Source organism: Stakelama marina, assembly GCF_018122655.1.
In the GTDB taxonomy this organism is placed as follows: Bacteria; Pseudomonadota; Alphaproteobacteria; order Sphingomonadales; family Sphingomonadaceae; genus Sphingomonas; species Sphingomonas marina.
This window is the reverse complement of record NZ_JAGRQC010000001.1, coordinates 679514-737184: the sequence shown is the minus strand read 5'-3', so window position 1 is coordinate 737184 and position 57671 is coordinate 679514. Positions and strand designations below refer to the sequence as shown.

The window sequence follows — 57671 nt, the reverse complement described above, 5'->3', positions numbered from 1 at the left end:
TACCGACGCACGACCGTCATTGACCGCGACCAGCGCGACGACGCCCGAGCCAACGCGGTTTTTCTGCTCGTCGATTGCGCCGCGCAGCGCCTTGGGGTCGAGGCCGTCGAGGACCTGGCCGACGAACTTCACGCCCGCGACATCCTCCGGTCCCGCAGCCTGTCCGCCACCGCCGCCAAGCGCGAGAGCCTTCTTGGCCTCGGCTAGCTCACGCTCTAGCTTGCGGCGGTCCTCGATCAGGCTCGCGACGCGCGCGGGAACGTCTTCGGGCGTCGCCTTCAGTGTTGCCGCGGCTTCGCGCAGCCGGTCTTCGCGCGCGTTCAGCCATTGCCGCGCGGCCTCGCCGGTCAACGCCTCGATCCGCCGGACACCACTCGACACCGCGCTTTCGCTTACGATCTTGAACAGCGCGATATCGCCCAGCGCGCGGACATGCGTGCCGCCGCACAACTCGACCGAATAGGATTTCTCGGTCGCAGCGCCCATCGAGAGCACGCGAACCTCGTCGCCATATTTCTCGCCGAACAGCGCCATCGCGCCTGCCGCAATCGCGTCATCGGGCGTCATCAGCCGCGTTGTGACTTCGTCGTTATGCCGGATCTGCGCGTTCACCTCGGCCTCGATCGCAGCGATATCCTCGGCACTCAGCGCCGAGGGATGCGAGAAATCGAAACGGAAGCGGTCGGGCGCGACCAGACTGCCCTTTTGCGTGACATGCTCGCCCAGCCGGTTGCGCAGCGCCGCGTGCAGCAGGTGGGTCGCCGAATGGTTGGCGCGGATACGGTCGCGGCGGTCGACATCGATGGCGAGGTGGACGGTATCGCCGACCTTGATCTCACCCGTCTCGACCCTGGCGTGATGCGCGTGCAGGCGGCCGAGCGGCTTCGACGTATCGGAAACGACCGCGCGCAATCCCCCGTCGTTGCCGATCGTGCCGGCGTCACCGACCTGCCCGCCGCTCTCGCCGTAAAATGGCGTCTGGTTGGTCAGGACGACGACTTCGTCACCAGCCTTTGCGCTGTCGACGCGCGCCTTGTTCTTCACGATGGCGACGACCTGCCCTTCGCCCTCGGTCCCGGTATAGCCGATGAATTCGGTCGAACCGGCCTCATCGGCAATGTCGAACCAGATTTCGTCCGAAGCCTGCTCGCCCGATCCCTTCCAGGCGGCGCGCGCGGCGCGCTTCTGTTCGGCCATCGCGGCGTCGAAACCGGCGCGGTCAACCGACAGCCCCTGCGAACGGAGCGCATCCTCGGTCAGGTCATACGGAAAGCCATAGGTGTCGTAGAGCTTGAACGCGGTCTCGCCCGGCAGCGTGTCGCCCTTCGCCATGTCGGCGGTCGCCTCATCGAGCAGCTTCAGCCCCTTGTCGAGCGTCTGGCGGAAGCGCGCTTCTTCCTGCAGCAACGTCGCCTCGATCAGCGCCTGCGCGCGAACGAGCTCGGGATAGGCATTGCCCATTTCGGCAACCAGGCTCGGCACCATGCGGTGCATCAGCGGCTCCTTCGCGCCAAGCAGGTGCGCGTGGCGCATCGCGCGGCGCATGATCCGCCGCAGCACATAGCCCCTGCCCTCGTTCGCCGGCAGCACGCCGTCGGCGACGAGAAATCCGCTCGAGCGAAGATGGTCCGCAATGACGCGGTGGCTCGCCTTGTGCTCGCCATCGGCCGACGTGCCGGTCAGCATCGCCGATTCCTCGATCAGCGTGCGGAACGTATCGGTGTCGTAATTGTCGTGCTTGCCCTGCAGCAGCGCGGCGATCCGCTCCAGCCCCATGCCGGTATCGATCGACGGCTTGGGCAGGTCGCCGACGATCTTCCCGCCTTCCTGCACATATTGCATGAAGACGAGGTTCCAGATCTCGATGAAACGGTCGCCGTCCTCGTCAGGGCTTCCGGGAGGGCCGCCCGGGATTTCGGGCCCGTGGTCGTAGAAGATTTCGGAGCACGGACCGCACGGACCGTCATCGCCCATCGACCAGAAATTATCCGACGTGGCGATGCGGATAATGCGATCGTCAGGCAGTCCCGCGACGCGTTTCCAGATTTCGGCCGCCTGGTCGTCGTCGTGATAGATGGTGACGAGCAGCCGGTCGGGGTCGATCCCCCATTCCTTCGTCAGCAGGTTCCACGACAGCTCGATCGCACGGTCCTTGAAATAGTCGCCGAACGAGAAATTGCCGAGCATCTCGAAAAAAGTGTGGTGCCGCGCGGTATAGCCGACATTGTCGAGATCGTTGTGCTTTCCGCCCGCGCGGACGCATTTCTGCGCGCTCGTCGCGGTCGAATAATCGCGTTTTTCAGCGCCGGTGAACACGTTCTTGAACGGCACCATGCCGGCATTGACGAACATCAGCGTCGGATCGTTCTGCGGAACGAGCGGCGCTGACGGGACCTTGGTGTGTCCCTCACTCGCGAAATAGTCGAGGAACGAGCGGCGAATATCGTTGGTCGAGATCATGCTGCCGACTTAGGCGCGGACCGCCGATTGCTCAAGCGAAACGCTTCGATGAGGGTAATTGGAGCGCGGTGTCAGTCGTCGGCAGCCCATTCCAGTCCGGCCGGTAGGTCAAAAGCTGCATAGTCAATCTGGAGCACCCGTCGCCGCCGTTGCCCGACGGCACGCTTCGATGCGTGCAGAATGGGTGTTGAATAGATCCATATGTCTCCGGCCTCGGCGAGACATGTCTGCACGCCACACCGATCGACAACCGACGAAATCTGGGTTTCCAAAATCACACCAGCCTTGTGCGAACCAGGCGCAATCAACAGCGGTGCGTTGGCTTCATCAACAGCGTCCACGTGCATCCGTACTGTCAACATTCTTTCGATAACCGCGAAGGGGGGTGAGACGTGCAAACGGCCCTGTTTGCGTGTCCACGGACCGTAATCTTCAACTTCCGCTCGCCGCTTCACCTCGATCGTGCGGTCCTGATGCCATGACAGGAACCAGTTGTTCTGCGAGTGCTTGTCGAAGGCAATCACCCGAACCGGGCGAGCGCTTTCTCCCAGATATTTTCGCAACAGACTAGTAACGCGCGCGATCTGTGGCCTGTCAGCAACTGACTTGACCTCCAGCCTTTCTCCGGGCCGAGCAGCCTCCCGCGCAGCGAAGATTTTTACGAACTCCTCTATCTCTTCCGGCGGAAGAAATGATGGCGCGCAGATCGCCCCTCGCGCATTGAGTTCGGCTGGAGCGTACACGGCTCAACCCATCGGCTGGTCGAGGCTGGGCGGCGGTTCGCTGAAGAATTTCGGGCCGGCTTCGGTCATGTGGAAACAATCCTCCAGCCGCACGCCGAACTTGCCGGGCAGATAGATGCCCGGTTCGTCGGAAAAACACATACCGATGTCGAGCGGCTCGTCTTCGCCGTGGACGAGGTTCACCGGTTCATGCCCGTCCAGCCCGATCCCGTGGCCCGTACGGTGCGACAGACCCGGAAGCGCATAACCCGGTCCGTATCCGAGCGATTCGTAATAGGCGCGGACCTTGTCGTCGATGCTGCCGGCGGGGGAGCCCAGCGTCGCCGCCTGAAACGCGATCTGCTGCCCTTGGTGCACGGTGTCCCATATCTTGCGCTGTTCGGTCGAGGCGGTTCCATGCACCCAGGTGCGCGACACGTCCGACTGATATCCCTGTACCGTACAGCCGCAGTCCATCAGCACAACGCCGCCATCGGCGACCCTTTGCGGTTGTTTCGACCCGTGCGGATAGGCAGACGCTTCGTTCAGCAGCACCATGCTGAACTCCACCGAGCCTCCGAGTTTGCGCGTCGCCGCGCTCATCATCGCCGAAACCTGCTGCGCGGTCATCCCGGCCTCGACGCGCGGATAGGTCCAGCGATAGGCGGCGATGGTGACATCGGTGGCGAGCTGCATCAGCGCGATTTCAGCGGGCGTCTTGCGCATCCTGACCGCCCGGACGACGCGCGCTGCAGAGACGATATCCGCGTCTGGCAGCGCATGTTGCAGCCCATTGACCGCGAAATAGCGCACGGTCTGTTCGATCCCGATCGGCCTGTTCGCCAGCCCCCGCTCCTTCAGGAAGCCGGCAACGAGCTTCAGCGGGTCCTGATCCTCCTGCCAGACACGGATATCTGCCTCGATCCCGAGCGATTCCCTGACCGAGGGCGCTTCGAAAAACGGCGTGACGATGCACGGATCGCCTTCGACCGGCAGGACGAGCGCGGTCAGCCTTTCGCTGCGCCACCATTCAACGCCGGAAAAATAGATCATCGACGATCCCGGCTCGATCAGGACCGAGCCGATACCGTTCGCCCGCATCAGCCTCTGCGCCCGCGCGATCCGTGCCGCGCGTTCCTCGCGGCCGATCGGCTTTGCACCGCCGGTAATGTCGCTCAGATCGGACGTGTCGATTTCGGACGCGGCGGCGCCCCCTGCTCGCCAAAGCAGCGGCGTGACCGCGGCTGCCGCGATGAAGCTGCGCCGGCCGATCATCATACGTCCTCGGCCGATTTATATTCGGCGACATCGATCTCGCCGACCATCTTCGCCACCGTCGTCGTCACCGTCAGGTCGCCCGTCACGTTCGTCGCGGTGCGCATCATGTCCATGATCCGGTCGATTCCGGCGACGAAGGCGATCGTCTGGAGCGGGACACCGACCACGCCGAACACCAGCGTCATCATGATGAGGCCGGCCCCCGGAATGCCCGCCGCACCGACCGAGCCCAGTGTCGCGGTCACCGCGATCAGCATATAGTCGGCAAAGCTGAGATCGATGCCGAAGATCTGCGCACCGAACATCGTCGCCAGCCCGAGGTACATCGCGGTGCCGTCCATGTTGATCGTGGCGCCGAGCGACAGGACGAAGCTCGAAAGGCTGCGCGACACGCCCAGATTATCCTGCGCGCACCGCATCGAAACCGGCAGGGTCGCGCTCGACGACGCAGTCGAATAGGCGACCGCCTGCGCATCGACCGCGCCGCGAAAGAAATCGCCGATCGGAAGCTTCGCGACGAAGCGCAATATTCCGCCATAGACCACGACGATAATGAGCAGGCAGCCGAGATAGTTGGTCAGCACCAGCTTTCCGAGCGGCAGCAGTGCGTTCAGGCCATAGCTTCCGGCGACCCAGGCGATCAGCGCGAACACGCCGAATGGGGTCAGCTCCATCACGATCATCGTAACGTTCTGCATGACGACCGCGCCGGCATCGACCGCGCGCTGGACAGGCGCCGCGACCTCCTTCGCCATCACGATGCCGATGCCGAACAGGATCGAGAACACGATCAGTTGCAGTACATCGCCATTCGCCATCGCCGCAACCGGATTGTCGGGCACCATCGAGAGGATCATGTCGGTGACCCCGGGGGGCGCCTTGTCGGGAATCGCCGACGGGTCCGGTGTCAGGTTCAGCCCCGCCCCGGGCTGGATCAGCGCCCCCAGCAACAGGCCAAGCGCGACCGAGATCAACCCGGTAATCAGGAACAGGCCGACCGCGCGCCCGCCGACCCGGCCCAGCTTGCGCAGGTCGCCGATCGCGGCGACGCCCGCCACCAGCGAAAAGAAGATCAACGGCACGACCAGCATCCGGATCGAACGAATGAACAGATCGCCGATCCACTTGATCGATTCGGCACCCGGCCCCCAGAGCAGGCCGACGATTACGCCGAGTACGAGCGCGCCCACGACGCGCTGCCACAGCGGAATACGAAACCAGAACCCCATTACGCGCTTGCTCCCCCTTGTTCGATCAGGCGCTCGCCGCCCGTCAGTCACGCATAGGCATAGGGACCGCCCTTGGCGAGTGCTGCCTGATAGGCAGGACGGGCGTGGATGGTTTCGAGCCATGCGATCGTCGCGGGCCGATGGTGGTCGAGCCCGGCGCGCGAGCGGGCCGCCTCAAGCGGGAAGCTCATCATGATGTCGGCGGCGGAAAAGCGATCGCCGGCGAACCAGGCGCGACCCGAAAGCTCCGACTCGACGAAGTCCAGATGGACGTCGATCATCGGCTGGATGCGTTTCTGCGCACGCTTTCCCAGCAACGGGATGCGGCCGAGAACGAGCTTCAACAGGAGCGGCGGCATCAACGACCCTTCGGCGTAATGGAGGAAATGCCGATAGCGCAGCACCGACTGGCGGTGCGGCGACGGGCCAAGCTTGCCATCGGCCTTTTCGACAAGATATTCGATGATCGCACCCGTTTCGGCGACCACGGTCTGATCGTCCTGGATCACGGGCGATTTGCCGAGCGGATGGATTCGCTTCAGTTCAGGCGGTGCGAGCATCGTCACCCTGTTGCGCTCATAACGCTGCACGACATAGTCGAGCCCGAGTTCCTCGAGCAGCCAGAGGATACGCTGCGAGCGCGAATTCTCGAGGTGATGCACCATGATCGACATGTCCGTCCTCCTGCTGCCGTGCTGTTGTCGGGAACAGCGATAGTCGCTCGGTCACCGGCACGCAAAGGCCCGACGCCGCAGGGCGCCGGGCCTTTCGTCGGGGAGCGTTCCCCGGTGATCGCGCCGCGGAATAAGCGGCACGACCCGATTGTCATCAGTCCTCGGCGTCGGGACCGGTCATCATCTCTTCGGCGACCTCGTCGGTCTTGCCGCGAATGGCGTTTTCGAGCTTCGCCATCATTTCGGGATTTTCCTTCAGGAACGTCTTGGCATTTTCACGCCCCTGCCCGATCCGGACGCTGTCATAGGAGAACCACGAACCCGACTTCTCGACCAGACCCGCCTTGACGCCGAGATCGAGGATCTCGCCGATTTTCGAGATGCCCTGGCCGTACATGATGTCGAACTCGACCTGCTTGAACGGCGGCGCGACCTTGTTCTTGACGACCTTTACCCGCGTCGAGTTGCCGATCACCTCGTCGCGATCCTTGATCTGGCCGGTGCGGCGAATGTCGAGCCGCACCGAAGCATAGAATTTCAGCGCGTTGCCGCCCGTCGTCGTCTCGGGATTGCCGTACATGACGCCGATCTTCATGCGCAGCTGGTTGATGAAGATCACCATGCAGCGCGAGCGGCTGATCGACCCGGTCAGCTTACGCAGGCTCTGCGACATCAGCCGGGCCTGGAGGCCGACATGGCTGTCACCCATCTCGCCTTCGATTTCGGCGCGCGGTACCAGCGCCGCGACCGAATCGACCACCAGTACGTCGATCGCGTTCGACCGCACCAGCGTGTCGGTGATTTCGAGCGCCTGTTCGCCGGTGTCGGGCTGCGACACGATCAATTCATCGATATCGACCCCCAGCTTGCGGGCATAGACGGGGTCGAGCGCGTGTTCGGCATCGACGAACGCCGCGGTGCCACCCATTTTCTGCGCTTCTGCGATGACATGCAGCGCCAGCGTGGTCTTGCCCGAGCTTTCAGGTCCATAGACCTCGATCACGCGGCCGCGCGGCAGGCCGCCGACGCCGAGCGCGATGTCGAGACCGAGCGAGCCGGTCGAAACCGCCTCTACCTGCATCGCTTCCTTCTGGCCCAGCTTCATCGCCGAGCCCTTGCCGAACGCCCTGTCGATCTGCGCGAGTGCGGCGTCGAGCGCCTTCTGGCGATCGCCCGCCGCCTTGTCGTTGGATGCTGCCATCTTGTTGTCGATTACCTTGAGCTGTGCCGCCATTGGATGAACCTCGTCGCTAGAGCATGTCGGGTACGCATTCAACGTCTGTGACAGCGATGTATCGGATTTGTTCCATTTGAACAAGAGTGGAACAAATATTTTCCCATCCGGCTTTGACACCCGCGCCACGGTCATGCTGTATTAGTTTGGCAATACAGGAGCGCGGCATGCGAAGGATCGTCAATCGAATCATCACCCTGACGCTGCTCGCGGTCGGGGCGCCATTGCTGGTCATTGCGGCGGTGCCGGCCGCGCTGGCCTTCCCGCACCATGCGCAATTCGGCGACGTCGCGGTCTATTCGGTTGATCCCATTCCCGACCGGATGGCCGCCATCCTTGCGGCGGCGGATGCGCGGACGTCGCGAAGCGCAATCGCCGCGCCGCTTGGCAAACGCTCGATCTATCTTACCGACGGAGGTTGGCGCTGGCGGCTTCTCGCGCCGACCGCGCAGCACGCCTTTGCGATCACCCGTGCGCCCTTCGGCAATTCGATTTTCAACCGCAGCGACATTGCCCATGACCGGGTGACGAACGGCGCCGCTGTCGCCAATGTTCGCACGCTGAGCGGCACGATCGCGCACGAAACGACGCACCTTCTGATCGCGCATCGCTATGGCTGGCTCGCGCCCTTCACTGTCGCGAACTGGAAGGCGGAGGGATATTGCGACTATGTGGCAGGCGAGAGCACGCTGTCGGACGCGCAGGCCGCTCGCCTCGAGCGCGAAGGCAAGAACCCGCCTGCCCTATTCTATTACGAGGCGCGTCGCCGTGTCGCCCGCGCGCTCACTGCGGACCCGAACGTCGACCATCTGTTTCCGAAATAGGCCTCAGCCCAGCGCCTTGAGCGCGGCCTCCACACCATCGGCCGTGAAAGGCTTGTTGAGCACCGGTCGCCCCTTGTGCTGCTCGGCGATCGTGTCGCCCGATCCGCCGGTCGCCAGGATGAACGGAATTTCCGCCTCGGCAAGTGCATCGGCAACTGGCCAGCTCTTCTCGCCGCCGCGAAGATGGACGTCGAGGATCGCGGCGTCGATGCCGCCCCCGCTCACGCGGCCCAACGCGTCATCGACGGTTTCGGCAGTGCCGGCAACCTTGCGCCCGAACATCTCGAGATAGTCCTCGAGCATCATGGCGATGAGCGGTTCGTCTTCCACGACGAGGATGTTCGTAATGGCGGTCATGCAGTCCGCTTCCAAGCACAGATCGTCGCACTAGCCAAGCTTATTCGTCGGTCATCACGTCGCGCGTCGCTTCCGCAAGCTGTTGAACCGAAAAGGGTTTGGGAAGAAACGCAACATTGTCGATGTCGATCGACTTGCGCAGCTGTTCCTCCGCATATCCCGACATGAACAAGACCTTCAGATCGGGATATGCCTTGCGGATCGCGCGCGCCATCGTCGGCCCGTCCATGACCGGCATGACGACGTCTGAGATCAGCAGATCGATCTCGGGCTTGTCCGCCACCATTTCCAGCGCCGCCTCTCCATTCTCGGCGGTCATCACCGTATAACCCTGCCGCGTCAGCGCCCGTTCGGCGATCGCGCGGACCATATCCTCGTCCTCGACCAGCAGGATGGTTCCGCTGCCCCACAGGTCTTCCTTTTTCGGCTTTTGCGGGAGCGCTGCCCGGCCCGGCGCCTGCGCGGCATGGACCGGCAGGAAGATGGTGAACTGCGCCCCTTCGCCCGGCGGCGATTCGGCAAAGATATATCCGCCCGACTGCTTGATGATGCCGTACACCGTCGACAGGCCAAGCCCGGTTCCCTTGCCGACATCCTTCGTCGTGTAGAAGGGCTCGAATATCTTCGACAGCGATTCCTGCGGGATACCGGTGCCCGTATCGCTGACGCGCAGCGCGGTATAATCACCGATCGGCAGCACGTCGTCGTTGAGCTTGCGAATTTCCGACGCCGTTACCGCCATCGTCTCGATCGTAACCGTACCACCGCCATGCGGGTTCTTCGCGAGCATTGCATCGCGGGCGTTGACCGCCAGGTTAACGACGACCTGTTCCAGCTGCCCGGGGTCGGCGCGAACCGGGCTGAGCCCGCGTCCGTGCTGCACCACCAGATCGACCGTTTCGCCGAGCAGCCGCTTGAGCAGGTTCGAGACCTCTGAAATGACGTCGGGCAACTGCAGAACCTGAGGTCGCAGCGTCTGCTGTCGCGAAAAGGCGAGCAGCTGCCGCGTCAGGCTCGCCGCGCGATTGGAATTGGCGCGGATCTGCTGGATGTCGTCATAATCGCTGTCGCCGGGCGAATGGCGCATCAGCATCAGATCGCAGTGACCGATGATCGCGGTCAGGATATTGTTGAAATCGTGCGCGACGCCACCGGCGAGCTGGCCGACCGCTTGCATCTTCGTCGCCTGCGCGACCTGCCGCTTGAGCCGCGTTTCCTCGCTGTTGTCCTTCAGGCTGAGCAGTACGGCCGCCTCGCCCATGCCGCGCGCGCCCGCCACGGTTATCGCGACGGGCTCGTCGGGCTGCTCCTTCAGGCGGACGGTCATGTCGCCGGCATGTGCAGCGCCGTTGGCAAAGCGGCGAATAATGTCGGCGAGCGGCCCCTTGTCCTCGCGCACCACGAGATCGCCGGGATAGAGCGGCGGGTTGTCTGGCGAGATGTCGGTCGCCTTGATGAAGGCGTCGTTCATGTGAACGAACCGTCCGTCGCGATCGACCAGTGCCATGCCCACCGGCAACAGCGACACCAGCGTGCGGATATGCGCGCCCGCATTCATCGACGGCGCAGGGCTGTTGTCATGCTCCTCGTCGAGCAGCGCGAGGAGCATCGGCCCGTCGTCGTCGTCGAGAAAGGGCACTTGCAGAATGCGAAGCGGGTTGCCGGCCAGCCCTTCGCGCTCGAACCGGATCAGCCCGTGATTGTCGGTAATCAGGAGCCGCGCAAAATCCCGGCCTTCGGCCGCGGAATCGCGACTGCCCATCGCACGTTCGCGAAATACGGCGTTGGCCGCGCGCACTCTGCCCTGCCGGCTGATCAGCGCAACCATGATTCCGGCCGCGCCGAGCCGAGCGCCGCTATCGCCACCAACCATCGCCTCCACCCGCGACGGTATGTCGATGATCTCTCCGCCCGAAAATCTCCAGACGAGCATGTCGTCCCCGGCGCGCTGTAGCGTCACGTCGAGCGGGCTGTGATCGCCCTTCGCGATCGCCGCCGATGCCTCGCCATCGCGCCAGGCGGCTCGCCCCGCCTTGGCCAGCACTGCATTGTCCTTGTCGGCAACGGGCAGCGACGGCGGTGTCGGAAACCCGCCGAAAAGCGTTTCGAAGCGTTCGTTCGCGCATACCAGCCGCCCGGCGCGATCGGTGACGGCCAGCGCTTCGTTGCTGGCGCTTGCCAGGACATGCGCCAGCGACCAGTCGATTTCGGTTTCGGGGGCCGCCTGGTCGCGCGACAGCCGAGCCCATCCGGCCAGTCCTCCTGCGATCAGAATCGCCGATCCGATAAAGCCGGCGGCCACCACGGGGTCGCCCAACAATGCGACAATGGCCGCCGCCGCGACGATGCCCGAGGCGATCGTCACGACCAGCGGCCATGCGAGCCCGCCTTTGGTCGAGGAAGAACGAGAAGAGAGCGTTGCCATGGCTTTCGCCGTGATGTGCGCACGCTCGCCCGCGGTCAAGCGGCAGGAGCAAGGGAGGGCGGCGAACCGCCCTCCCCGATGCGATTACCAGATGCGCACGCGCTGATCGGGCGCCAGATAGAGCTTCTGGCTCGCGGTAACATCGAACGCCGGGTACCAGGGATCGAGGTTGCGCACGACCCAGGTCCGCTGTTCGGACGGCGAATGCGGGTCGGTCAGCAGCCGCTGTTCCAGATTGGCTTCGCGGTATTTGCGCCGCCACACCTGCGCCCAGCCAAGATAGAAGCGCTGGTCGGCGGTGTACCCGTCGATCACCGGCGGCGTCTTGCCGTTGAGCGAGTGCATATAGGCGTCGTGCGACACGGTCAGGCCCGCCAGATCGGCGATGTTCTCGCCCAGCGTCAGCTTTCCGTTGACGTGCTTGCCCGGCAGCGGCTCGTATTTGTCATATTCCTGGACCAGCGCATTGGTACGCGCATCGAACGCCTTGTGATCGGCGGGCGTCCACCAATCGACCAGGCGGCCCTCCTTGTTGTACTTCGAACCCTGGTCGTCGAAATGGTGGCTGAGTTCGTGGCCGATAACGGCGCCGATACCGCCGTAATTGACCGCCGGATCGGCGTTCGGGTCGAAGAAGGGCGGCTGGAGAATCGCGGCCGGGAAAACGATCTCGACCATGCCCGGATTGGCGTAGGCGTTCACCGTCATCGGGGTCATGCCCCATTCCCAGCGATAGATCGGCTTGCCGAGCTTGTTGATGTTGTAATTGTGCTGCCACTGGTTGGCGCGCAGATTATTGCCGAACGCATCGCCCGGCTTGATGATCAGCCCCGAATAGTCACGCCACTTGTCGGGATATCCGATCTTCGGCGTGAACGCGGCGAGCTTTTCGTGCGCCTTCACCTTGGTCTGGGGGGCCATCCAGTCGAGCTTGTCGATGCGGCGATCCATCGCGGCGATGATATTCTTCACCATCTTGTCCGCCGCCACCTTGGTTTCGGGCGGGAAATATTTCGCGACATAGATCTTCGACACGTCGTCGGAGAGGATGCCACTGGTGAAGTCGACCGCGCGCTTCCAGCGCACCTGCTGCTCGGGCGTGCCCGACAGGACGGTGCCGTAAAAGGCGAAATTCTCGTCGTCGAACGGCTTGGGCAGGACGTCGGAAAATCCTTCGAGCGAGCGGACGAGCAACTGGTCCTTCAGCACCGAAAGCGGTGTATTCGAAATCAGCTTGGCCTCGCCCTCGACCGCGCTGGGCTGTGCGACGATCACATAATCGACATTGGCGCCGATGCCCTTCAGATAGGTCGCGAAATCGAAGCCCGGCGCCTTCTGCTGAAGGTCGGAGAGCGTCAGCTTGTTGTACGTCTTGTTCGAATCGCGGCTTTCGACGCGCGTCCACTGCGCCTTGGCGAAGCCGGTCTCCAGGTTCATGATTGCCTGCGCGCGGGCCTGGGCATTGCCCTCGCCCGCAAGCGTCAGCATCTTCGCCATGTGCGCGACATACTGGTCGCGGATCTTCTGGAACTTGGCGTCCTTCGACAGATAATATTCGCGGTCGGGCAGCCCGGTGCCGCCCTGATACAGGTTCATGGCGTAGATGTCGGGCTGCTTGTCGTCCTGCCCGACATAGCTGCCGAACGGAACGCGCACGCCGTTGCGATCCGCCTGCGCCACGAGCGCGGCATATCCCGATTTCGACTTCAACCCGCGGATCTGGTTGAGCCACGGATCGATCGGCGCCAGACCCTTGGCGTCGATCGCATCGCGATCGAGATAGGTCGAATAGGCAACGCCGATCTTCGAATTGGGGTCGTTCTTCACATTTTCGAGGATACCGTGCGTGCGCTTCTGCGACAGATCGGCAAGCATCGTGAACAGGCCGTATGCCGACTTGTCCGACGGGATTACCGTATCCTTCTGCCACGTGCCGTTGGCATATTCGTAGAAGTCGTTGCCCGGCTCGACCGCCTTGTCCATCCCGGCTTCGTCAAAGCCGAACTGGCCGATCTGCGGCTTGGGCGCCGGAGCCGGCGTAACCTTCGAAACCGCCGCCTTTTCAAGCGGGGCCGACGGTGTATCGGCAACCGTGCTGGTTGCGCAGGATGCAAGAAGGGTGGAGCCGGCAAGAATCGTGGAGACGAAAAGCGTGCGCCGCATGAAGAATCCTCTGCTGTAGATTGGTATCGCGTGAAACTATGTTGTTATACTGTATCAGCGAAGTCAAACGCCGGTGTCAATGGACGCCAACGCTCCGCCGTTTCCACTTACGCGCAATCCACAGCCGCCATCCCACTGAACTGGCCGCATATCCAAGTATCGCTCCGCCGATCGAAAGCGTAATCAGCCCGATCGCGGTAGCTGGCCCGGCATCGGCAATCAGCCAATGCAGCCATCCCGTATTTTCGGCCACCTTGCTGGCGATCCGGCCTGCCGGCACCGCACGATCGAAATCGAGCATCCACTTGCCGGTCCAATAGGCCCCCACCCAGATCGCGGGCGTCGTGAACGGGTTGGTGATGAAGGTGGTCAGCGCGGCGGCCGGGATGTTGGCGCGAAACGGCAGCGCCAGAACCGCCGACAAGGGGATCTGCGCAACCGGAGCAAGGATACCGGTAACGACGCCGAGCGCCACGCCGCGCGGTACCGATCGGCGGGTGAAACGCCACAGCGCCGGCGCGAGGACGCGGTGCGCCACCGGTCGCAGCCACCGGTTCCGTTCGAAATGCTCGCGCCGGGGAAGGTTGCGACGAATCCAGCCGACCGCCCGAGAGAAAACCGTATGTTCAGCCTCGATCGCGGAGGAGCCTTTGCTTGTCACGCTGCCAGTCCCGCTCCTTGATCGTCGCGCGCTTGTCATGCGCCTTTTTGCCCTTTGCCAGCGCCAGCTCGAGCTTCGCCCGGCCGCGCCCGTTGAAATAGATCGACAGCGGGACGAGCGTCATGCCCTGACGCGCGACCGCTCCGTGGAGCTTTCTTATCTCGCGGTCATGAAGGAGCAATTTACGAGGGCGCTTCGGTTCGTGATTGAACCGGTTCCCGTGACTGAATTCCGGCACGTTCGAATTGATCAGCCAGACTTCGCCGTCGCGCACCTCGGCATAGCTCTCCGCAATAGAACCCTCGCCGAAACGCAGGCTTTTGACCTCCGTCCCGGTGAGCGCGATTCCCGCTTCGTACACATCCTCTATAGAATAGTCGAAACGTGCGCGCCGGTTTTCGGCGACGGTCTTCTTCTTGTCGAAGGTGGATGGCTTGGGTCGGGACATGGGAGCCGCGATGTAGGCGGTGGCGACGAAAAGGAAAAGCCCGGCGCGACCCTAGCCTCTGGCCCCATGCTCCGAATCACACCAGACCGGCATATTCCAGCGCGGCATCGACCGCGCTCCGGCTCGCCTCGCCTGCCGGCGTCATCGGCAGACGCAGGTCACCGGGGAAGCCGGGACGAACGCGCGTCATCGCATATTTCACCGGTCCCGGCGAAGCATCGCTGAACAGCGCACCGTGGAGCGGGAAAAGCCGGTCCTGATAGTCGAGCGCCTCTGCATAATCGCCCGCCAGGCACGCTGCCTGAAACTCGGCGCAAAGCTTCGGCGCGACATTCGCCGTGACGGAGATGCACCCCCTGCCCCCCATCGCCATGAAGGCAAGCGCCATGTCGTCATTCCCCGAAAGCTGGCAGAAATCGGAACCGCATGCCGCGCGCTGCGCCGAGACTCGCTGGATCACGCCGGTCGCATCCTTCACGCCGACGACATTGCTGAACGCCACTGCGATCCTGCCCATCGTCTCGACCGCGATGTCGGTGACGGTACGGCCGGGCACGTTGTACAGAATGATCGGCAGGTCGCATCCGCTCGCCACCGCTTCGAAATGGCGGAAAATGCCTTCCTGGTTGGGGCGGTTATAATATGGCGGAACCATCAGCGCGGCGTCCGCGCCGGCCTCTTTCGCCGCTTTCAGGTTCGCCGTCGCTACGCGCGTGTCGTTCGATCCCGCACCCGCGATCACGGGGACGCGCCCCTTCGCCTGATCGACGCAGATGCGCACGACACGGAAATGTTCTTCCGCGGGCATTGTCGCCGCTTCTCCGGTCGTTCCGCACGGCACGAGCGCGGACGATCCTTCGCTAATCTGCCATTCAACCAGATCGCGGTAAGCATCTTCGGCAACCTCGCCGTTACGGAACGGGGTTACGAGTGCGGGAATGGAGCCGGAAAACATGAGTGACGAAATACTCCGGATCGTGCAAAATCAGTACTGGCAGATAGGGCGGGATTCCGTATCATGTCCAGCATGCTAGTCGCGTTCGTAACCAAAGTCGCCCTGCTCGCCGGTGTTTCCGGCGCGGCAGTCCAGCCCGCGCAAGCTCCCGAGGCTGGCCCCGCCAACCTGTTGCCCGTGTCGCTGCAAGGCCAGATGGTCCAACCGACGCCCCCGCAGGCAAAGCCACCCGCCGACGATGCCGCATTGTCTTCGGCGATTGCCGAGTGGAAGCGGTTGCAGCAGTCGGACGGATACGATTTTTCCGAATATGCGAACTTCCTGCTCTCGCATCCCGACTGGCCGGGCCAGAAAAGCCGACGAATCGCAGCCGAAGGCGCGCTTGACCTCAACAGCTATTCGCCGACGCTTGCGGTTCGCTTTTTCGACCGTTTCCCGCCGCTCAGCTCTACGGGGCGCGTAAAATACGCCGTGGCGCTGCTCGCCAGCGGACAGGCCGACAAGGCCAACCAGCAGGCGCGAGACGCATGGCGTGCGGGGCTGATGCGCTCGGACGACGAAGCGCGCCTGATGTCCACCTTCCCCGGCGCGTTCACAGCCGCCGACTACGACGCCCGGATGGACGAACTGCTCTGGCAGGGCGCAACCTCCTCGGCGGCGCGTGCGCTGCCGTTCGTTTCCTCGGGCGCCCGCCCGACGCTGGCGGCGCGGCTAGCCTTCCGCACCGATTCGGGTCAGGCCTCCGCGCTCGATGCCGCGGTCACCGGTCCTGCCCGGCATGACGCCGGCTTCATCGCCGACCGCGCGACCTGGCTCGTCAGCAACGGTCGCGCCCGAGAGGCGCGCGAGTATCTTTCACAGCCGCACAATCTGTCGACACGCCCGCGCGAGGTGGAGGACTGGTACGAAGTGCTGCTCGCCAATGCGCGCGGGGCGTTCAACGACCATCATTATCAACTCGCCTACGACATCGCGCATCAGGTCGATGATGCCTATCCGTTCGCGACCGATGTCAGCACGCGTCCGCTTGGCGAGCGCGACGACTATACCAGCCTCGTCTGGCTGGCCGGTACCACCGCGATGCAGAAGCTCAACCGCCCTGCCGACGCGATGGAAATGTTCGCGCGCTATGCGCACGGCTCGCGCACGCCGCAGACCCAGTCCAAGGGACTTTATTGGGCCGGACGCGCTGCGCAGATGGCAGGCAAGCAGGACAAGGCGACGAGCTTCTTTACCGAGGCCGCGCACCATCCCGACCTGTTCTATGGCCAATTGGCGATGGAACGGATGGGCCAGCCGCTCCACGAACCGAGCGGCACGACGCTGCCGACCGTCGCCCCCGCCGTCCGCCAGGCATTCTATTCCAGCGGGGTGGTGCGCGCCGCGCAACTGCTCGGCAAACAGGGCGACCATGACGACCAGACCGATTTCGTCCGCCAGATCGCGGTCAACGCGAAGTCGGACGACGATCATGCGCTGGCGATGGAGCTTTCAAAGTCGATCAACCGTCCAGATCTGGCGGTGATGATCGGTCGCAGCGCGCGACTGAACGGCTACAGCGAATATACCGCGCTCGCCTATCCGTCGGTTGCGGTCCCCCCGGGCTACCAGGACAACTGGACGATGATCCACGCGATCGCACGGCAGGAAAGCCAGTTCGACCGCGCAGCGACCAGCCATGCCGGTGCGCGCGGCCTGATGCAGCTGATGCCCGCAACCGCGCGAGAGGCGGCAGGCAAGCTGGGTCTCGCTTACAGCTCGGACTCGCTGACGGTGAACCCGGACTATAATATCCAGCTCGGATCGTCCTATTTCCAACGGATGCTGCGCTATTATGACGGCAGCTATCCGCTCGCCGTCGCGGCCTATAATGCCGGGCCGGGCAATGTGAACAAATGGATCCGCGCCAATGGCGATCCTCGCACATCGTCGGTCGATGTCCTGACCTGGATCGAACAGATCCCGATCTACGAAACCAAGAATTACGTTCAGCGCGTGCTGGAGAACGCCGTCGTCTACGACCTGCTCAACAAGCAGAAGGCGCTGTCGCACGGGCCGGACAACCTTTCCTGGTATCTGGGCAAGAACCAGCCGGGCTGAACGCCTGCCATGGATCGTCCCAATTACATTACCCCGACCGGCTATCACGCGCTGAAGGCCGAATATGACGCGCTGTTCGCCGATGAGCGCCCCAGGCTGGTCGAAACGATCGCCTGGGCGGCGGGTAATGGCGATCGTTCGGAGAACGGCGATTATATCTATGGCCGCAAGCGGCTGCGCGAGATTGATCGCCGCCTCGGCTGGCTGTCGCGCCGCATGAAGGCGGCGAAAGTGCTGGACCCGGCGCAACAACCCGATCGGGACCGGGTGTTCTTCGGCGCGACCGTGACCATCGCCGACGAGGACGATAACGAACGCACGCTCACACTGGTGGGCGACGACGAAGCCGATGCGGGCAAGGGGCTTGTCGGCTGGAACGCGCCGCTTGCCCGTGCGCTGCGCGGCGCCTCGATCGGCGACCTGCGCCGCGTTTCGCTGCCCGCCGGCGAGCGCGAATATGAAATCGTCGCGATCGAATATCCGTCCGCCTGAGGGAACGCGCAAGGCCCTTCCGCCATTGGTGCAGAACCATGGAAACGGAGAAGGAAGCGATGGAAAACCCCCGCACCGAAAGCGCGCGCGACCACGACGATAGCGAGATCATCGACCGCGCCGAAAACGCCCCCGGCGAAAGCGGCCGCTCGGGCGGCAATCTTCAGCGCGATGTTGCCACGACCGACGAGGAAGACCGCGTCGAAAAGCCGGATACGCATACCCGCGCGACCAAGGAAACCGATATTCGCAACGATGCGGCCTATCCCAGCGACCGCGCGCGCGGCTGATGGCCCTTATAAGTTGTCGCCCTGCGGACTTGCGAACGCGCGTCGCGGATGCTTGAACCGCGCGCATGACCGACCTTACGCCCACGGGCAACATCGCCCTGCTGATCGACGCCGACAATGCGTCGCCATCCGCCATCGATCCGGTGTTGACGGTTCTCGCCGAGCTTGGGACCGTCAACATCCGCCGGGTTTACGGAAACTGGCGCAAGCAGGCGCTCAAGGGCTGGGCCGATATGACGCTGAAACACGGCATCGAGCCGTATCAGCAATTCGACATAACCAAGGGCAAGAACGCCACCGACATGCGGATGACCATCGACGCGATGGACCTGCTGTTCCGCGGTCGCGTCACCGGCTTCGGCATCCTGTCGTCGGACAGCGATTTCATGCCGCTGGCGATGCGCATCCGCCAGGACGGGTTACCGGTATACGGCTTCGGGACCGACCGCACACCCGAGGGCTTTCGCGAAGCCTGCACGCGGTTCATCGACGTATCCGCGCTCGTCAAGTCGCACGAGGCGGAAGCTTCGGAATCCGCCGATGCGACGAAAAATCAGGGCGAAAGCGGCGTCGATAGCGACCTTCTGCGATTGCTGATCGATGCATATAACGCCGCCAAACGCGACGAACGCGGCTTTGCGAGCCTGTCCGAGGTGGGCAAGCGCGCGGGAAACCGCTCGAGCTTCGATACGCGCAATTTCGGCTATGCCCGATTGTCCGACCTGATCGAGGCGGTGCCAAACTTCCAGATCGAACGGCGCGACAACGGGCAGATTTTCGTCAAGCGGCTTCGCTGAGCATCCCACGTGCGCAAGTAACGGAAGCGCTTACCTAAATCTTCGCCGCTCGGAACAAAAAACCGAACTGCCACCGAGAAAAAACGCCGCTACGAAAATTTCTTCTGACGCGGCGATTGCTAAATATGTTTCACCAGCGCCAAGTGCTATGAAGCACATATAGTTTTTGGCGCCGGCACCGACAAAAACGCCGACACCACGCGCCGCCAGCCGCCGATTTTGGAGGGTTGGCCTGATCGAATTCCTTTGTTAGGTGACCTGCCATGCAAATAGGAACGATTGTAAGCCTCGCCATCTACTTCATCGCGATGCTGGGCATCGGTTTTTATGCCTGGCGCAAATCGACGAGCGACATCGACGGATATGTCCTCGGCGGCCGCTCGCTTGGACCTGGGGTAACCGCGCTAAGCGCCGGTGCCGCCGATATGTCGGGCTGGTTGATGCTCGGCCTTCCGGGCGCAATGTTCGCCTCGGGCCTGTCGCAGGCCTGGATCGGTGTCGGTTTGTTCTTCGGCGCGCTCACCAACTGGCTGGTGGTCGCTCCTCGCCTTCGCGACCGCACGGTCGAGGTCGGCGATGCGCTGACCATTCCAGACTATTTCGGCAAGCGTTTCCCGCGCGGCGAAACGCTCCAGGTCGTGTCCTCTGCGGTTATCGTGATCTTCTTCACGCTCTACACCGCTTCCGGGCTCGTCGCCGGCGGCAAGCTGTTCGATACCGCATTCGGCGAAAGCTATCTGCTCGGCGTGCTGCTGACCGGCGGCGTCGTTATTGCATATACGCTTTTCGGCGGCTTCCTCGCGGTCAGCCTTACCGACTTCGTTCAGGGCTGCATCATGTTCGTCGCCATGATCATGATCCCGATCGTCGCGCTCAACGGCGCGGGCGGCTGGAACCATGCAGGCGAAGTGATCCGCTCGGTCGACCCGTCGCATATGAGCCTGTTGAAGGGCGTCGGTGTCCTCGGATTCATTTCCTCGATCGCCTGGGGCCTCGGCTATTTCGGCCAGCCGCACATCATCGTGCGCTTCATGGCTATCCGGTCGCGCGACGAGGTTCCGACCTCGCGTAATATCGGCATGGGCTGGATGTTCGTGACGCTGATCGGTTCGCTTTCGGTCGGTCTCGCCGGCCTTGCCTATGCGACCGAAAACAACGTCGTTGTCGATGACCCCGAAAAGATCTTCATCATCCTGTCCGACGTGCTGTTCAACCCGTGGATTTCGGGCTTCCTGCTCGCCGCGATCCTGGCTGCCGTCATGTCGACGATCAGCTCTCAGCTGCTCGTGTCGTCGAGCTCGCTGGTAGAGGATTATTATCGCCGCTTCTTCCGCCGCAATGCGAGCCAGAAGGAACTGGTGCTCGCAGGACGCCTTTCGGTGCTGCTGGTCGCGCTGGTCGCACTGGCGATTGCGTGGAACCCCGGCGCGTCGGTGCTCAACATCGTCAGCCACGCCTGGGCCGGCTTCGGCGCGGCCTTCGGTCCGCTGGTCATCCTCAGCCTGACCTGGGAAAAGACGACGCGAAACGGTGCGCTGGTCGGCATGATCCTCGGTGCGATCACCGTCGGCATATGGATCGCGCTCGGCTGGAGCGACTGGCTCTATGAAATCGTGCCGGGATTTGCGATCTCGTGGCTTTCGATCTGGCTGATCAGCCTTGCCGAAAGCGGCAAGAACGCCGAAACCGCACGGCCGCTGACCGCTGCGGAGTAACGCGTAAAATTGGGACGAACGGGAGTATGCGATGCGTAAACTGGCTCTGGTGATAGGAGCGCTGTCGCTCGCTGCTCCCGCTCTTGCGCAGGACAAGGCGCCACAGGCCGATCCGGCGCACATGACCGAAACGGTTAAGATGCTGTCGTCGGACGCATTTGGCGGCCGCAGCCCCGGCACTCCCGGCGAAGATCAGACGGTCGCGTATCTGGTGAAGCGGCTGAAGGCGATGGGGTTGCAGCCCGGCGGTCCTAACGGCCAATGGACGCAGACCGTTCCGATGGTCCACACGCAGGTTGGCAGCGACGGAACGATGGGTATCAGCGCCGATGGAAAGCCCATCGCGCTCGATCAGGGCGACAACATCAACGTCACGACGGTCCAGCCAACACAGCGCATCACGATCGACAAGGCACCGCTCGTCTTCGTCGGCTACGGCGTCGATGCGCCAGAGGCCAAGTGGGACGACTACAAGGGCGTCGATCTGCACGGCAAGGTCGCGGTCTTCCTCGTGAACGATCCCGACTTCGCGGCGAAGGACGGTGAGGATGCCAAGGGCCGGTTCGGCGACCGGCGGATGACCTATTACGGCCGCTGGACGTACAAGTTCGAAGAGGCTGCGCGCCGCGGCGCCGCCGCCGCGCTCATCATCCACGATACCGACGCCGCCGGCTATGGCTGGAGCACGGTGTCCGCCTCCAATGGCGAGAATTACGACATCGTCCGTAGCGCCGATGAAAAGACGGTGCCGCTCCAGGGCTGGATTCGCGGCGACCTTGCCAAGCAGATGTTCAGCGCCGCCGGGCTCGACCTGGCAAAGCTGCGCGTTGCCGCCCGTTCGGCCGACTTCCACCCGGTGACGCTGACCGGCGAAAGCTTTTCGGCCGATCTTCCGGTCACGAGCAAGACGATCAAGAGCAGCAATGTTCTTGCCAAGATCTCCGGCACCCAGCACCCCGACGAAACGATCATGTTCGGCGCGCACTGGGATGCCTATGGTCGTGGCAAGCCCGATGCCGAGGGCAATACCATTCGCCGCGGCGCCAATGACGACGGACTCGGCGTCGCTGCGGTTCTCGAACTCGCGCGGATGTTCAAATCGCAACCGCGGCCGGACCGTTCTCTGGTCTTTGCGCTATGGACCGGTGAGGAGCGTGGCCTGCTCGGGTCGGAATATTACGCGGTTCATCCGGTCTATCCGCTGTCGAAGACCGTCGCCGACCTGACGTTCGACATTCTCCAGACCGCCGGCCCGGCCAAGAACGTCGTGCTGGTCGGCAAGGGCAATTCTTCGCTCGACAAGGATCTTGAACAGTTCGCGAGCACACAGGGTCGCACCGTCGTTCCCGAGACGTTTACCGAGCGCGGCCTGTTCTTCCGCGCAGACCACTTTTCCGTCGTAAAGCGCGGCGTACCCTCGCTCCTGCTGATGGCGCTCGGCGGACCGCCCGATCTCGTTCAGGGCGGCACCGAAAAAGGCCAGGCATGGCTCGACGCCTACATGAAGTGCTACCACCAGACGTGCGATGCCTGGACGCCCGATTGGAATCTGAAGGGCGCGGCCCAGGATGTCGATCTGTTCTACGACATCGGTAACAAGCTCGCCAATTCGCGCGAATGGCCCAAATGGCGTCCCGATTTCTCGTTCGCGAAAATTCGCCAGAAGACCGCGGACCAGCGCAACAACTGACGAACGCGCACAGGATCGTCACCCAAACGGAACGATTTCGCGCGCGCGGCTTTCCCCTCCCTGCATGACAGGGAGAGAGTGAATGAGTATCCGAAGTCGGTTGTTGATCTGTGCCGCCCCGTTCGCGCTTGCGGGCTGCGCGGCGGGACTGGGAAGCGCACCACCCGTAACTGCCGGTCAGGCAGCACCGATCAGCGCCTCGGAGCGGCAACAGGGCACGCAGGCGCGCGACCAGATCGTCAGCGAATATGGCGGCGTTTATCAGAACGCCCGGGTCGATGCGATGGCGCGGCGCGTCGGCCAGCGCATCGCGGTTCAGTCGGGACTCTCATCCGATCCCGGCAGCTTCACCGTCACCGTGCTCGATACGCCGGTGAACAACGCCTTCGCCACCCCCGGCGGCTATGTCTATGTCACCCGCGGGCTGATGGCGCTGATGAACGACGAGGCGGAGCTGGCCGGCGTGCTGGGGCATGAGGTCGCCCACGTCGCCGCGCGACACAGCCAGAAGCGCCAGACGGCGTCGCAGACCAACAGCGTCCTCGGAGCGCTTGGTCAGGTGCTGGTGGGTGCCGTCACCGGCAATTCGCGCCTTGGCCAGTATCTCGGTCAGGGCATCGGCACCGGCGCGCAACTGGCAACGCTCGGCTATTCACGCAGCCAGGAGGCGCAGGCCGACAATCTCGGCGTCAAATATCTCAAGAGTGCGGGCTATGACACCGGCGCGCTAGCCTCGGTGCTCGACGATCTCGCGCGGCAGGACGCGCTCGATCAGCAATTGAGCGGCAACACCCGGTCGGTCCCTGAATGGGCCAGCACGCACCCCGATTCGGCAGACCGCGTTCGCGCCGCCCTCACCGAAGCGCAGCAGATCGGCGGAACCACCCTGCCCCGCGACAGAGACGCCTACCTCTCGGCAATCGACGGGATGCTGTACGGCGACAATCCCGACAACGGAATCATCGACGGTCGCGATTTCCTGCATCCGAAGCTGCGCATCGCCTTTACGGTGCCGCAGGGTTTCACGATGTCGAACAGCGCACAGGCGGTGACCATCAAGGGGCCGAACACCCAAGCGATGTTCAGCACCGCAGCCTATTCGGGAAACCTGCAGAATTATGTCGGCAAGGTCTTGCAGGATCTCGGCGTCAGCTCGGGCACATCGGCGCCTGTACAGCGCACGACGATCAACGGCATCCCGGCAGCCTATGCACAGACCCGCGCCAACACGCAGTCCGGCCAGGTCGATGTGACGGTGTTCGCTTATGAAACATCGGCGAACCAGGCATATCATTTCGTCGTGCTGACCCCGGCGGGTCAGGGCCTGGGCGCGGCCGGCAGCATGGTGCAGTCGTTCCGCCGGCTTTCGGCGCAGCAGGCAGCCGCGATCAAGCCGAAATATGTCCGCGTCGTAACGGTGCAGTCGGGCGATACCCCCGCATCGCTCGCCGCGCGCATGGCGTTCACCGACCACAAGCTCGACCGCTTCCTCGCGCTCAACGGCATGTCTGCCAATGCAACGCTACAGGCGGGTCAGAAAGTGAAGATCGTAACCCGGTAACGCGAACCGGGCGGCGCGCGCCTGCGCCGCCGCCCGGCAATCGCCTCAAGCCTTGCCGTATCGTCGCGTTTCAAACTTTCGCAATGACGATCTTCGCATGCCAGGACTTGCACCCCTCCCCAGCATTAGCAAGAAAGGCCTTGGGCCGATTAGGGGGAATGAATGCAGTCTGAGGGCAATGCCATTCGGAACATCGTCATCGTCGGCGGCGGAACCGCGGGCTGGATGTCCGCCGCTGTTTTATCGCGCTGGTTCCCCCGCGAATATTGCGAAATACATCTCGTTGAATCTTCTGCCATCCCAACTGTCGGCGTCGGCGAAGCGACTATCCCTTCGATTCTCAAAATAAACCAGATGCTAGGCATAGACGAGCCGGAATTAATTCGTCGAACGAAGGGAACCTACAAACTCGGAATAGAGTTTGATGGATGGGCGAAGTCCGGAGAACGCTACTTCCACCCTTTCGGTTCATATGGTCGGATTGTCGGCCCCATAGCGTTCCCACACTATTGGCGACGCTTTCGAAGCGCTGTCGGCGGCCGGCGCGCGGGAAATCTGGAAGAATATTCGCTGAACGCCGTCGCCGCAGCGGCCCGCAAGTTTGATCACAAGTCACCCTCGCCGTCCGGCCAGAGGGGATTCACGAGTTACGCTCTCCACTTTGATGCAACGCTCTACGCGGCCTATCTCGCAGAAATAGCAGAAAGACGCGGCGTGACGCGGCACGATAGCAAAGTCGTTGGTCACCGCATGGAGGATGGCTCTGTAGCCTCAATCGCTCTGGAAAACGGCAGCAAACTGCATGGCGATCTCTTCATCGACTGTACTGGATTTCGGGCATTGCTCATCGGCGGAGCAATGGACGTAGGATTCATCGACTGGTCCCGATTTCTTCCATGCGACCGGGCGGTTGTTGTCCAATCGGAGCCATTGCCTGATCTTCCCCCCTTTACGCGCGCGAAAGCAGGAACGGCGGGTTGGCAGTGGCGCATTCCCCTGCAGGATCGCACTAGCAATGGTTATGTATATTGCAGCAGCTACATCGACGAGGAAGCAGCGCAGACGGAGCTCATGGCCAATCTTTCGACAAAGGCGACGGCCTCTCCCCGCCTCATCCGTTTCAGAACCGGCCGTCGAAACACGGCATGGAAACGCAATGTAGTGGCTATCGGTCTCTCCGCGGGATTTATCGAGCCCCTTGAGTCAACCAGCATACACCTCCTGCAGACTGGCCTTGAGCGACTTCTGAACCTGATGCCCACAAAGGATTTCAGGCAGGCTGATATCGATTTCTATAATCGAAGCGTCGCGTCGGAATTTGAACGCGTTCGAGACTTCATCGTCCTCCACTATCATACCAACGCTCGAACAGAGAAATTCTGGCAAGATCGACGAACGGAGAAAATCCCCGAAACGCTCCGCGAACGGATCGATCTTTATCGCGGTTACGGGCGGACATTCAAAAGCGACGATGATCTATTCGGTCCGGTAAGCTGGACAGCCGTGATGGAAGGTCAAGGACTGCACGGCGAAACCCACGATCCGTTTACAGACTGTATTCCCGGGGACAGTCTCGCAAACGGTTTGGATGCAATCCGATCCGATATCCAACGGGCGGTCGCCAATATGCCGAGCCATAAAGCCTATATCGAGGCAATGCTAAAGCATGCGCATCCGGGGAGCTGCGAATCCTAATTAGCTAAACATCAACGCGTCAGCTTCTTGTACTGAAGCCGCGTCGGACGGTCGGCGGCGTCGCCCAGCCGGCGGCGCTTGTCTTCTTCATAGGATTCGAAATTTCCTTCGAACCACTCGACATGGCTGTCGCCCTCGAACGCGAGGATGTGCGTCGCCAGACGGTCGAGGAAGAAGCGGTCGTGGCTGATGACCACGGCGCAACCGGCGAAATTCTCGATCGCCTCTTCCAGCGCGCCCAGCGTTTCGACGTCGAGGTCGTTGGTCGGCTCGTCGAGCAGCAGGACGTTGCCGCCCTGCTTCAGCATCTTCGCCATGTGAACGCGGTTGCGCTCACCGCCCGACAGCTTGCCGACGTTCTTCTGCTGGTCCTGGCCCTTGAAGTTGAACGCGCCGACATAGGCACGCGTCGACATGTCGTGGCCGTTGACCTTCATATAATCGAGCTTGTCGGAGATTTCCTCCCAGACATTGTTCGTCGGATCGAGGTCGTCGCGGCTCTGGTCGACATAGCCCAGACGAACGGTGTCGCCGATGTCGATCGAACCCGAATCGGGTTCTTCCTGTCCGGTGATGATCTTGAACAGCGTCGATTTACCCGCGCCGTTCGGGCCGATCACGCCCACAATGCCGCCCGGCGGCAGCGTGAAGGACAGATCCTCGAACAACAGCTTGTCGCCATAAGCCTTCGAGATGTTGTTGGCCTCGATCACCTTGCCGCCCAGGCGCTCCGGTACCTGGATGACGATCTGCGCCTTGCCGGGCTTGCGGTCGCCCTGTGCGTCCTGCAGCGCTTCGAACTTGCGGATACGCGCCTTGGACTTGGTCTGGCGCGCGGACGGCGTCTGCCGGATCCATTCGAGTTCGCGTGAAAGCGCCTTTTGCCGACCGCTTTCCTCGCGCTCTTCCTGCTCCATGCGCTTGGCCTTCTTCTCGAGATAGGTCGAGTAGTTGCCTTCGTAGGGGAAGTATTTTCCGCGATCGAGCTCGAGGATCCAGCCCACGACATTGTCGAGGAAATAGCGGTCGTGGGTAATCATCAGCACCGCGCCGGCATATTCGGCAAGGTGGTTTTCAAGCCACAGCACGCTTTCGGCGTCGAGATGGTTGGTCGGCTCGTCGAGCAGCAGGATCGACGGCTTCTGGATCAGCAGCCGCGTCAGCGCCACGCGGCGCTTCTCACCACCCGACAGATTTTCGACCGACGCCTCCGGCGGCGGACAGCGCAACGCCTCCATCGCGATCTCGAGCTGGTTGTCGAGCGTCCAGCCATCGACCGCGTCGATCTTTTCCTGAAGGACGCCCATTTCCTCCATCAGCGCGTCGAAATCGGTGTCGTCCTTGGGATCGCCCATTTCGGCGGAGATGGCGTTGAAGCGCTCGACCATGTCGGCGGTTTCGCGTGCACCGTCCTTGACGTTTTCGAGAACGGTCTTGTTCGGATCGAGCTGCGGTTCCTGCGCCAGATAGCCGACGGTGATGTTCTCGCCCGGCCATGCCTCGCCCGAAAAATCGGTGTCGATGCCGGCCATGATCTTCATCAGCGTCGATTTACCGGCGCCGTTGGGGCCGACGATACCGATCTTCGCGCCCTGATAGAATTGCAGGTTGATGTTCGACAGCACAGGCTTCTGCGCGCCGGGGAACGTCTTGGTCATGTCCTTCATCACGAAGGCGTATTGAGCGGCCATTGCCGGGAAACTCCGTACAGCATGTCGATTGCGGGATATGCGCGCGCACATAGCGACGCGATGCGCCGTTGGCAAACCGCCAGCCGGCGATTAGGCAAGGCCGATGATCCATCTTGCCACCTTCGCGGCGAGCGTCGCCGCCCTCGCCCTCAGCTCCGCCCCCGCCTTCGCCCAGGAGGATGTTCCCGCCGGCTACACCGTTTCGCTGCCCGACAAGGTGACCGAATTGCGTGACGCCGCGCTGAAGGACGATCTCGCATATTCGATCACCGAAGGGCTGACGTCGGAGGTCGGACCGCGCCTCGCCGGTACCGAAGCCGAAGCCCGGGCGCGCGATTGGGCGGTCGCAAAGCTCAAGTCGCTGGGCTTCGCAAACGTCCATATCGAACCGTTCGACATGCCGGTCTGGGTGCGTGGCGAGGAAACGGCGGAAGTCGTGGCCCCGTACCGCCAGCCGCTCCGCCTGACCGCGCTCGGCAATTCGGGCGCGACGCCCGCGCAAGGGCTGACGGCCGAGGTCGTTTATTTCCCGACCTACGGCGATCTCGTCAACGCGCCCGCAGACAGCCTGAAAGGCAAGATCGCCTTCGTATCGAACCAGATGCAGCCCACCCCGGACGGCAGCGGTTACGGCCAGTTCGGCAGGGCGCGTTTCACCGGTCCCGATATCGCCGCGCGCAAAGGCGCAGCGGCGATTGTCATCCGCTCGATCGGCACCGACCACAGCCGTGCGCCGCACGCCGGTGCGACCCGTTTTGGCGACGGCGTGACGCCGATCCCGGCAGCTGCGCTTTCGACCGAGGACGCCGACAACCTGGAACGCATCGTCGCACGCGGCGAGCCGGTAAGGCTTCATCTGCTCCTCACGCCGCGGCAGACCGGCATTCACCAGTCCGGCAATGTCGTCGCGGAAGTGCCCGGACACGATCCCGACGCCGGCATCGTGCTGATCGGCGGGCATCTCGATAGCTGGGACCTCGGCACAGGCGCGATCGACGACGCATCGGGCGTTGCGATCACCACCGCCGCGGCAAAGCGCATCATGGATGCGGGCGGAGCCCGCCGGACGATCCGGCTCGTCTGGTTCGGCGCGGAGGAAGTCGGCGTGTTCGGCGGAAAAGCCTATGCCGAAGCGCATGGCGACGATCATCACGTCGCGGCGGCGGAATCGGATTTCGGCGCGGATCGCATCTGGCGGTTCGAAACCAACCTTCCGGACAATGCTTCGGCGATAGCCGACCGCCTGCAACGCGCGCTCGCACCGCTCGGCATCACCCGCGGCGAAGGCGTTGGCGGCGACGGCGCCGATGTCGGCCCGATCATGCGCAAGGGCGTGGCGGCGATCGACCTCAACCAGTCGGGGCTTCGTTATTTCGACTGGCACCACACGCCCGAAGACGTTCTCGACCGAGTCGATCCCGAACAGATGCGTCAGAATGTGGCTGCCTGGACCGCAATGCTGGCAATCGTCGCCGACGCACCGGAAAAGATCGGGCCGGTCACCCCCCGGAAATAGGGTAAATAGCGCTTCGCGACCTTGCTGTCCGATGAATTTCCATTTGACGCTGTTGCTGCGCACGCTATTTGGGGCGCTTCGCGACGGCGTTCGGGTCGGGCGCGAAACAGATTATTTGGGAGCAACTGAATGAAGAAGATCGTTTTCGTCGCTGCTGCCGCCGGCCTGATGACCCTGGCCGCCTGCAGCTCGCCTGAGAATGCGGACAACGCCGCCGCCGAGAACATGGCCGCGAACCTCGAAATGACCGCTGACAACTACGACGCGATGGCGGACAACGCGACCACCGACGCGAACGAGATGATGATGGAAAACATGGCGGACAACGCGGAAGCGGCCGCCGACAACATCGAAGACGCCGAGTAATCGGTTGGCGCGCGGGCGATCTGCCTGCGCTCGATAGTTCGGAAAAGGGCGTCCTTCGGGGCGCCCTTTTTTGTTGGGCGGAACATGCGCGGCATTTTGCCCGTTCCCGCAAAGCGGGGCGGCTGCAAAAATGAGAGGCCTCAATGCCCGCCAAGCACAGTACCGCGCAAATGGATGGCTCGCCGCGGCGCAGCTATTATACCGGTCGCAACCTCCAACGCGCCAAGGCGGTCGCCGATCTTCGCGCACGCACCCACAAACTGATGCCGCGCTTCGTCCTCGAATATCTCGAGGGCGGCTCGGGCGAGGAGGCCACGCTCTATCGTGAGCGCGAAGCGTTCGCCGAATGGCGCTTCCTTCCCCATACCTTGGTCGATGAATCGGATCGCAGCACCAAATGCGACATTCTTGGGCGCGAGGCCGCGCTGCCGGTCATCGTCGCGCCAACCGGCCTCAACGGGCTGTTCATGCGCCATGCCGACACCGCGCTTGCCGAGGGAGCGGCCAGAGCCGGCGTTCCCTTCGTGCAGAGCACCATGTCGAACGATCCGATGGAGCGCGTCGCAGAGGTCGAAGGGCTGCGGCATTGGTGGCAGCTATATATCTTCGGCGGCGACGAAATCTGGCAGGAACTGCTCCGCCGCGCCGATGCCGCAGGCTGCGAGGCGCTGGTGCTGACCACCAATTCCCAGATCTTCGGCGACCGCGAATGGGATGCACGCACGCGCACCAACCAGTCACGACCGACGATTCCGACGATGCTCGATGCAGCGCGGCATCCGCGCTGGGCCGCCAGCACCCTGTCGCACGGGATGCCCGAATTCGCGAACGTGATCGATTTCGTCCCCAAGCAGCACCGCGGCTTTTTCGACAGCGCCTTCTGGATTCGCCAGCAAATGCCCAAGACGCTTTCTTGGGACGATGTGGCGAAGATCCGCGCTCGCTGGGACAAGCCCTTCTTCGTCAAGGGACTGCTCAATCTCGAAGATGTGGCGCGGGCGATGGATAGCGGTGTCGATGGCATCATCCTCGGCAGCCATGGCGGCAGGCAGATGGACTGGGCTGCCTCCGCGCTCGACATCCTGCCGCGCGCGCGCGAAATCGTCGGCGACGAAAAGGCGCTATACATGTCCGGCGGTATTCGGCACGGCACCGATATCCTGAAGGCGCTGGCGCTGGGCGCAGATGCCGTGCTTACCGGACGCGCCACGCTCTACGGCTTGTGCGCAGGCGGCGCCGACGGCGTCGAACGCGCGCTGGAGCTGTTGCAATCGCAGATGATGAACGAGCTTGGTCAGCTCGGCATGTCGTCGCTCGACGCCCTCTCTCCCTCCGTAATGACGAGGATGCAGGGCATCCCCGTCCCCACCGGCTAGGCCGCAAAAGCCATTGTCGAAAGCAGCGCGATTTCCGCGGCCCGCGAATCCAGCCGGGTGTGCTGGACGACGATCGGCACGTCCGATTCGATAACGCTGGCATAGCTGGTGCCCGTCGGCACCGGCGCGGGATCTTCAAGGTCATTGAACCGGACATGCGACGTCCGCCGCGCACCGACGGTCAATTTATAGGGGCCGATCGGTTCGTCATCGGTCAGGAACACCGTAATCTCGATATGCGCATCGGTATCGCCGCTGTTCAGGATGCACGCCGCTTCGTGGCTCATCAGTGCGTGATCGGCGTTCACCATGCTCGCCGGCGGAATATAGCCTTCGGGAATTACCCAGCGCGTCTTGCCGATAGCTTCCATCTTCATTCTCCATGTCATTGCGCTAGCGAAAGAAAATTGTCTCCGCTGCAGATGGAACGACCGACCGGACGGTCCGTTACCGAATAGATCGAAAAATTAACAACGCAGGAGGCCATCGTGGCGCAGACCGTCGGAGATTTCGTCTGGGAACGACTTCACCAATGGGGGGTTCGCCGCATATTCGGATACCCCGGCGACGGTATCAACGGTCTGCTGGGCGCGCTCGACCGGGCCAAGGACAAATTCGAATTCGTCCAGGTCCGCCATGAGGAAATGGCCGCCTTCATGGCTTCTGCGCACGCCAAATTCACCGGCGAGCTGGGCGTCTGTCTGGCGACTTCCGGGCCGGGTGCGGCGCATCTGCTTACCGGCCTCTACGATGCGCGAATGGACCATATGCCGGTCCTTGCGATCACCGGTCAGCAGGCACGAACCGCGGTCGGCGCGCACTATCAGCAGGAACTCGACATGGGTGCGATGTTCAAGGACGTCGCCGGCGCCTTCACCGGCTATGCCGCGGTTCCCGCGCAGACGCGCCATCTTGTCGACCGCGCCTGCCGCATCGCGATGGGACAGCGCCGCGTCACCGCGCTCGTCTTTCCAAACGATCTTCAGGAAGAAGAGATGCAGCAGCCGCCGCGCAGCCACGGCGCGGTATTCTCCGGTGTCGGCTGGACGGCTCCGCGCGTGGTACCCGAACCCGAAGACCTTCAGCGCGCGGCCGATGTCATCAATTCGGGCAAAAAGGTCGGCATATTGGTCGGCGCAGGCGCGAAAAATGCAGTCGACGAGGTCATCGCGCTGGCCGATCGCACGGGCGCCGGCTGTGCCAAGGCGCTGCTCGGCAAGCAGGTCCTTCCCGACGATCTGCCATGGGTGACCGGCTCGATCGGGCTGCTCGGCACCAAGCCGAGCTACGAAATGATGATGAACTGCGACACGTTCATCATGCTCGGTTCCGGCTTTCCCTATTCCGAATTCCTGCCCAAGGAAGGACAGGCGCGCGGGGTGCAGGTCGATATCGATCCCGGCATGCTTTCGCTGCGCTATCCGATGGAAGTGCCGCTCACCGGCGACGTCAAGGCGACGATCGACGCGCTGTTGCCGCTTCTCGACCAGAAGGATGGCGAGTGGCGCGACAAGATCGCCGGCTGGAAGCAGGAATGGGAGGACACGCTGGAAGAGCGTGCCGCCGTCGAGGCGAACCCGGTCAATCCGCAGCTCGTGTTCCGCGAACTGAGCAAGCGGCTGCCCGACCGCGCGATCCTCACCAGCGACTCGGGTTCGTGCGCCAACTGGTATGCGCGCGACGTGAAGATGCGCCGCGACATGATGGCATCGCTATCCGGCGGGCTGGCGTCGATGGGTGCTGGCGTCCCCTATGCGATCGCCGCCAAGTTCGCGCATCCCGACCGTCCGGTAATCGCCAGTGTGGGCGACGGGGCGATGCAGATGAACAACATGGCGGAACTCATCACCGTCGCGAAATACTGGGAGAAATGGTCCGACCCGCGCTTCGTCGTTCTGGTTCTCAACAACGAGGACCTGAACCAGGTCACCTGGGAACAGCGCGTGATGGAGGGCAATCCCAAGTTCGAAGCGACGCAGAAGCTTCCCAATGTGCCCTATCACCGCTTTGCCGAGATGATCGGGCTCGAAGGCATCTATGTCGACGATCCCTCGAAGCTTGGTTCCGCTTGGGACCGCGCGCTTTCGTCCAGCCGTCCGGTGCTGCTCGAGGTCAAGACCGATCCGGAAGTGCCGCCGCTTCCGCCGCATATCTCGATCGATCAGGCGCGCGCCTTCGCATCGATGCTGGTGAAGGGCGACCCCGACGAAGAAGGCGTGATTGCGGGCAGTGCCAAGCAGCTGTTTGCCAGCGTCCTTGGCGGTAACGAAGACTGACCCATGGACGCCGCGACTGACGAAAAAGCAATCCGTCTGATCGCTGGCGGAGCAACGATGCTGGGGCTTTCGGTCCTGGCCGATAGCGGGCTCGAACATTATCGCGGTTCGTTTCGCAACCCCGCGATGGTTTTCCCGCTGCTGTCGTCGAGCATGGCGATCGGTTTCAACGGGCGGCGGCTGGAAAAGCCGTTGTCCGATGAAAAGACCGGCCCGCTCGTCAGCCACCTGACCTCTGCCGCGACCGGCGTCGTCGGCCTGGGTTTCCATCTCTACAATGTGATGAAGCGGCCGGGCGGACTGACCTTCACCAACCTGTTCTACGCAGCACCGGCTGGCGCTCCGTTCGCGCTTGCGCTTGCGGGGGCGCTGGGAAGTACCGCCGACCGCTTGGCACGGGGCAAGGACACGCTTGGACCGATCCACCTGACATCCGGCCGAGCGATCGGCCTGCTGACAAGCTTCGGGCTGATCGGCACGGTGGCCGAGGCCACGCTGCTCCATTTTCGCGGCGCGTATCACGACCCGTTCATGTGGCTTCCCGTTGCGCTGCCCCCGGTTACCGCTGCGTCGCTCGCGCGTGATGTAGTCGACGATCAGCCCCGCCAGATCACGACCTCGCTTCTTGCCGCGACCGCCGCGATGGGTCTGATCGGCGTGGGCTTTCATGCCTATGGCGTCGCTCGCAACATGGGCGGCTGGAAGAACTGGCGCCAGAATTTGCTGGTGGGGCCGCCCACCCCTGCCCCGCCGGCCTTTACCGGCCTGGCGATCGCCGGGCTCGGCGCGCTCATGTTGATGAAGAAGCGGAGGAAAGCGCGTGGCTGAGACATTCCCCGATTACGACGTACTCGCCAAGCGCAACACGCCGAGCTGGAACGAACGCACCCGCGACGTCATCGACGCCCGCATGGCGAAGGTCGAGCGGCCCGACATCCTGGCCGAACGCCAGCGCGACACGCTGCGCGCCGTCACAGCCAGGGTCGTGCCACAGCCCGCGCACCGCGCGCCGGTCAACGCCACCGCGCTGGTCCTCGACAAGATCGGGAGCGACAATGGTGACGGATTTCGCCACCACGAGCTTCCCGATGTTCGCGAGGCATGGGCGCGTGGTTTGGATGCGATCGACGCCGAGGCGAAGTCGCGCTTCGATACCGGCTTCGCTCGTTGTTCAGCCTACCAGCAGGACGAAATACTGGCATCGGTCCAGAATGGTGACGTCAAGGCGCCGGACTGGGCCACGCTGCCGCCCAAATTGTTCTGGAGCTGGCGGCTCATCCCCGACATCGTATCGGCCTATTACGCGCACCCATCGGCGTGGAGCGCGATGGGCTTTGGCGGCCCGGCATCGCCGCGCGGCTACGTCCGGCTGACAACCAATCGCCACGATCCATGGGAAGCATCCGAGCAAAAAAATGATGAACTGATCCCCGCAAAGGTCCGCAACCGCCATGGCTATTGATCCCGAACAGACACCGCGCGCCAAAAATGGCCGCGCACCCGATGTGATGACGCCCGGCGGCTGGGTTTCGATGCGCGAATATCCGGAAAACGAAGAGGTCGATTTCGTCATTGTCGGAACCGGCGCGGGTGGCGGTACGCTTGCCTGCAAGCTGGCGGAAGCCGGGTTTTCGGTCGTCGCGTTCGACGCAGGCCCGTATTTCCGGCCGCTTGAGGATTTCGCCTCCGACGAAACCGAGCAGAACAAACTCTACTGGACCGACGACCGGATCGTCGACGGGGACCACCCGATCAAGATGGGCTCCAACAATTCGGGCAAGGCGGTCGGCGGTTCGACCGTCCATTTCGCGATGGTCTCGCTCCGCTTCCGGCCCGAACATTTCAAGACGCGCACCGCACTCGGCTACGGCGTGGACTGGCCGATCGACTGGCAGGACATGTGGAATTATTACGACGAGGCAGAGCGTGCGCTCCACATCTCCGGCCCCGTCAGCTATCCATGGGGGCCGAAGCGCGGTCGATATCCCTTGCGCGCGCATCCGCTCAACGCCGCGGCGGAATATCTCGCGCGCGGCGCAGAAGCGCTCGGCATCAAATGGACCGAAACCCCGCTCGCTACGCTGTCGGCGCCCATCGGACAGTCCGCGCCCTGCGTCTATCGCGGTTTCTGCGTTACGGGCTGTTCGACCAATGCCAAACAATCGGTGCTGGTGGCGTGGCTCCCGCGCGCCTTGAAGGCCGGCGCCGAGATACGCGACCTTGCCATGGTCGGACGGATCGAAACGCGCAATCGCCGCTGCACCGGCGTCCATTACCAGCGCGAAGGCGAATGGCATTTCCAGAAGGCCAGGAACGTCGTCGTCGCGGGCTATGCCGTCGAAACGCCGCGCCTTCTGCTCAACTCCGCCAATGAGGAATTTCCCGACGGCCTCGCCAACAGCAGCGGGCTGGTCGGCAAGAACCTGATGGTGCAGCTCAACCAGGCGGCCTGGGGCCAGGTCGATGACGAAATCCGGTCGTACAAGGGGCCGCCCAGCCTCGCGATTTCCGAACACTGGAATTACGACGACGACAAGGATTTTCACGGCGGCTGGTCCTATATGAGCCAGGGTCCTCTCCCGATCACCTGGGCCAAGAGCCTGGCGGGCGGGCGCAACCTCTGGGGACAGGCGCTGATCGACGAAATGGCGCGCAACAACCATTCGGTGGGCCTCAAGATGGTTGGAGAGGTCCTCCCCTATGAGCGCAACCGCGTCACGCTGGCCGACGACACGGATCAATACGGACTCAAAATCCCTCGCATCACCTTTTCGCTCGGCCCCAACGAGGAAGCGATGATCGATCACGCGACCGATTTCATGGACAAGAGCCTGGAGGCGGTCGGCGCGCGCGAGCGGTGGAAGGAAATGGACGATACCTGCCATCTCGGCGGAACCGCGCGAATGGGATTCGATGCGAAGACAAGCGTCGTCGATGCCGACTGCCGAAGCTGGGACATTCCCAATCTGTGGGTCTGTGACGGATCGGTGTTTCCAACCGTCGGCGGCGTCAACCCGTCACTGACGATCCAGGCCATCGCCTGTCGCACCGGCGACCGTATCAAACAGATGTCCGCGCGAGGCGAATTGTGACCCCGCGCCGCCCGCAACCGGGCTGACCAGAACCGCAATCATCGTCTGCCGAGCGAATGGGGAAGGGCTCCGACAGGCTCCGCCACGAACAGAACCAAGGAGTTTGCAAGCATGTCGAAACAATCCCGTCCGCCCGTCGTCGTCATCACCGGAGCATCCGCCGGCGTCGGCCGCGCCGTCGTGCGTGAATTCGCGAAGGACAAGGCGCGCATAGGGCTGATCGCACGCGGTCGCGACGGCCTGAAAGGCGCCGCGCGCGAGGTCGAGGAAGCTGGTGGCGAGGCGCTGATCCTGCCGCTCGACGTAGCCGACCATCAGGCGGTCGACGATGCCGCCAGCAAGGTCGAGGACAAGTTCGGCCCAATCGACATCTGGGTCAATGTCGCCTTTGCCGGTGTGCTGTCGCGCTTCACCGACATGACGATGGAAGATTATGAGCGGGTGACGAAGGTCACCTATCTCGGCCAGGTCCACGGCACCTATGCCGCACTGAAGCGCATGATGCCGCGTAACAAGGGCAGCGTCGTATTGGTCGGCTCCGCGCTTGCGTATCGCGGAATCCCGCTGCAATCCGCCTATTGCGGCGCGAAACACGCGATCCAGGGATTTCACGATTCGATCCGTGCAGAGCTGTTCCACGCCAAGAGCGACGTTCATGTCTCGATGGTCCAGCTTCCCGGCGTCAACACGCCGCAATTCGACTGGATCCGCACCAACATGCCGATGCAGCCGAAGCCGGCGAGCCCGCCCTATCAGCCCGAAATCCCTGCGCGCGCGATCCATTATGCCGCGCATCACAAGCGCAAGAGCGTCAAGGTCGGCTGGCCGACGCTGGAGGCGATCTGGGGCGACCGGTTCGCCTCGCCGCTGCTCGATCGCTATCTGGGCGCGACGGCGTTCAAGGGGCAGCAGGGCAAGCAGCCCGTTTCGGCCGACCGCAAGGATAACCTCTACGAACCGGTGGCGGGCGACCACGGCGCCCATGGCCGCTTCGATGACACCGCCAAGACGAGCAGCCCGCAGCTTTGGCTCACCATGCATCGCAATCAGATCGGGCTTGGCGCAGTGGCGGGCCTTGTCGCGGGTGCCGCCGGGCTGTTCCTGTCGCAGCGCCGGAGTGCATGATGGCTTCGAACGGCAAGAACCTGATCGGGAACTATGCGCTCATCGGCGATGGTGAGACCGCGGCGCTGGTCGGCCGTGATGGCAGCATCGACTGGCTGTGCATGCCGCGCTTCGATTCAGAGGCGTGCTTCGCCGCCATTTTGGGCGATGCCGAAAATGGGTGCTGGCGGATGCACCCGGCAGGCAAGATCACCGGGACGAGCAGGCGCTATCTCGGGGACACGCTGATAGTCGAAACGGTTGTCGAGACCGAAACCGGCAGTGCCGCGATCATCGACTTCATGCCCATCCGCGGCGAAGCTCCCGATATCGTTCGCATTGTCGAGGGGCGCAGCGGCCATGTCGACATGGTCAGCGAACTCGCGCTCCGCTTCGACTATGGCCAGATCCATCCGCTCGTGCAGACGCTTTCTGACGTAAGAGCTGTGGCGATCGCCGGGCCCGATGCGGTCGCGCTCGATTTCGATGCCGAGATCGCGTTCGAGAACCGCTGGTCGACCTGCCACTTCACCGTCGAAGAGGGCGAGCGCAAGTCGTTCGTGATGACCTGGTTCCCCTCGAACAAGGACATTCCCGAACGTGTCGATCCCGAAAATGCACTGCGGGAAACGAAAGAGCATTGGGAGGAGTGGTCACGCAGGTGCGAGTATGACGGCCCCTATCGCGAGGCGGTGCTGCGCTCGATCATCACGCTGAAGGCGCTTATCCATCGTCCGACCGGCGGCATCATCGCCGCACCGACATCCTCATTGCCCGAACAACCGGGCGGTTCGCGAAACTGGGACTATCGGTTTTGCTGGCTGCGTGACGCGACCTTCACGCTCCTCGCCTTTATCGACGCCGGCATGACCGAGGAAGCCGGCGAATGGATCGAATGGCTGCGTCGTGCGACCGGCGGCGAACCGATCAACCTCCAGCCTTTCTATTCGGTCAGCGGCGATCGCCGCGCGATCGAATGGGAAGCCGACTGGCTCGAAGGCTTCAACGGCGCAAAACCCGTTCGCTTCGGCAATGGTGCGGCAGGTCAGTGCCAGCTCGACATCTATGGCGAGACCATCGACGCGCTGTTCCAGGCCTCGCAACACGGGCTGGGCAAGACCGAAGACGCCGGCACCTTGTTGCGCCTGCTGGCCGAAAAGCTCGAAGACATCTGGGAACAACCCGATGCGGGCATCTGGGAAAGCCGCGGCGATCCCGAACAGCACACCTATTCGAAGGTCATGTGCTGGGTCGCGTTCGACCGCGCGGCACGGTGGTATGAGGATGAAGATGCGGACAAGTGCCGCCATTACCGGCAGCTTGCCGACAAGGTTCATCACTACGTCTGCGAAAACGGCTTCGATGAAGAGGTCAACGCGTTCACCCAGACTTTCGACAGCAAACGGCTCGACGCAAGCGCGCTCCGCATACCGCTGGTGGGCTTCCTGCCCGCCGACGACCCGCGGATCGAGGGCACCGTTGCCGCTGTCGAGCGCGAGCTGATCCGAAACGGATTCGTCCTGCGTTACTCGACCGACAAGACCGATGACGGCGTCGGCGGAAGCGAAGGCGCCTTCATCGCCGCAACCTACTGGCTCGCCGATGTCTATGCGCTGCAGGGCCGCAAGGAAGAGGCGCGAAAGCTGTTCGAACGAATGCTCGACGGCGCCAACGATCTGCAATTGCTTTCCGAAGAGTTCGATACCGAGGAAAGCCGCCTGCTCGGCAATTTCCCGCAAGGCCTGTCGCACCTCTCGCTCGTCGTAAGTGCCTTCAACCTCAGCGACAGCGGCGGCCCCGCCCACAAGCGCGCCGACTGAGCCGCAGCGGCCCGCCGTGTTGATCACGCCGATATGTGCAGGATGGTCGGGGAGACAGGATTCGAACCTGCGACCCTCTGCTCCCAAAGCAGATGCGCTACCAGGCTGCGCTACTCCCCGACACGCGCGCTGCTACACGCCCCGGCGGCGCTCGACAACTCCCTCGTGACAGCGCGCGACCGGCTGATATGATCGGCGCTGCAAAATACCAGGGGAGGAATGCTGATGATGAAGCGGACTCTAGTCGCCGTCGGCGCGATCGCGCTGCTCGCGGGGTGCAGCAGCAGCGATGCGTCGGGCGCGGACGAAACCGTCGCGAAGAAACCCGATTGCGTCTCCGCCGATCTCGATTCGAACTATGCCGGCTTTTCGAAAGCGCAGGTCGCCGAATTCACCAAGCAGCGCCAGCAGATGCTGCCCGATGCCTCCGACGATGCTCAGGCCTGGCAGGATGGCGCCCGGCAGTTCGCGACCTATTTCCTCGACCAGATCGCGCTGAAGCCCGATTCGCTTTGCGCGAACGATTACAAGACGATCCAGTCCCTCAACAGTGCGGAGATGGATTTCGAATCGCGTACTGACAAGCCGCTCGATCCCGATCAGACCAAAGAATATATCCGCACGCTCTATCAGACCGCCGGCCTGTCGAAGGATCGCGGCGACAAGCGGCTCGATTCGCGCGTGGACGAGACTTTCCAGAGCATCAAGCAGACGCGCTCGGGCTGGGGAAGCTAACCGCACGGAAACGCGGCGCGCGGCTGGTGGGCCCGGCAGGACTTGAACCCGCAACCTAGCCGTTATGAGCGGCCAGCTCTAACCAATTGAGCTACAGGCCCACTAGCCGCCGCCGCGATAGCCGAGGCGGGTCCGATCGGGCAAGCGTCAGCTTTGCCCGATCGCCTCGACAAGTTCGGCTTCGCTCGCCGAGCGGACGCCAAGCTTTGCGAGAAGCGCCAGAACGGCATCCCACCAGCGGTAAAATTCGCGCAAATCGGCGGCGTCGCGGACATAGGGTGTAAAGCCCGGCGCGACCGAGGGCGAGTGGAAGCTGAAGTTCAACAGCCCGGTCCCCTCGCCCACTGCCACGCGCACCGCTTCGAGCGCGTCGGTGATCGGCATGTCCTCGGGCGTCAGCGCGACACGAGACAACAGGCCGAGCCGGGAAAACAGCCCCCGCCCCTTCGGCACATGACCGAGCGCGGAATACAGCCCCGGCGCAAATCGCCGGAGCCTGCCGGTATAGACCGTCGTCAGCGGCAGCTCGACGAGCCCGCCGACCCGAAACGCGGCATTGCCGACCGCGCTGAAATCGGGGCCGCCCTGCCCGGCATAGGAATAGCGGGCGCGCATCGAGCTATCGATCCGATAGCCGCGCGCTTCCAACAGGGTGAATGTATTCGGCCCGATCCCATAGCGCCCCGCACGATAGATTCGCGGCGATCGCCCGAAGGCACTGCGGATTGTGTCCGTGAGAATATCGAGCTTGGCCGCCTCAAGCTCGCGCGGAAGATTACCGGGAAAGCTGTTCCGGGTATTCACGTCTTCATCGTGCGGCGGGCTGACCCAGGGATGAAGCTGCGTGCCTATGCCGGTCCGGCCGTCGTCCAGCAAATCCGCCAGTATCTCCTGCGCCCGGGGCTCGCTCGCGACCGGGTGATCGACCAGATAGGTGATCGCCGCACCCGCTTCGCTCAGCCTTCGATGCGCCTCGGGCAGCGCCGCGATCGCAGTCGTTCCGCGCGCCTCACGGCTGAATGGCCCGCGCCAGTCGAACTCTTCCTCGGTATCGACGAAGATCGTGAAGCGCGTGCCGAAATCGGCGGGCCAGTGTATTTCGGCTTCCGCTAGGGTCGAAAAAACCAACGGATCGTGCCCGCCATTTGGGGGCGCATGCGCGTCCGGCATCGCTCAGTTGGTTTGCGCCTGATCCACTCCGCGATCCTCGGCGGCGGGCAGCCGCAAAGTCAAGCACTTCGACGAAAAGCCAAGGTCCCCGCCCATCTCTCTGGCGAGATTGCGCGCGAGCCGAAGCGAAAAGCCCGTACCGAGCATTGCCCGGTCTTCGCATTCCTCGTCATCCGCCGCGCCGAGCGGCGGAAGCGCGGACGGACGGGTAAAGGTCATCACGACCTGTTCCTCGCGATCCTCACCGATTTCCGCTTCGATCCGGTCATCCTTGCCGGCCGCCGATACCAGCGTCGCGAGCAGCCGTGCGAGCAACCGTTCGACCGCGCGGCCATCGCCGGCGACCGAGCAATCCGTTGCGGGCAACACAAGTTCGGTGCCGCGAAGTTCGACAAGCGGCTGCAAATCGTCTGCGATCCGGTCGAACAGCGGCTGCAACGCGACGTTCCCGCCGTGAAGGTCGAGCGATTCGTCCTCGATCCGCGCCGCCAGGTCGAGATCGTCGATCACACCGAGCAGCTTTTTCGCCTCGTCGCGGATATCGGCCGCCTGCTCGCGATACGGAGCCGGCACCGAGCCGAACAGCTGCCCCTCAATCATCTCGGCAAAACCGCTGATCGCGCCGGCCGGCGTGCGCAGTTCGTGGACAAGCTGACGCAGCGATTGCGCCGCCGCACGCGTCCGGCGCGGTTCGGCGCGTTCGTCCGCGCGCGGGCGCCGCGCGGTGCCGCGAAAACCGACGAAGCGCCCGCTACGCGGATCGAATAGCGGCTTGGCCGATATCAGCCAGTCACCCGCCGCGCTCGACCGTCCCTCGACGATCAATCGCGCATCGGTGAATGCCGAACGCCTGCGGAACGCGCCGGCGGCGGTCGCATCGGCGCGCGACACGCCGTCAGTGCCCGGCTGCACCAGCGACAGGCCGATCATCGCCTCGCGTTCGACACCATCGACCCAGCGGACAAGCCCGCTTGCATCGCATTCGAAACGGAAATGGGCGGCTTGCGGAACGGGGCGCCGCGTATCGTGCTTGCCCTCGTCGCGTTCGCGGCGATACGCCTCGATCCGCGCGACGACGTCGGCGATCCGAAACGGCCCGCGCTCCTCCTTGCCGCCCTCATTTGGGGCATCCGACGTCGTGTCGTTACCGGCGCGCTTGTCCCGGCGCGCGGTGCGCATCGCTTCGTTCACGAAGGGCAAGCCGCGCGTAACGTCGCCAAATGGCTGGAATGGAGAACGCGGCCCCTCGGCAATCGGCGCGACCTCCTCTGCGATTTCTTCGCTTTCCGAAGCCGCAGACGCATCGCCTCGCACCAACGCTTCGGCGCTTTCGTCGCCAAGCACGAAATCCGACGCGCCGAAACTCTCAAGCGCGCGGCGCACCTTGGGCCCCAGATCGCGCCGGTTGCGCAGGATGGAGCGGGCCGGCGGCGTAAGCGTCGGCAGCAGCGCGATCCATTCTTCCGAGGTCAGCCGCGCGCTGCGCAGCACGGGCAGCGCCACATTCAGCGCGTCGCCCGCGAACAGCATGACCAGCGCACGCGGCGGATTGGCATGTTCCAGTGCGCGAGCGCTTGCCGCGCGCACGGCGGCCGGCACCTGATCGCGGATTTCATGCAGCTTGCTGATCGCTTCTTCGGTAGGCGAAACGCGGCGGCGCCCGATCAGGTCGACAAGCTGTCGCCACAGCGACTGCCGCCCGAAATCGGTCGAGACGTCGGCTGCCAGAACGGTTTCCATGACGTCGTCGAAGCGCAAGGTCCGCCTTTCCGCAACCGCCGCGACCATCCGCGCCGTAACCGGTCTTTAACCCCCTGCGGCGCGTACCGAAACCGGGATTTTCGCCACGTTGCATTGTGGGACAATTGCGTTTGCGCGTAATTATCTTATGCTGTACGCGACCTTTAAGACCAAAAGCAATTAACTGGGGGAATTTACAATGGCGTTCGACCGGATCGACCGGCAGATCATGGCGCTGCTTCAGGACGATGGGCGGATGACCAATGTCGAACTGGCCGAACGCGTCGGCCTGACCGCCCCGCCCTGCCTGCGCCGCGTGCGCGCGCTCGAAGAGGAAGGCGCGATCCACGGCTATCACGCCGAACTCGATGCGCTGGCGATGGGCTATACGATCACCGTCTTCGCAATGGTCAGCCTGCGCAGCCAGGCCGAAAGCGACCTCGATGCGTTCGAGGAACATGTCGCGGGCATCCCAGAGGTCCGCGAATGCCATATGCTCAATGGCGAGATCGACTTCATCCTCAAGATCGTGTCGACCGATCTCAAGAGCTTTCAGGAACTGCTGACGACGCGGCTTACCACCGCACCCAACGTCACCAGCGTGAAGACATCGCTGACGATCCGCACATCGAAACAGCTTCCCGGCATTCCGATCACCGATATCTAAAAAAAAAAGGGGCAGCGGATCGAACCGCTGCCCCTTCGTCATTGGTCTTTCAGCCGGATCAGCCGCCGGCCGGAGCCGGTGCGGCCGCCGAAGTCGATGCCGACGCACCGGTCTTCGACTTCAGCCACGTTTCCCACAGGCCGACGATATCGGCGCGCGCGCCGGTCGCCTGCACGGCGTCGAACGCCGCCTGAGCCTGTGCCAGATCACCCGAATCGGCGAGTGCGATGCCAAGCCGCGTGTTCACGACATTGTTGTCGACCCCGCCCTTCGACAGAGCGGCTTTGTACAGCTCGATCGCCTTGGCGTAATTATCCTTGGCAAGGTACGCATCACCCGTCTGGCGGGCGAGCTTGCCGTTGCTGGCGGCAAGCGCCTGCTTCTCGAGCGTGGCAAGCGAGGTGTCCTGCTTGATCGAGGCATTGGCCGAGGAATAGACTTCGTTCACCGAACGCTGGTCGGCCGGAAGCTTGCCGCTGGCGCGACCCGCATCGATCACGGTTTTCGCTTCATAGGGAAGACCGCTGTTGTTCGCGAGGTTCGCATATTCGAAATAGTCGCGCTCGCTCGCCAGCGAATCCGTCGCGCGCATCAGGCGGAACAGGTCGAGCTGGTCGGCCTTGGGCAGATTGCCCTTGTCGGCATTCTGGCGATAGACGCCGATCACCTGGCGCCAGTTTTCCGGCGACGGATAGGCGACGATCCAGCGCTTCAGCCACTTCATCGTCTCAGCGTCGTTCTTGCTCTTATACGCCTGGGCGACACCGTATTTGTACAGATCTTCCGACGGTTTCTTGCCGGCCTGAACCTGTGCCGAAATCGCCTGGTCGAGCGCGCCGAGCGCCTTTGCGGGATCGCCGTTCTTGCCGGCGAGGCTGGCCTCGAACAGCGCCATTTCGGGATCGGTGTAACCAAGCGCCTTCGCCTGATCGAGATAGGTCTGCGCCGCCTGCGCATCCTTGTCGGTGTTCATCGCGATCCGGGCGAGATAGAAATTATACTTGCCCTTGTCGGCGTCAGACACCCGCGGACTTGCAACAAGCGTCTTCAGCGCGCTCTGCATGGCCTGCTGATCGCCTTCGCGCGCGGCGAGCGGCAGACTCAGCGTTGCCAGGAAATATTTCTCGTCATCTGTCTTGGCCAGCGGTGCGGCCTTTTCGAGATGCGCCTTGGCCGTCGCATTGTCATTGGCCTGAAGCGCCTTTTGCGCGGCCAATGCCTCGACACGGAATTCCTTGCCGACCTTTAGCGGAGCCTCTTCCTTCTTGTCCTGCTTGGCAAAGGCCGGCGGGACGGAAACGGCGGCCGTCATGCCGACGGCAAGGGCCGCGGCCATCGCGGCCTTCGATACGAATTTCATGCTGATTACTCTCCTGTTGCAGGGTGCGCTTGACGAGGCGCTGACTTAAAGATCGTTACGGCGCCATACAAGCCAAGCACCCGTGGTTATAGCCGGCGCTGGCTGAACGTCCTTTGAACGCGACGGGTTGCATCGCTTTGACGACATGCCGAACCGCGGCTAGGGCATCGGCCATGATCGCAGTACTTTCTCCTGCCAAGACGCTCGATTTCGAATCGGCGCTACCCGATATCGCCCCCAGCTCGCCCCGCTTTGCACAAGATGCTGAGAAGCTTGCCGGTTCGGCGGCAAAGCTCGGCAAGAAGCGGCTTTCCGAGCTCATGCACATTTCGGACAAGCTCGCCGACCTGAACGCCAGGCGATTCCGCGAATTCGGCGAACTGCCCGAACGCCCCGCGCTGTTCGCCTTTGCGGGCGATGTCTATACCGGGTTCGAGGTCCAGTCGCTCGACCGTCCGGCGATCGATTTCGCACAGGATCATGTCCGCATCCTGTCCGGGCTGTACGGACTGCTGCGCCCATTCGACACGATGCGGCCATATCGGCTCGAAATGGGCACCAAATGGGCGCCGGGCCGCGCAAAGACGCTGTACGACTATTGGCGGGGCCGGATCGCCGATGCGCTTGCCGACGATGTTGCGGCGGAAGAATCAGGCGCGGTGCTCAACCTCGCGAGCAAGGAATATTGGAGCGCCGTTTCTGGCAAGCTTCCCGATACGGTGCGCGTGGTCAACGTCGATTTCCGCGATCCCGGCCCGAACGGCCCGCGGATCATCAGCTTCTACGCCAAGAAGGCACGCGGAATGATGGCGCGCTGGATGTGCGAAAACCGCATCACCGACGTCGAGGCGATGAAGGGGTTCGACAGCGACGGATATCGCTTCGACGCGGAAACCAGCACCGGGAATCACTGGCAGTTCCTCCGCGCATGAGCGGATCGGCCGTCATCATCGGCGCGTCGGGCGGCATCGGCGCCGCGCTGGCGCAGGCGCTGGCGGAAGAAGACGAATATCAGCGCGTCTGGCGCTTCGCCCGCTCGTTCGACGGCGACGCCCATATCGACCTCACCGACGAAGACAGCATTGCCGCCGCGGCCGCCCAGCTGGCCAAGGGGCCGCCGCCCGACCTGATCCTCGTTGCGACCGGGCTGCTTCATACTGCCGAGCGCGGACCGGAGCGTGCGCTGAAGGAACTCGATGCGGCCTGGCTGGCGCAACAATTCGCGGTCAACGCGATCGGTCCCGCGCTCGTCGCCAAGCACTTCGTCCCGCTGATGCCCTCGGCCGGAAAGCCCGTCTTCGCAGCGCTCTCGGCGCGGGTCGGCAGCATTTCCGATAACGGACTTGGCGGCTGGTACGGCTATCGCGCCTCGAAAGCCGCGCTCAACATGCTGATCCGTTCGACCGCGATCGAGGCCAGACGCTCGAACAGCCGGTCGATCGTCGTCGGACTGCACCCGGGCACGGTCGATACCGCGCTGTCGAAGCCGTTTCAGGGCAATGTCGCACCGGGCAAGCTGTTCGATCCCGACCGCGCCGCGCTGCAGCTTCTCGACGTGATCGACGGGCTGAAGCCGTCGGATTCGGGCAAGCTGTTCGCCTGGGACGGCGAGGAAATCCAACCCTGACCACAGGCGGCATCCATCGCGCTCGCTCGCGCGTGCGCGTATGTACGCGCGCGTGACAATTGCGGCCCAAGCCGCTAGACCCGACCGATCATCTGAATCACTAGCTGAAAGCCTGAAATCTTGACCGACGAGACCGTACTCGCCGACCCTTCGGACATTTCCCCCATCAGCCTCGTCGAGGAAATGAAGTCGAGCTATCTCGACTATGCCATGTCGGTGATCGTGGCGCGCGCGCTGCCCGATGTCCGCGACGGCCTGAAGCCCGTGCATCGCCGCATCCTCTATTCGGCCAGCGAAAGCGGCTTTTTCTACAATCGCGGGTATCGCAAGTCGGCGCGCATCGTCGGTGACGTGATCGGTAAATATCACCCGCACGGCGACACCGCGATCTACGACGCATTGGCGCGTATGACGCAGGACTGGTCGATGCGCGTGCCGTTGATCGACGGCCAGGGCAATTTCGGTTCGATGGACCCCGATCCGCCGGCCGCGATGCGTTACACCGAAGCGCGGCTGGCCAAGGTTGCGAACGAGCTGCTGACCGATCTCGACAAGGATACGGTCGATTTTCAGCCCAACTACGACTCGACCGAAAGCGAACCGCAGGTACTGCCGGCGCGCTTTCCCAACCTGCTCGTCAACGGCGCGGGCGGCATCGCGGTCGGCATGGCGACCAACGTCCCGCCGCACAATCTGGGCGAAGTGATGAATGCCTGCCTCGCCATCGTCGATGCGAAGACGGGCGGCGAGGTGCTGACCGACGAGGCGCTGCAGGAAATCGTCCCCGGCCCCGACTTCCCGACCGGCGCGCTGATGCTCGGCCGCTCGGGTGCGCGCTCGGCCTATATGACGGGGCGCGGATCGGTGATGCTGCGCTCGCGCTATGACGTAGAGGCACGCGGCGACCGGCGCTCGATCGTGCTCACCGAAATCCCTTATCAGGTCGGCAAGGCCGGGCTGGTCGAAAAGATCGCCGAGGCCGCCAAGGACAAGCGGATCGAAGGCGTTTCCGACATCCGCGACGAATCGAACCGCGAAGGCGTGCGCATCGTCATCGACCTCAAGCGCGACGCCACGCCCGAGGTCGTTCTCAACCAGCTCTGGCGCCACACGCCGGCACAGTCGAGCTTCGCCGCCAACATGCTGGCGATCCGCGGCGGCCGCCCCGAACTGCTCAACCTGCGCGAAATTCTCGAGGCGTTCATCGAGTTTCGCGAGCAGGTCATCACCCGCCGTTCGAAATACGAACTCGCCAAGGCCCGCGACCGGGCGCACGTCTTGCTCGGCCTCGTCATCGCGGTCACCAATCTCGACGAGGTCGTGCGCATCATCCGCGGTTCGGCATCGCCCGCCGAAGCCCGCGCCGCCTTGCTCGCGCGCGAATGGCCGATCGCCGAAATCGCCGGCTATATCCGCCTCGTCGAAGCGGTCGAGCATGAGGTCGAGGGCGACACCTACACGCTGTCCGAAGCGCAGGTCCGCGCGATCCTCGACCTTCGCCTCCACCGCCTGACCGCGCTTGGCCGCGACGAGATCGGCGACGAACTGGCGAAGCTTGCCGAATCGATCGCCGAATTGCTCGAAATCCTCGCCAACCGCGCCAAGCTTTACGAAGTGATGCGCGGCGAGCTGATGGCGGTGCGCGACGAATTCGCCACCCCGCGCAAGACCGAGATCACCGCCGCCGCCGACGGGATCGAGGACGAGGATCTGATCGAGCGCGAGGACATGGTCGTCACCGTGACCATGCAGGGCTATATCAAGCGCACCCCGCTCGACACCTTCCGCGCGCAAAAACGCGGCGGCAAGGGACGCGCCGGCATGGCGACCAAGGACGAGGACGCAATCACCTCGCTCTTCGTCACCTCGACCCATACGCCGGTGCTGTTCTTCTCGACGCATGGCAAGGTGTACCGGATGAAGGTGTGGCGCCTGCCCGAAGGCGGCCCCGCCACGCGCGGACGGCCGATGGTCAACCTGCTGCCGCTCGCCAATGGTGAGGTCATCTCGACCGTCCTTCCGCTGCCCGAGGATGAGGCGGAGTGGGCGAACCTTCACGTCATGTTCGCCACCGCCGAGGGCACCGTTCGCCGCAATTCGATGGACGCGTTCACCAACGTGCCGTCGAACGGCAAGATCGCAATGCGCTTCGACGACGACAGCAGCGACCGGCTGATCAGCGTCAAACTTCTTACCGAGACCGACGACGTGCTGCTTGCCACGCGCGACGGCAAGGCGATCCGCTTCGCCTCGACCGATGTGCGCGAGTTCCAGAGCCGCACCTCGACGGGCGTGCGCGGCATCCGCCTGCTCGGCGACGACCAGGTGATCTCGATGTCGATCCTCAAGGGCGTCGAATCCTCGACCGAGGAACGCGACGCCTATCTGAAGGCCGCGCCGTGGAAGGAAGGCGACCGTGAAGTCACGCTGTCGCCCGAACGCATGGCCGAGTTCGAGCGCGACGAGGAATTCATCCTCACGGTCACTGCCAACGGCTATGGCAAGCGCACCAGCGCCTATGAATATCGCCGCACCGGCCGCGGTGGTCAGGGCATCACCAACATCGTGATGTCCGATCGCAACGGCCCCGTCGTCGCCAGCTTCCCCGCGCATAATGGCGAGCAGCTGATGCTCGTCACCGATCAGGCGAAGCTCATCCGCACGACCGTCGGCGACATTCGCATCGCCGGCCGCAACACGCAGGGCGTAACCATCTTCCGCGTCGCGGAGGGCGAGCATGTCGTCTCCGCCGCACGCATCGACGAGGAAGAGGAACCCGAAAACGAGGCCGAGGCGTTGGTGGCCGAAGAACGGGCGGAAAACGCTTCGCCCGACGGATCGGAGGCCGCGATCCGCGTCGATGACGGCACCGGGCCGGAGACGATGGACGAGCGCGTCGACGAATCGGGCGACGACGAGGAGAAGGAATGACCCCCGAGGCAGCCTATAAGGTACTGACCGACGAACAGATGCAGGCACTCGAAGCCGACCGCTTCGAGGGCGCGGAGATCGACAAAAAGGACGGCTATATCCACTTGTCGACCGCCGACCAGCTTACCGAAACCGTCGACAAGCATTTCGAGGGCCAGACCGACCTGTGGATCGCCGAGGTCGATCTCGAAGTCGTCGGCACGCAGATCCGCTGGGAAGAATCGCGCGGCGGGCAGAAATTCCCCCACCTCTACGGCAAGCTCCGCCTCGACACGGTCATCGCCTACAGCCCCCTCGAACGCGACGAGGACGGCCGGGTGAAGCTGCCGGTGGCGGGCTGACGTTCAACGAGGCGCGCACCTCACCTCCGTCACCCCCGACTTGATCCGGGGTCTTTGGCGAGAGTGACGATCAATCGATGCTGAATTGAATGAATTCAGCAGCGCGACGGAAATAGGGCCATTATCGCCCCAATTTTTGCCGTTCCCAATCCTCAATGACTTTCCCGGCAGCGGACCTTCCGCGCTGCCAAGGAATATGCGAGCTTCAGGTTAGGAGGAGCCATGAAGCCCCGCATTACTATCAACACCAATAAAGATGGCGAGCTGGAGATATGGCTCAATCCGGATGGGCGCGATCTGTTTGTCCGCGAGCTTCAGCATCTCAGCGAGCGCAGCGATCATTTCCATCTCGGACCGGAAGATTTGGGCGGTGAGGTGCCGGTCCAAATTATCGCGTATCGCGAAGGCGATCAGATAATTGAGTGGGGAAAGGTGCTATTCCGTCCTGACGAATGGGATGCGCAGCACTTCCCGCAGGTCATCGCCCCCGAAAGCCGGAGCGACGGCTGACGCCCCGAGGTTGGCCGATCCCGCGCACTCGCAGCTTCCCTGATTGCGGATTTTCGCAAGTAAGCTTAGGTCTATGCTATGGGAGTTGGCATGACTGATGACGTGATTGCTCGACGCGTGTTCAAGGTCGATGGGCACGAGGTGGCGTGTCGTTTCTTCAAGCCCGAAGAGGAAGGCGGAAGTTATTTCTGTCGGTATGAGATTGCTTGGCCAGAGACAAGCAAGACCAAACGGGCTGGTGGTGTCGATGAAGTTCAAGCGCTTTTGCTTGCGATGATGACGGCGCACACGGACCTTCTCGCCGCTCGAAACATGGATGGCCGTGTTGTCGAATGGCTCGATGGGCAAAGTCTTGGCTTACCTGTCACTCCGAGCGTTCGAGAATGGGACCCAGACAACAACATGTGACTAACGCGGATGGCAGCTATTCGACATTCGCTGTCCATAAGACGACTGTCGCAAAACCCACCAACAGCAGACCACAATATTCAGCTGTCGCCCTACACCTTTACCGACAAATCCAGCCGGTCGGCCTCGCGCACCCTTACCTTTCTCGCCGCATAGCCGAGGAACAGCGACGCCAGCACGCACCAGCCCGCCATCCAGATCATCTGCGTCGGAAGCGGCACGCCCATGTCGATGAACGCGCCGGTAATTCCCGGCCCGATCGCGGTCGAGAGCACCATCGCCGACACCGTGATCGCGCGAATGCCGCCGAGATTGGCGAGCCCGTATACTTCAGGCCATAACGCTCCCATCAGGTTCTGGGTAAAGCCGTTGCTGATCCCCAGCAGGAGCATGAACAGATAAACGCCCCATACCGGCGTCACCAGACCGACCGCGAGCGACGCGACGGTCAGCGGCGCGAGGAAGAACGGCAACAGCTTCAGCGCGCCGAAGCGGTCGACCAGATGCCCGCACACGAATCCGAAGATCACCGTCGTCACCGCCATAACCGGAAACGCTCCGGCAAAGGCGAGCGGATCATAGCCGCGAAGCGCGACCAGATAGCCCTGATGGAAGAAGATTACCGTCGCGATGAACGGCGGCGCGAGCGTCCCCGTCAGCAACAGGTACAGCACCGGATCACGGATCACTTCAGCCCGCGTCCAGTCGCGTGCGGTACGCGCCTTGGCGGACGCCGCCTCTTTCGAATGCGGGACGCGCTCAACGCGCAGCAACAGCATGATCGCCGGATAGCCGACTAGCACGATAAGCGCCGCCGATGCGAACCATGCCGCGTGCCAGCCTGCGCCCGAATGGATCAGCACGAACAGCACCGGAAACAAGCCGTTGCCGAGCATCAGCCCCGGCGTCACCAGCGACATCGCGCGACCGCGGTTCGCCACGAACCAGCGTCCGATCTCGGTATAGCAGGTCTCGGTCATCATGCCCTGCCCGAACAGCCGCAGCAGGTAGAGCGACAGGCCGAGCACCACGATACCCGGCGCAACCGCGATCAGCACACAGGCCACGGCCAGCATCGGCATGGTGAAGCGCACCACCTTCCACCCCGGCATCAGGTCGAGTGTTCGCCCCAGCCAGGGAAGCGTCAGCGCGCTCCCCAGCGTCGCCAGCATGTACAAGCCGCCGAACTCGCCACCCGATAGATGGAACGTGGCACGAATATCGTTTCCCGACAGCCCGATGAAAAAGGTCTGCCCGAACGACGAAAACAGCGTCAGCAGGAATCCGCCGCCGATCCAGCGGGCATTTTCCCGTACGAAACCAATATTGTCGCGTGCGAATCCGATCATGCCGTCCCTGTGGCCGAGTGCCGCCGCTTTGGAAAGTCGCAAGTCCGCGCGGACGATATCGTATTGCGGACCTGCGATTTCGCGCAGCGCAACCGCAGGTCAGTAATTCGGCCAGAGTCCCGGTGTAGCGAGTTCGAGAACGTGGCCGTCGGGATCTTCGAAGTACATGCTGCGACCGCCCTTCGGCCAGCGCATCTCGCCGCGCATTTTGACGTTGGCACACTCGAGATGCGTCTTCCACGCGTCATAGCTGCCGGCGGCGATGGCGAACGCCATGTGCAGCTTTCCCTTGCCATGATGACCGGGAACCGTGCCCGCCTCGCTCACCGAGTCCTCGCTGGTCGCGCCTTGCTGAAACAGCAGGAGGACCCCGCGCGATCCGGCATCGAACGCGGTTAGCCGGTCGGTCGCCAGCATTTCGCGGAGCCCGAGCATCTCGGCATAGAAACGCCGCGAACGTTCCATGTCGCTGATATAGAGCGCGGTTTCGAGCAGCCCTTCGATCGGCGGCGGCGTCATGCCGGCTCTCCGGCATACAGGTCGACGACCTCGGCCCCCTCGCCCTCGGCTTCGAGCAGCAGCGTGCGGTGGCACATGCACGGATCGCGTTCATAGCAGAGCAGCGCCGTCGGCATCTCGGCCGCCAATTCGCGCATCTGCGCCGCCTGCACCTGCGCCTCGGGCAGGTCGAGCTGCCCGGCATAGACCGCTTCGAGCGTCACCCGGTCGCCCTTCTTGGCGGCATCGCGCCCTTCCTTGGGTGTCCCGAGCGCTTTCAGATGGCGATAGTCGATCCCGGCCTCGCCAAGCGCCGCTCCCAGCGCCGTCTTCGAAAAGCCCGGCCTGCGCGACAGCGGCAGCGCACGCACGTCGATCAACCGCTTGACGCCCGCCGACCGCAACGTGCCGATCAGTTCATCGACGGTCGCGCCTTCATATCCGATCGTGAATATCTTCATCTCGACCTCGATGTAGGCAGAAACTGGCTTGACACAACTGCGCAGCCAGATATTTCTGTAATTACAGAACTGGAAGATAATATGCCGATCACCGATCACCCTGATGCCAAGGCCTTTCTGCTCCATTGGGGTGAAATGGGCACGCAATGGGGCGTCAATCGTTCTGTCGCGCAAATCCACGCGCTGCTCTATCTTTCGGATCGACCGCTTCCTGCTGACGAGATCACCGATACGCTCGGCCTCGCCCGTTCGAACGTTTCGACCGCACTGAAAGAACTTCAAGGGTACAACATCGTGCGCCGCGTCCATATCGAGGACGACCGCCGTGACCATTTCATTGCCGAGACCGATCTGTGGGAAATGCTGATGCGCATTACGGCGGAGCGGAAGCGGCGTGAGATCGATCCCACCATCCGACTACTCGACGACCTCGCGAAGCGATTGAACGAGGACCCTACAGCGCCGAAACACCTGCGCGAGCGTATCGTTCGGATGCATGACTTTATTGGCACGCTCGCCAATTGGTACGATCAGGTGAAATCGCTGCCGAAATCTACGCTCGTTACGCTAATGAAGCTTGGCTCGAAGGTCGCGCGCTTCATTCCCGGCAGCAATAAACAGGACAACTGAACCCGTCTGCGATCAGCAGCCTTACACACCGCAATATTCCAATATTTCGGTATTTTCAGAAACAACTGTTAACAGGAGAACGACCATGACTGAGACCGTTTACGCGCTCTATCTCGCGATCACGATTGCACTCACCATATGGGTGGCTCGGACATTGTCCAAGAACGGCATCGTGTTCCTCGAACAATGTTTCGGGCAGAATGTGGTGCTGGCGCGCTCAACAAACCACCTGCTGGTCGTCGGATTTTATCTCATCAATCTCGGCTTCATCACGCTGACCCTCAGTCTCGGCACGGAACCGCATAGCATGCCTGAGGCAATCCGCTTTCTCAGTGCAAAGGTCGGCCTCGCCGTTTTGGTGCTCGGCCTGATGCACTTTCTGAACATGGGTGCGATCGCCAAGTTTGGCCGGACCGTCAACGACTGGCTGAGCGAAGAACGCGGCGCGAGTCCCGCAGTATAAGGATGCCATGATGGCATACGCCTCGCCTCACCGAACGGTTCGCTCCGGGGCGCCGCTGGCGGCGCTGGCGGCAGGACCGGTCACCATGTGTATCCTCGGATTGGGGCATCTGGCGACCAGCAACGACACGGTCGCAGTCACGCCGCAGGGGGTAATAATGGCAGCATCGTCCGTGCTGATGCTGACAATCCCGGCAACAATCGTCGCGTTGTTGCCAGTATGGTTTGGAACACAATTGATGTTGTGGGCCGGCAAGCACCTAGAGATCGCGCGTCTGCCGGTGATGTGGGGGCTGGTCGGCGCGGCCCTGCTCGCCGGACCGGCGGCTCTTGTTGCGGGCGATACTGCCAGCTCCGGTTTCGCCTGCGGGGCCATCGGTGCCATCTGCGCGCTTATTTGCCGCATCGGTGCAACCTGGCCTGCCCCGCAGACTCGCCATAATCAGCGTTCCGCAGTCAACCGCGCGGCTATTCCCCAGGTCATCAGCGCCACGCCGCCGAAATAGAGTGGCCAGATCAGAAGGGTGGGCAGCATCGTTTCACCGACCGGACCCGCGCGCGAAAAGATCAACAGGTCCGATGCGACGAACATCACCGCGCCGATGCCAGTTCGGTAGCGCGGAAAGCGGCTGAGCCAGGCTGTAGCGGCCATGACGCCGAGCACGCCCGAATAGACGCCGACCGCCATCTCGCTGCCCGCACGCCACACCAGCGCAACGGCGATCACCACCGTCAGCGGCGCAATCAGGCGGCCGAGAAGTTTCTGGCTCAGGCTCGATTGCAGCCGCCGGTTACGCAGGAAAAGCACGATCGCGCACAAATGCCCTGCCATGAACGCGATCGCGCCCACCGACAGTCCGACCGCATCGAGCAGCACGTCACCCGTGGCATAGAATAGCAACATCAGCGCGAGCAGCACACCATCGGTCGAGTGCACCCGCGCCGTCGCCCATGCCGCAAGCAGCCCGACCCCCGCGCCCTTCCATACCGTGACCAACGGCCCGTGCCAGCCAAGCCATGCCGCCAGGCAATAGCTCGCGCCGGCGAGCAATCCGGCAAACCACAAAATCCGCATCACGCCCCCTGTCCTACTCCGTCGCCGATCCCTATCATTGACGGCAGCGGCAACAAATGATCAGGGCCGCGCAACTTTCAACAACGATGAACGCGAATTCTGTGAACGTAAGCCAATCCCAGACGAATCACGACGTCCATATCATCGGCGGCGGCCTTGCCGGGTCCGAAGCGGCATGGCAGCTCGCCCAGGCCGGCAAGCGCGTCCGCCTGTCCGAAATGCGCGGTTCTGGCGACATGACGCCGGCGCACCAGACTGACCGGCTCGCCGAACTCGTCTGTTCGAACAGCTTCCGTTCGGACGACGCGGAGAGCAACGCCGTCGGGCTGCTCCATGCCGAGATGCGCGCAATGGATTCGCTGATCATGGCGATGGGCGACAAGCACAAGGTTCCTGCGGGCTCCGCGCTCGCGGTCGATCGCGACGGCTTCGCCGCCGGCGTGACCGAGGCGCTGGAAAACCATCCCAACATCACGCTCGTTCGTGAACGGGTCGAGACGCTTCCGGCCGAGGGGCTCACCATCGTTGCGACCGGCCCGCTCACCGCTCCCGCGCTCGCCGAAGCGATCGGCGACGCGACCAGCGCCGAAAGCCTCGCCTTTTTTGATGCCATCGCGCCGATCGTCTATCGCGAAAGCATCGATTTCGACGTCGCGTGGTTCCAGAGCCGCTGGAACAAGGGCGAAGGCAAGGATTACATCAACTGCCCGCTCGACAAGGAACAGTATATCGCCTTCGTCCAGGGACTGATCGACGGCGAAAAGGGCGAGTTCAAGGACTGGGAAAAGGACACGCCCTATTTCGACGGCTGCATGCCGATCGAGGTGATGGCCGAGCGCGGTATCGACACGCTGCGGCACGGTCCGATGAAGCCCGTCGGGCTCGACGATCCGCGCACCGGGCGCTGGCCCTATGCCGCCGTGCAGCTCCGTCAGGACAATGCTTCGGGCACGTTGTGGAACATCGTCGGTTTCCAGACCAAGCTCAAATACGGCGCGCAGGTCGAGCTGTTCCGCACCATCCCCGGCCTCGAAAATGCCGAGTTCGCGCGGCTCGGCGGACTGCACCGCAACACCTTCATCCGCTCACCCGAGCTGCTCGACAGCACGCTACGGCTAAAGGCGCGGCCCAATATCCGCTTCGCCGGGCAGATCACGGGGTGCGAGGGCTATATCGAAAGCGCCGCGATCGGGCTGCTCGCCGGCCGCTTCGCCGCGGTCGAGCATGACGGCGCGCTGATGGCGCCGCCCCCGCCCGAAACCGCGCTCGGCGCGCTGCTCGGTCATATCACCGGCGGCGCCGAGGCAGAGACTTATCAGCCGATGAACGTCAATTTCGGACTGTTCCCGCCGATCACCGGCAAGATGAAGAAAGCCGATCGCAAGAAGCGCTACACCGCCCGCGCCCGCGAAGCGCTGAACGACTGGCTCGCCGCCTGACGGAATGAACGGCTAATCGCCGGCGCAGGAACAGGCCGGTTTCCTGGGTTTGGGTTTGCTCTTTCGGCGCGTCGTGGCGAATTCGACGCGGCTGAGCGTGCCAGACTTGTCGGCATCGGCCTTGTCGAACTTGTCATAGGTCGTGTGCGCCCACTCGCGAAACGACAGCTTGCCGTCATGGTCGGTGTCGAGATTGGCATAACGCGTCCGACGCGACTTCAGCAGTTCGTCGCGCGTGATCGCTTCGTCGGCATTGTCGTCATAGCGGTCGAACCGCTTCTCCTCGCGCGTCTTCTCGGTGGCTTTGGGCGGCGCGGTGACCGCAACCTTGTCCGGCGCTGTACCAGCGACCGGCGCCGCGCTCGGCGGAGGTCCGGGCAAGGGTTGTTTCGGCGCGGCGTCGCCGCGGTAGAGCAGCAAGCCCGCCGCGATAAAGAACATCGCCGAAACCGCCCCCGCCAGATACCGCCACATACAGCACGTCCCCCTCGTACTCGTTCAACGCTGATACCAGAACAGCGCGCCTAGCGCCCCGTCAGCCGGTGCCAGAACAATCGCGACACACGCGCCGGCGATCCTGGCCGGATCGGCTCGCCGCGCGGGACCGAGCTATCGAAGCGGGCCAGATGTACCAGCGCGCCGATCGCCCTGCCCCGCTTGCTCCAGCGCTGCCGCGCAGCCTCGGCCAGAAGCGGTCGCGCCATCGCCGCCGCCTCGCTCGCCAAATCAGCATCGCGCAGATGGATCGCGAGATCGGTCAGCGCCCACCCCTTGCCGGCCGAAGCGACGGCGCTGTCCGACGCAGCCAGCGACTTCGCCATCGCGCCGAACAGCACGGCACCCCGCGACTGCGCATAGCGCGCAAGTGTTTCAGGGTTGAGCTGCTCCTCTTCGATCAACAACATCCAGCCGTCGCACATTGCCGATAACGCCTCGCCGCTTATCGCGCAGGGAAGCACATGCTCGGCCAGCGCCTCGAGAACCGGCATTGCCGGCGGTGGCTTTTCATCGAGGTCGGTCAGCGCGTCGCGCCACCACACAAGCCGCATCTGGCCAAGCGCAGGCTCGGTCGTCGTGCGCAGGACGCCGGCCAGCGCGTCGTCGAGCCCGAGCAACGCCGAAAGTGCCCGGCGCGCATCTTTCGGCGCGTAGGTCATGACAAGCTGGCGCTCCGGATTGGCCGTTACGTCAGCCATCAAGCCACCGGATTTTAAGGACGATCTTAACCATAACCCTTCAACCGACATTATCGCTTCG

53 protein-coding genes and 2 tRNA genes (1 of these 55 cut by a window edge) are annotated in these 57671 nt (G+C 63.2%); 30 read left to right on the top strand and 25 right to left on the bottom strand.

Going from position 1 to position 57671, the window contains the following annotated elements; all coding sequences use genetic code 11:
- The 6 genes from alaS to recA all read right to left on the bottom strand — a co-directional run.
- Nucleotides 1–2460, bottom strand: partial view of an alanine--tRNA ligase gene (gene alaS / locus J7S20_RS03485; RefSeq protein WP_284052836.1) — the 5' portion only. Its footprint begins 198 nt before the window's first position; the window shows 2460 of its 2658 coding nt (coding positions 1–2460); it begins with the start codon at nt 2458–2460; the stop codon falls past the left edge of the window.
- A 71-nt stretch (nt 2461–2531) separates the two neighbouring features.
- Nucleotides 2532–3203 (bottom strand): phytanoyl-CoA dioxygenase family protein, encoded by a 672-nt coding sequence (locus J7S20_RS03480; protein ID WP_284052835.1) that lies wholly within the window; start codon nt 3201–3203, stop codon nt 2532–2534.
- Between the two features lie 3 nt (nt 3204–3206).
- Nucleotides 3207–4460: a M24 family metallopeptidase gene (locus tag J7S20_RS03475; RefSeq protein WP_284052834.1), complete on the bottom strand. Its 1254-nt coding sequence runs from the start codon at nt 4458–4460 to the stop codon at nt 3207–3209.
- A complete protein-coding gene (locus J7S20_RS03470; protein ID WP_284052833.1) occupies nt 4457–5689 on the bottom strand; it encodes a dicarboxylate/amino acid:cation symporter in 1233 nt (410 codons plus the stop codon). Before J7S20_RS03470 ends, J7S20_RS03475 begins: the two co-directional genes overlap by 4 nt.
- A gap of 47 nt (nt 5690–5736) precedes the next feature.
- Entirely contained in the window at nt 5737–6363 is a 627-nt protein-coding gene (locus J7S20_RS03465; protein WP_284052832.1) for a glutathione S-transferase family protein, read from the bottom strand.
- A gap of 154 nt (nt 6364–6517) precedes the next feature.
- Nucleotides 6518–7597, bottom strand: a complete 1080-nt coding sequence (gene recA / locus J7S20_RS03460) for a recombinase RecA (RefSeq protein WP_284052831.1) — start codon at nt 7595–7597, stop codon at nt 6518–6520.
- 167 nt (nt 7598–7764) lie between these two features.
- Between recA and J7S20_RS03455 the strand changes: the two genes are divergently transcribed.
- The gene (locus J7S20_RS03455; RefSeq protein WP_284052830.1) at nt 7765–8421 is read left to right on the top strand and encodes a hypothetical protein; all 657 of its coding nucleotides are present in this window, start codon (nt 7765–7767) and stop codon (nt 8419–8421) included.
- A 3-nt stretch (nt 8422–8424) separates the two neighbouring features.
- Here the strand turns inward: J7S20_RS03455 and J7S20_RS03450 are convergent, their stop codons facing one another.
- The 6 genes from J7S20_RS03450 to dapA form a co-directional block, all read right to left on the bottom strand.
- On the bottom strand, nt 8425–8778 hold the full coding sequence (locus tag J7S20_RS03450) for a response regulator (protein ID WP_284052829.1): 354 nt from the start codon (nt 8776–8778) through the stop codon (nt 8425–8427).
- Between the two features lie 40 nt (nt 8779–8818).
- On the bottom strand, nt 8819–11203 hold the full coding sequence (locus J7S20_RS03445; protein WP_284052828.1) for a hybrid sensor histidine kinase/response regulator: 2385 nt from the start codon (nt 11201–11203) through the stop codon (nt 8819–8821).
- Between the two features lie 84 nt (nt 11204–11287).
- On the bottom strand, nt 11288–13366 hold the full coding sequence (locus tag J7S20_RS03440; RefSeq protein ID WP_284052827.1) for a M13 family metallopeptidase: 2079 nt from the start codon (nt 13364–13366) through the stop codon (nt 11288–11290).
- 76 nt (nt 13367–13442) lie between these two features.
- Nucleotides 13443–14027, bottom strand: coding sequence for a DUF2062 domain-containing protein (locus tag J7S20_RS03435; protein WP_284052826.1), 585 nt, complete (start codon nt 14025–14027; stop codon nt 13443–13445).
- Nucleotides 13993–14475 (bottom strand): SsrA-binding protein SmpB, encoded by a 483-nt coding sequence (smpB, locus tag J7S20_RS03430; RefSeq protein ID WP_284052825.1) that lies wholly within the window; start codon nt 14473–14475, stop codon nt 13993–13995. The genes J7S20_RS03435 and smpB overlap by 35 nt, the downstream gene beginning before the upstream one ends.
- 76 nt (nt 14476–14551) lie before the next feature.
- Nucleotides 14552–15430, bottom strand: coding sequence for a 4-hydroxy-tetrahydrodipicolinate synthase (dapA, locus tag J7S20_RS03425; RefSeq protein ID WP_284052824.1), 879 nt, complete (start codon nt 15428–15430; stop codon nt 14552–14554).
- Nucleotides 15431–15502: 72 nt separating this feature from the next.
- Here dapA and J7S20_RS03420 point away from each other — a divergent pair, with 72 nt between their 5' ends.
- The 8 genes from J7S20_RS03420 (at nt 15503) to J7S20_RS03385 (ending at nt 25770) form a co-directional block, all read left to right on the top strand.
- Nucleotides 15503–17530: a lytic transglycosylase domain-containing protein gene (locus J7S20_RS03420; protein ID WP_430980913.1), complete on the top strand. Its 2028-nt coding sequence runs from the start codon at nt 15503–15505 to the stop codon at nt 17528–17530.
- A 9-nt stretch (nt 17531–17539) separates the two neighbouring features.
- Nucleotides 17540–18022 (top strand): transcription elongation factor GreB, encoded by a 483-nt coding sequence (greB, locus tag J7S20_RS03415; RefSeq protein WP_284052822.1) that lies wholly within the window; start codon nt 17540–17542, stop codon nt 18020–18022.
- 38 nt (nt 18023–18060) lie between these two features.
- Nucleotides 18061–18312 carry a hypothetical protein gene (locus J7S20_RS03410; RefSeq protein WP_284052821.1) on the top strand — a complete coding sequence of 84 codons (252 nt, stop codon included), beginning with the start codon at nt 18061–18063 and terminating at the stop codon, nt 18310–18312.
- Nucleotides 18313–18377: 65 nt separating this feature from the next.
- Nucleotides 18378–19109 carry an NYN domain-containing protein gene (locus tag J7S20_RS03405; RefSeq protein WP_284052820.1) on the top strand — a complete coding sequence of 244 codons (732 nt, stop codon included), beginning with the start codon at nt 18378–18380 and terminating at the stop codon, nt 19107–19109.
- 263 nt (nt 19110–19372) lie between these two features.
- Entirely contained in the window at nt 19373–20824 is a 1452-nt protein-coding gene (gene putP / locus J7S20_RS03400; protein ID WP_284052819.1) for a sodium/proline symporter PutP, read from the top strand.
- A gap of 31 nt (nt 20825–20855) precedes the next feature.
- Nucleotides 20856–22514 (top strand): M28 family metallopeptidase, encoded by a 1659-nt coding sequence (locus J7S20_RS03395; RefSeq protein WP_284052818.1) that lies wholly within the window; start codon nt 20856–20858, stop codon nt 22512–22514.
- 82 nt (nt 22515–22596) lie between these two features.
- Nucleotides 22597–24075, top strand: coding sequence for a M48 family metalloprotease (locus J7S20_RS03390; RefSeq protein ID WP_284052817.1), 1479 nt, complete (start codon nt 22597–22599; stop codon nt 24073–24075).
- A 162-nt stretch (nt 24076–24237) separates the two neighbouring features.
- A complete protein-coding gene (locus J7S20_RS03385; protein ID WP_284052816.1) occupies nt 24238–25770 on the top strand; it encodes a tryptophan halogenase family protein in 1533 nt (510 codons plus the stop codon).
- An 11-nt stretch (nt 25771–25781) separates the two neighbouring features.
- Here the strand turns inward: J7S20_RS03385 and ettA are convergent, their stop codons facing one another.
- A complete protein-coding gene (gene ettA / locus J7S20_RS03380) occupies nt 25782–27461 on the bottom strand; it encodes an energy-dependent translational throttle protein EttA (protein ID WP_284052815.1) in 1680 nt (559 codons plus the stop codon).
- 103 nt (nt 27462–27564) lie between these two features.
- Between ettA and J7S20_RS03375 the strand changes: the two genes are divergently transcribed.
- The 3 genes from J7S20_RS03375 (at nt 27565) to J7S20_RS03365 (ending at nt 30719) form a co-directional block, all read left to right on the top strand.
- A complete protein-coding gene (locus J7S20_RS03375; protein ID WP_284052814.1) occupies nt 27565–28977 on the top strand; it encodes a M28 family peptidase in 1413 nt (470 codons plus the stop codon).
- 129 nt (nt 28978–29106) lie between these two features.
- Entirely contained in the window at nt 29107–29343 is a 237-nt protein-coding gene (locus tag J7S20_RS03370) for a hypothetical protein (RefSeq protein WP_284052813.1), read from the top strand.
- Between the two features lie 143 nt (nt 29344–29486).
- Nucleotides 29487–30719: an alpha-hydroxy acid oxidase gene (locus J7S20_RS03365; protein ID WP_284052812.1), complete on the top strand. Its 1233-nt coding sequence runs from the start codon at nt 29487–29489 to the stop codon at nt 30717–30719.
- On the opposite strand, the gene J7S20_RS03360 is transcribed toward J7S20_RS03365, so the two are convergent.
- Nucleotides 30716–31096, bottom strand: a complete 381-nt coding sequence (locus tag J7S20_RS03360) for a sensory rhodopsin transducer (protein ID WP_284052811.1) — start codon at nt 31094–31096, stop codon at nt 30716–30718. The genes J7S20_RS03365 and J7S20_RS03360 overlap by 4 nt on opposite strands.
- Nucleotides 31097–31207: 111 nt before the next feature.
- Here J7S20_RS03360 and J7S20_RS03355 point away from each other — a divergent pair, with 111 nt between their 5' ends.
- The 6 genes from J7S20_RS03355 to J7S20_RS03330 all read left to right on the top strand — a co-directional run bounded on the left by J7S20_RS03355 (nt 31208) and on the right by J7S20_RS03330 (nt 39011).
- Nucleotides 31208–32995, top strand: a complete 1788-nt coding sequence (locus J7S20_RS03355; RefSeq protein WP_284052810.1) for a thiamine pyrophosphate-requiring protein — start codon at nt 31208–31210, stop codon at nt 32993–32995.
- A gap of 3 nt (nt 32996–32998) precedes the next feature.
- Nucleotides 32999–33823, top strand: coding sequence for a hypothetical protein (locus J7S20_RS03350; protein WP_284052809.1), 825 nt, complete (start codon nt 32999–33001; stop codon nt 33821–33823).
- Nucleotides 33816–34457, top strand: coding sequence for a gluconate 2-dehydrogenase subunit 3 family protein (locus tag J7S20_RS03345; protein WP_284052808.1), 642 nt, complete (start codon nt 33816–33818; stop codon nt 34455–34457). The genes J7S20_RS03350 and J7S20_RS03345 overlap by 8 nt, the downstream gene beginning before the upstream one ends.
- Complete coding sequence (locus J7S20_RS03340) at nt 34447–36087, top strand: GMC family oxidoreductase (RefSeq protein ID WP_284052807.1); 1641 nt, start codon at nt 34447–34449, stop codon at nt 36085–36087. The genes J7S20_RS03345 and J7S20_RS03340 overlap by 11 nt, the downstream gene beginning before the upstream one ends.
- 111 nt (nt 36088–36198) lie before the next feature.
- On the top strand, nt 36199–37212 hold the full coding sequence (locus tag J7S20_RS03335; RefSeq protein WP_284052806.1) for an SDR family oxidoreductase: 1014 nt from the start codon (nt 36199–36201) through the stop codon (nt 37210–37212).
- A complete protein-coding gene (locus J7S20_RS03330; protein ID WP_284052805.1) occupies nt 37209–39011 on the top strand; it encodes a glycoside hydrolase family 15 protein in 1803 nt (600 codons plus the stop codon). Before J7S20_RS03335 ends, J7S20_RS03330 begins: the two co-directional genes overlap by 4 nt.
- 43 nt (nt 39012–39054) lie before the next feature.
- Here J7S20_RS03330 and J7S20_RS03325 read toward each other — a convergent pair.
- Nucleotides 39055–39131 (bottom strand) — tRNA-Pro (locus J7S20_RS03325).
- 105 nt (nt 39132–39236) lie between these two features.
- Here J7S20_RS03325 and J7S20_RS03320 point away from each other — a divergent pair.
- Nucleotides 39237–39746, top strand: coding sequence for a membrane lipoprotein lipid attachment site-containing protein (locus tag J7S20_RS03320; RefSeq protein WP_284052804.1), 510 nt, complete (start codon nt 39237–39239; stop codon nt 39744–39746).
- Between the two features lie 24 nt (nt 39747–39770).
- Here the strand turns inward: J7S20_RS03320 and J7S20_RS03315 are convergent.
- The 3 genes from J7S20_RS03315 to J7S20_RS03305 all read right to left on the bottom strand — a co-directional run bounded on the left by J7S20_RS03315 (nt 39771) and on the right by J7S20_RS03305 (nt 42656).
- A tRNA-Ile gene (locus tag J7S20_RS03315) sits at nt 39771–39847 on the bottom strand.
- Between the two features lie 46 nt (nt 39848–39893).
- A complete protein-coding gene (locus J7S20_RS03310) occupies nt 39894–40874 on the bottom strand; it encodes a polysaccharide deacetylase family protein (RefSeq protein WP_284052803.1) in 981 nt (326 codons plus the stop codon).
- 45 nt (nt 40875–40919) lie between these two features.
- Nucleotides 40920–42656, bottom strand: a complete 1737-nt coding sequence (locus J7S20_RS03305) for a HAMP domain-containing sensor histidine kinase (RefSeq protein WP_284052802.1) — start codon at nt 42654–42656, stop codon at nt 40920–40922.
- A gap of 199 nt (nt 42657–42855) precedes the next feature.
- On the opposite strand from J7S20_RS03305, the gene J7S20_RS03300 reads away from it, so the two are divergent.
- On the top strand, nt 42856–43323 hold the full coding sequence (locus J7S20_RS03300) for an Lrp/AsnC family transcriptional regulator (protein WP_284052801.1): 468 nt from the start codon (nt 42856–42858) through the stop codon (nt 43321–43323).
- 58 nt (nt 43324–43381) lie between these two features.
- Here the strand turns inward: J7S20_RS03300 and J7S20_RS03295 are convergent, their stop codons facing one another.
- Nucleotides 43382–44683 (bottom strand): hypothetical protein, encoded by a 1302-nt coding sequence (locus tag J7S20_RS03295; RefSeq protein ID WP_284052800.1) that lies wholly within the window; start codon nt 44681–44683, stop codon nt 43382–43384.
- A 173-nt stretch (nt 44684–44856) separates the two neighbouring features.
- On the opposite strand from J7S20_RS03295, the gene yaaA reads away from it, so the two are divergent.
- From yaaA to J7S20_RS03265, 6 genes are all read left to right on the top strand, one after another.
- Nucleotides 44857–45615, top strand: a complete 759-nt coding sequence (gene yaaA, locus J7S20_RS03290; protein ID WP_284052799.1) for a peroxide stress protein YaaA — start codon at nt 44857–44859, stop codon at nt 45613–45615.
- Nucleotides 45612–46310: an SDR family NAD(P)-dependent oxidoreductase gene (locus J7S20_RS03285; RefSeq protein WP_284052798.1), complete on the top strand. Its 699-nt coding sequence runs from the start codon at nt 45612–45614 to the stop codon at nt 46308–46310. The genes yaaA and J7S20_RS03285 overlap by 4 nt, the downstream gene beginning before the upstream one ends.
- 120 nt (nt 46311–46430) lie before the next feature.
- On the top strand, nt 46431–49241 hold the full coding sequence (gene gyrA, locus J7S20_RS03280) for a DNA gyrase subunit A (RefSeq protein WP_284052797.1): 2811 nt from the start codon (nt 46431–46433) through the stop codon (nt 49239–49241).
- Complete coding sequence (locus tag J7S20_RS03275; RefSeq protein WP_284052796.1) at nt 49238–49582, top strand: DUF952 domain-containing protein; 345 nt, start codon at nt 49238–49240, stop codon at nt 49580–49582. The genes gyrA and J7S20_RS03275 overlap by 4 nt, the downstream gene beginning before the upstream one ends.
- A gap of 222 nt (nt 49583–49804) precedes the next feature.
- Complete coding sequence (locus tag J7S20_RS03270) at nt 49805–50092, top strand: hypothetical protein (RefSeq protein WP_284052795.1); 288 nt, start codon at nt 49805–49807, stop codon at nt 50090–50092.
- Between the two features lie 90 nt (nt 50093–50182).
- The gene (locus J7S20_RS03265) at nt 50183–50500 is read left to right on the top strand and encodes a DUF6968 family protein (RefSeq protein WP_284052794.1); all 318 of its coding nucleotides are present in this window, start codon (nt 50183–50185) and stop codon (nt 50498–50500) included.
- 92 nt (nt 50501–50592) lie between these two features.
- Here the strand turns inward: J7S20_RS03265 and J7S20_RS03260 are convergent, their stop codons facing one another.
- From J7S20_RS03260 to J7S20_RS03250, 3 genes are all read right to left on the bottom strand, one after another.
- Nucleotides 50593–51849, bottom strand: coding sequence for an MFS transporter (locus J7S20_RS03260; protein ID WP_284052793.1), 1257 nt, complete (start codon nt 51847–51849; stop codon nt 50593–50595).
- A 99-nt stretch (nt 51850–51948) separates the two neighbouring features.
- Nucleotides 51949–52368, bottom strand: a complete 420-nt coding sequence (locus J7S20_RS03255; protein WP_284052792.1) for a VOC family protein — start codon at nt 52366–52368, stop codon at nt 51949–51951.
- Complete coding sequence (locus tag J7S20_RS03250; RefSeq protein ID WP_284052791.1) at nt 52365–52808, bottom strand: DUF488 domain-containing protein; 444 nt, start codon at nt 52806–52808, stop codon at nt 52365–52367. The genes J7S20_RS03255 and J7S20_RS03250 overlap by 4 nt, the downstream gene beginning before the upstream one ends.
- Before the next feature lie 81 nt (nt 52809–52889).
- On the opposite strand from J7S20_RS03250, the gene J7S20_RS03245 reads away from it, so the two are divergent.
- The 3 genes from J7S20_RS03245 to J7S20_RS03235 all read left to right on the top strand — a co-directional run bounded on the left by J7S20_RS03245 (nt 52890) and on the right by J7S20_RS03235 (nt 54406).
- A complete protein-coding gene (locus J7S20_RS03245) occupies nt 52890–53438 on the top strand; it encodes a GbsR/MarR family transcriptional regulator (protein WP_284052790.1) in 549 nt (182 codons plus the stop codon).
- An 85-nt stretch (nt 53439–53523) separates the two neighbouring features.
- Nucleotides 53524–53901, top strand: a complete 378-nt coding sequence (locus J7S20_RS03240; protein ID WP_284052789.1) for a hypothetical protein — start codon at nt 53524–53526, stop codon at nt 53899–53901.
- 7 nt (nt 53902–53908) lie between these two features.
- Nucleotides 53909–54406 (top strand): hypothetical protein, encoded by a 498-nt coding sequence (locus J7S20_RS03235; protein WP_284052788.1) that lies wholly within the window; start codon nt 53909–53911, stop codon nt 54404–54406.
- Here the strand turns inward: J7S20_RS03235 and J7S20_RS03230 are convergent.
- Nucleotides 54343–54975, bottom strand: a complete 633-nt coding sequence (locus J7S20_RS03230; protein ID WP_284052787.1) for a lysoplasmalogenase family protein — start codon at nt 54973–54975, stop codon at nt 54343–54345. The genes J7S20_RS03235 and J7S20_RS03230 overlap by 64 nt on opposite strands.
- An 86-nt stretch (nt 54976–55061) precedes the next feature.
- On the opposite strand from J7S20_RS03230, the gene trmFO reads away from it, so the two are divergent.
- Nucleotides 55062–56414, top strand: coding sequence for a methylenetetrahydrofolate--tRNA-(uracil(54)-C(5))-methyltransferase (FADH(2)-oxidizing) TrmFO (gene trmFO / locus J7S20_RS03225; protein WP_284052786.1), 1353 nt, complete (start codon nt 55062–55064; stop codon nt 56412–56414).
- Nucleotides 56415–56426: 12 nt separating this feature from the next.
- Here trmFO and J7S20_RS03220 read toward each other — a convergent pair whose 3' ends face one another.
- Complete coding sequence (locus J7S20_RS03220) at nt 56427–56888, bottom strand: EF-hand domain-containing protein (RefSeq protein WP_284052785.1); 462 nt, start codon at nt 56886–56888, stop codon at nt 56427–56429.
- Between the two features lie 50 nt (nt 56889–56938).
- Nucleotides 56939–57610: a squalene/phytoene synthase family protein gene (locus tag J7S20_RS03215; RefSeq protein ID WP_284052784.1), complete on the bottom strand. Its 672-nt coding sequence runs from the start codon at nt 57608–57610 to the stop codon at nt 56939–56941.
- Between the last annotated feature and the right edge of the window lie 61 nt (nt 57611–57671).

Coding starts and splice junctions, on each gene's coding strand:
- J7S20_RS03475 (WP_284052834.1), bottom strand. CDS start 4,460: ATGATGATCGGCCGGCGCAGCTTCATCGCGGCAGCCGCGGTCACGCCG.
- J7S20_RS03470 (WP_284052833.1), bottom strand. CDS start 5,689: ATGGGGTTCTGGTTTCGTATTCCGCTGTGGCAGCGCGTCGTGGGCGCG.
- J7S20_RS03465 (WP_284052832.1), bottom strand. CDS start 6,363: ATGTCGATCATGGTGCATCACCTCGAGAATTCGCGCTCGCAGCGTATC.
- recA (WP_284052831.1), bottom strand. CDS start 7,597: ATGGCGGCACAGCTCAAGGTAATCGACAACAAGATGGCAGCATCCAAC.
- J7S20_RS03455 (WP_284052830.1), top strand. CDS start 7,765: ATGCGAAGGATCGTCAATCGAATCATCACCCTGACGCTGCTCGCGGTC.
- J7S20_RS03450 (WP_284052829.1), bottom strand. CDS start 8,778: ATGACCGCCATTACGAACATCCTCGTCGTGGAAGACGAACCGCTCATC.
- J7S20_RS03445 (WP_284052828.1), bottom strand. CDS start 11,203: ATGGCAACGCTCTCTTCTCGTTCTTCCTCGACCAAAGGCGGGCTCGCA.
- J7S20_RS03440 (WP_284052827.1), bottom strand. CDS start 13,366: ATGCGGCGCACGCTTTTCGTCTCCACGATTCTTGCCGGCTCCACCCTT.
- smpB (WP_284052825.1), bottom strand. CDS start 14,475: ATGTCCCGACCCAAGCCATCCACCTTCGACAAGAAGAAGACCGTCGCC.
- dapA (WP_284052824.1), bottom strand. CDS start 15,430: ATGTTTTCCGGCTCCATTCCCGCACTCGTAACCCCGTTCCGTAACGGC.
- J7S20_RS03420 (WP_430980913.1), top strand. CDS start 15,503: ATGCTAGTCGCGTTCGTAACCAAAGTCGCCCTGCTCGCCGGTGTTTCC.
- greB (WP_284052822.1), top strand. CDS start 17,540: ATGGATCGTCCCAATTACATTACCCCGACCGGCTATCACGCGCTGAAG.
- J7S20_RS03410 (WP_284052821.1), top strand. CDS start 18,061: ATGGAAACGGAGAAGGAAGCGATGGAAAACCCCCGCACCGAAAGCGCG.
- J7S20_RS03405 (WP_284052820.1), top strand. CDS start 18,378: ATGACCGACCTTACGCCCACGGGCAACATCGCCCTGCTGATCGACGCC.
- putP (WP_284052819.1), top strand. CDS start 19,373: ATGCAAATAGGAACGATTGTAAGCCTCGCCATCTACTTCATCGCGATG.
- J7S20_RS03395 (WP_284052818.1), top strand. CDS start 20,856: ATGCGTAAACTGGCTCTGGTGATAGGAGCGCTGTCGCTCGCTGCTCCC.
- J7S20_RS03390 (WP_284052817.1), top strand. CDS start 22,597: ATGAGTATCCGAAGTCGGTTGTTGATCTGTGCCGCCCCGTTCGCGCTT.
- J7S20_RS03385 (WP_284052816.1), top strand. CDS start 24,238: ATGCAGTCTGAGGGCAATGCCATTCGGAACATCGTCATCGTCGGCGGC.
- ettA (WP_284052815.1), bottom strand. CDS start 27,461: ATGGCCGCTCAATACGCCTTCGTGATGAAGGACATGACCAAGACGTTC.
- J7S20_RS03375 (WP_284052814.1), top strand. CDS start 27,565: ATGATCCATCTTGCCACCTTCGCGGCGAGCGTCGCCGCCCTCGCCCTC.
- J7S20_RS03370 (WP_284052813.1), top strand. CDS start 29,107: ATGAAGAAGATCGTTTTCGTCGCTGCTGCCGCCGGCCTGATGACCCTG.
- J7S20_RS03365 (WP_284052812.1), top strand. CDS start 29,487: ATGCCCGCCAAGCACAGTACCGCGCAAATGGATGGCTCGCCGCGGCGC.
- J7S20_RS03360 (WP_284052811.1), bottom strand. CDS start 31,096: ATGAAGATGGAAGCTATCGGCAAGACGCGCTGGGTAATTCCCGAAGGC.
- J7S20_RS03350 (WP_284052809.1), top strand. CDS start 32,999: ATGGACGCCGCGACTGACGAAAAAGCAATCCGTCTGATCGCTGGCGGA.
- J7S20_RS03340 (WP_284052807.1), top strand. CDS start 34,447: ATGGCTATTGATCCCGAACAGACACCGCGCGCCAAAAATGGCCGCGCA.
- J7S20_RS03335 (WP_284052806.1), top strand. CDS start 36,199: ATGTCGAAACAATCCCGTCCGCCCGTCGTCGTCATCACCGGAGCATCC.
- J7S20_RS03330 (WP_284052805.1), top strand. CDS start 37,209: ATGATGGCTTCGAACGGCAAGAACCTGATCGGGAACTATGCGCTCATC.
- J7S20_RS03320 (WP_284052804.1), top strand. CDS start 39,237: ATGATGAAGCGGACTCTAGTCGCCGTCGGCGCGATCGCGCTGCTCGCG.
- J7S20_RS03305 (WP_284052802.1), bottom strand. CDS start 42,656: ATGGAAACCGTTCTGGCAGCCGACGTCTCGACCGATTTCGGGCGGCAG.
- J7S20_RS03300 (WP_284052801.1), top strand. CDS start 42,856: ATGGCGTTCGACCGGATCGACCGGCAGATCATGGCGCTGCTTCAGGAC.
- J7S20_RS03295 (WP_284052800.1), bottom strand. CDS start 44,683: ATGAAATTCGTATCGAAGGCCGCGATGGCCGCGGCCCTTGCCGTCGGC.
- yaaA (WP_284052799.1), top strand. CDS start 44,857: ATGATCGCAGTACTTTCTCCTGCCAAGACGCTCGATTTCGAATCGGCG.
- J7S20_RS03285 (WP_284052798.1), top strand. CDS start 45,612: ATGAGCGGATCGGCCGTCATCATCGGCGCGTCGGGCGGCATCGGCGCC.
- J7S20_RS03275 (WP_284052796.1), top strand. CDS start 49,238: ATGACCCCCGAGGCAGCCTATAAGGTACTGACCGACGAACAGATGCAG.
- J7S20_RS03270 (WP_284052795.1), top strand. CDS start 49,805: ATGAAGCCCCGCATTACTATCAACACCAATAAAGATGGCGAGCTGGAG.
- J7S20_RS03265 (WP_284052794.1), top strand. CDS start 50,183: ATGACTGATGACGTGATTGCTCGACGCGTGTTCAAGGTCGATGGGCAC.
- J7S20_RS03260 (WP_284052793.1), bottom strand. CDS start 51,849: ATGATCGGATTCGCACGCGACAATATTGGTTTCGTACGGGAAAATGCC.
- J7S20_RS03255 (WP_284052792.1), bottom strand. CDS start 52,368: ATGACGCCGCCGCCGATCGAAGGGCTGCTCGAAACCGCGCTCTATATC.
- J7S20_RS03250 (WP_284052791.1), bottom strand. CDS start 52,808: ATGAAGATATTCACGATCGGATATGAAGGCGCGACCGTCGATGAACTG.
- J7S20_RS03245 (WP_284052790.1), top strand. CDS start 52,890: ATGCCGATCACCGATCACCCTGATGCCAAGGCCTTTCTGCTCCATTGG.
- J7S20_RS03240 (WP_284052789.1), top strand. CDS start 53,524: ATGACTGAGACCGTTTACGCGCTCTATCTCGCGATCACGATTGCACTC.
- J7S20_RS03235 (WP_284052788.1), top strand. CDS start 53,909: ATGATGGCATACGCCTCGCCTCACCGAACGGTTCGCTCCGGGGCGCCG.
- J7S20_RS03230 (WP_284052787.1), bottom strand. CDS start 54,975: ATGCGGATTTTGTGGTTTGCCGGATTGCTCGCCGGCGCGAGCTATTGC.
- trmFO (WP_284052786.1), top strand. CDS start 55,062: ATGAACGCGAATTCTGTGAACGTAAGCCAATCCCAGACGAATCACGAC.
- J7S20_RS03220 (WP_284052785.1), bottom strand. CDS start 56,888: ATGTGGCGGTATCTGGCGGGGGCGGTTTCGGCGATGTTCTTTATCGCG.
- J7S20_RS03215 (WP_284052784.1), bottom strand. CDS start 57,610: ATGGCTGACGTAACGGCCAATCCGGAGCGCCAGCTTGTCATGACCTAC.